Raw genomic sequence first — 57,671 nt, forward strand, 5'->3', positions numbered from 1 at the left:
TACAGTGCTTAATTAGTTGTAAGCAATGGTGTAGGCTGCGTTGGTTTTAACAAAACCTGCTGCTACCGGAGCGACGACTGGAGTCGCTGCAGGGTCAGTCTGAGCTACGTATGAAGCAACAAATGACCACTGCGCCTTCTTGTTGGTGTCAAAGTTCTGTGAATGGAGGTCTTTACCATCAACAGTGACCATGGAATAAACGCCTGAGGTCGGATTTACTTCGTGAATCGCAATATTGACGCCGGTTGCCGCATTAGTAATGCTGGGGTCGTTGTTCAGGGTGCCCTGACCGTTGCTGTGGAACGGAGAGGTCATAGTCAGGTCTGCTTTAGTCTGAGTGATGAAGCCTGCTTTGCTGCAATCAACGCTGATAGTAAACGCTTTTGGTTTAGCGCCAACAGTGGCTGCTTTCACCATACCAGCGGTGTTAACTTCATCCACGGAGGCCGTTTCTAACTGAATTTGTGCATCTTGCGCACCGTTGTTGACGCTCATCACGCAGGTGTTATCACTGACCAGTCCAGCGAAGTCGATCTGGCCGCCATCCAGCGCAAACGCTGAGGAGGAAATCGTTGCCGCAGAAAATGCCAGTGAGATAACAAGTAATTTTTTGTTCACAATTAAACGTCCTTTTAATAAAAAATACTACTAGTCTGGAAAATGAATATTTCCGCTACGTAATATTAATTCATCTTGTTTTATCCAGTAAAATAACCAGCTCAAATGGTTTGCTTCTATTTATTTTCTGTGTTTATGTTCATTGTTCTGGTGAATGAAACATGGCTTACGTTAATTGCGTTTGTTGTAGTAAAGGAAATGGTTTCCCATTTCCTTTTTAATAACTAAAAAACTGACTTAGTTATAGGCGATGGTATAGGCCGCGTTGGTTTTAACAAAACCGGCAGCTACTGGAACCACCACCGGTGTGGCTGCCGGATTGGTTTGAGCTACGTATGAAGCAACAAATGACCACTGCGCTTTCTTATTGGTATCAAAGTTCTGGGAATGAACGTCTTTACCATCGACGGTAACCATAGAATAAGCACCGCTGGTAGGATTCTGTTCGTGAATTGCCACGTTAACGCCGGACGCTGCGTTGGTAATGGTGGTGTCGTTATTCAGAGTCCCCTGACCGTTACTACGAAACTGTGAGGTCATAGTCAGGTCTGCTTTAGTCTGAGTGGTGAAGCCTGCTTTGCTGCAATCAACGCTGATAGTAAACGCTTTTGGTTTAGCGCCAACAGTGGCTGCTTTCACCACACCAGCAGTGTTAACTTCATCCACGGAGGCCGTTTCTAACTGAATTTGTGCATCTTGCGCACCGTTGTTGACGCTCATTACGCAGGTGTTATCACTGACCAGCCCGGCAAAATCGATCTGACCACCATCCAGCGCAAACGCTGAAGATGAAAGCGTAGCGGTAGATAACGCGATAACGAGTAGCGTTTTGTTCATTTTGAAATGTCCTTATTAAACTTAATAATATTAAAAAATAACCGATGAATAAATTATTGCGGGGCAATTAAATCAAATATCAGCACCTGATGTAAAATTCATGAATTTGATTTTTTTTATAGAATTATTTTCCATGTGAATGATATTGAATTTTCATATTCATATGAGGGTATGCTTTTAGATGGTTATTGTTTTTGTGAATTCCTTAAGGGTCGGAATGAGAGCGAATTGGCATTTTTATACTTGTAACATCTGATGTGGTGATGTTTTAGCTTGATGCATTGACCAAATAGCGGTTTTTTTTGTAGGAAAAATCGAATGATTGGTTATGCTTTATCTGATATATCACTGTGGTTGATGTTTTTTTATTTATTAGAAAAAATGCAATCTTCTTTTAAAAAAAATAACAATCTCTGTGTTAATTAATAATCTAAAATATTAACGTATTGTACATTTATGAAGTAATACAATATTAATTATCGTGCAAAATGGTTATGGTTATGTTGCGGGCGGAGGGGCAACGTTGAATAGTAACACGGGCAACAATCGCGCAGTGTCTCTTGCGAGCGGCATGTCTGAAATTAACGGTATTACCAGAGAGCAGGACGTTGAGGGTAATTCTGGGCGAGATAAGTACGGAGCGGAGTATTGCCAGGGAAGAGCAGTTCTGGCGCGATTTCAACTAACGGCCACAGCATAAAGCCCCGGTTTTTCATGTCGTAGTGCGGCACGGTCAGACGTTCGGTGTTAATCACTTCATCGCCAAACAGCATAATGTCGAGGTCCAGCGTTCGCGGCCCCCAGCGTTCAGCTTTGCGCACGCGGCCCTGTTGCAGTTCAATACGCTGGGTATGGTCCAGCAACGCTTCGGGGGCGAGGGTGGTTTCCAGCGCCACGGCGGCGTTCAGGTAATCGGGCTGATCCTGTGGGCCTAATGGCGGTGTGCGGTAAAATGAAGAGACGGCCATAATGCGGCTGTCGGGAATTTCACCGATCGCCTGTATGGCAGCATTCACCTGTTCCAGCGGGGAGGCGAGGTTGCTGCCAATAGCGATATATACCCGTCGTCTTTCAGGCTGCATCTGTGTTGGCTTTCCTCGCTCATCCCAGTCACGTACTGATGTACGCTCCCGGGAGTTCGCTGTGTCGCCGCCTTGATGCAACCCGAAATCCATTGGGTATACGCGATTGGTCACGCGGAACCTTCGCGGCGTGGCGCGCGTTTACGCGGGCGACGATGGCGACGGCGTACGTCTGGCTCTTCATCCAGCTCGTTCAGCATGCCTTTTTGTTCCGGCGGCGCTGAAACCTGGAATTCACCCCACCATTTCGCCAGTCGCTGCAATTCCGCGTTGTGTTCGACTTCAGCACGCAGCGCTAACAGGTCGTAAGCTGCGCGGAACTTTGGATGCTCCATCAGCTTCCAGGCGCGTTTGCCCTGGCGACGGGACATACGTAACTGCAACTGCCAGATATCGCGGGTCAGTGAGGTCAGACGTTTCGGGATCGCCAGCGAGCGGCAGGCTTCGTCCAGCACGTCGTTCATTGCCAGCGCGAAAGCGTCGTAATAGGCCAGACCGCTTTCTTGCGCAATTTTCTGTGCGGCTTCCAGTAACGGATACCAGAACATGGCAGCAAACAAGAACGCCGGGTTAACGCGCATATCATTGTGAATGCGGTTATCGGTATTCTTCAGTACCTGGGCAATGATGCGTTCCATCGGGCTGTCACCGTCTTCGGTGAAGTAGCGCGTAATGGTTGGGAACAGCGGTTGGAACAGGCTGTACTCACGCAGTTTTTTATAGGTTTCGTACCCATAGCCCGCCTGTAACAGCTTGAGCGCTTCTTCAAACAGGCGTGCAGGAGGAATATCGTTAAGCAAGGTAGCCAGACGCGGGATAGGCTCCGCGGTTTCCGGGCTGATACGCATGTCGAGCTTGGCGGCAAAGCGCACGGCGCGCAGCATACGTACAGGATCTTCGCGGTAGCGCGTTTCCGGATTACCGATCAGGCGAATGATGCCCTCTTCGAGATCCTGCATTCCCCCGACGTAATCACGTACGGTGAAATCGGCCACGCTGTAATACAGGCTGTTGATCGTGAAGTCGCGACGCTGGGCATCTTCTTCGATGGAGCCGAAGATGTTGTCACGCAGCAGCATACCGTTTTGCCCACGCTGCGATGTTGTGCGATCGGATTCGCTGCCTTCATGATGACCGCGGAAAGTCGCCACTTCGATAATTTCTGGGCCGAACATGACATGGGCCAGACGGAAACGGCGACCGACCAGGCGACAGTTACGAAACAGTTTGCGCACCTGATCCGGCGTTGCGTTAGTGGTGACATCAAAATCTTTCGGTTTTTTGCCCAGCAAAAGATCGCGTACACCACCGCCAACCAGCCATGCCTCGTATCCGGCCTTATTGAGCCTGTACATTACCTTCAGGGCATTTTCACTGATATCTTTGCGGGAGATAGAGTGCTGCTCACGCGGAATTACCGTCATATGTGGACGGGCGACGGCGAGCTCAGCCTCGCGCTCCTCGCGGCTTAGCACCTTGCGGCAAAAATTAGCGACTCGGGTAAAAATAGTGCACCTCGGTAGTGTCAAACTTCAATCAGAACAAGTGTTGCTGTGTAAAAATAGCGGCTAATCATAGCTCAGCATGATGCATTTGAGAATGCCGGATTTAAGATCGCCGATTCAGGCACCGCTGTCAGACGCCAATTCTCAACGGCAAACTCCAGGATCTGATCAACCTGCATATCCTGCCACGGGATATCGGCACGCTGGCCGAGAAAGCGCAGCGCGGCAATAATCACCGGACGCGGATCGCCTTGCGGCAGCGCAGGTGCATGATTTTGTTTTGAAAGTTTAGCGCCTTGTTCGTTGAGCGCCAGCGGAAGATGAATATAGTCAGGCGCTTGCCAGCCAAACTGCTGATACAAAGAGATTTGCCGCACCGTGGGTTCGATAAGATCGGCGCCGCGTACAATCTCCGTTACGCCCTGAAAGTGGTCATCAACCACCACAGCGAGGTTATAGGCAAACAGCCCGTCGCGTCGGTGGATAATAAAATCTTCCCTCGCAAGCTGCGGGTCAGCCTGAATCTCACCGCGCAGTTGGTCAGTAAACTGCATCACCGGATGGCGTTGCTTTATGCGGACAGCCGCCTGCTCTGGTCCGAGGCGTAACTCACGGCAGTGGCCGTCATAAATACCGCCGACGCTTTGAATACGCGCCCGCGTACAGGTGCAGTAATAGCTCAGATCCTGTTGATGTAACCAGGCGAGCGCCTCGCGGTAGGCATCATGACGTTGGGATTGCCATAAAATATCGCCATCCCAGTGCAGTCCGTAATGTTCCAGCTGACGCAGAATCGTATCTGCAGCACCGGGAACTTCACGAGGGGGGTCAATATCTTCAATGCGCACTCGCCAGATTCCGCGCTGTGAGCGGGCCTGCAGGTAACTCCCGAGGGCGGCAATTAGTGAACCGAAATGCAGTTCGCCAGAAGGGGAAGGGGCGAAGCGGCCTATATAGTGTGAATCGCTCATTTTGCGGACTAACAAATAATAAGGCGGGAGAAGCTCCCGCCTGTAGTAAACGTGGTAAAAATGACCGGAATTAACCTGCCATTTGTTTTTCGCGGATTTCTGCCAGCGTTTTACAGTCGATGCACAGATCGGCTGTAGGACGTGCTTCCAGACGGCGAATACCAATTTCTACGCCGCATGATTCGCAGTAGCCGAAATCTTCGTCTTCTACTTTCTTCAGCGTCTTCTCGATCTTTTTGATCAGTTTGCGCTCACGGTCACGGTTACGCAGCTCAAGGCTGAATTCTTCTTCCTGTGCGGCGCGGTCCACCGGATCAGGGAAGTTAGCCGCTTCGTCTTGCATATGAGTTACGGTGCGATCGACTTCATCCCTAAGTTGATTGCGCCATGCCTCAAGAATACGCCTGAAGTGCGACAGCTGGGCTTCGTTCATATACTCTTCGCCCGGTTTCTCCTGGTACGGCTCCACCCCAGCGATGGCGAGAATACTCAGGGACGATGTTTTACGGTTTTGCCCTTCTTGCATGTTGCTTCTCCTTAACACGCACTATCGATCCCCATGTTCGGGGGAAAAATCAGGTCGCTATAAATAGCAGATGCTTTTCCGGATAGCAATTATCTAAACGTAACACTTGACAACCCTGTGAGGAAAAGCGTATTTGCCCACGCGCCCAGAATACTAATTGACCAGATATTTACACCATTACAAGGTAATGGGCAACGGCTCTTTAAGAGTCATACCGTGGGCAGAAAGTTCCGCTTTATAAACCAGAATTTCAACCCCCTTAAGCTGTGCTTCAACTAATAATTGCGCATATTTTGCATCGATATGGCGCGCGGGTGAAAACCGTGTAATGGCTGAATGTAGCACGGCGAAAAATATCACTGCCCGCTTGCCTTCAGCCGCTACGCTCATCAATTCCCGAAGATGCTTCTGACCTCGTTCAGTGATGGCATCGGGAAAATAACCCTGCTCTTTTTCCGCCAACGTGATTGATTTCACTTCAATATAGCAGTCAGGTCGGGAATCTGCCTGTAACAAAAAGTCGATGCGGCTCCCTTCGGCGCCGTATTTTACTTCACTTTTCAAAGTGCTGTAGCCTGAAACTTCTGAAATTAACGCCTGCTGAATCGCCTCTTTCGTTAATCTGTTGGCCCACAGCGTGTTAACACAAATAAATTCACCGGATTGAGTTTGCGTTAATTCCCAGGTATGTGGATATTTGCGTTTAGTATTTTCTGATGTCGAATACCAAACGGTGTCACCTGGCATTGCGCATCCGGTCATCGCACCGGTATTTGGGCAGTGTAACGTTAACTCTGTGCCATCTGGTGTGATCACATCCGCTAAAAAGCGCTTATAGCGCTGGATGAGCGTTGCTGGTTGTAAAGGTGGAGAAAATTGCATAAACAGTCCCTTTGATTATTCAGTCAGCGTCCAGCGTTGCAACTGCGTGTAACGCGTGCGTCCTCGCGCTAATGAGGAGGAATAAAGCGCAAATTCCGTGACTGGAAACGACCAGCCAAAGCCCGGTGGCGGGATTGGCACCGCGTGGCCGGCATCGCGCAGCAGCGTGATATGTGGATGAAACGGCTGCGGGCTTTGGTAGCAACCGCTGCGTGCGGCCTGTGCCCGCAGCATATTCGCCAGTTGCAGCAACCCGCGCGGCGGCTGACGCATTCCCAGCCACACAACCCGGGATCGCAACCATTGCCCGGCATCATCGAGTTTGAGCGTAAAACCCGGCTGGCGAATACGCCCCGCGAGCTGCGACAGCGCCTGTTGCTTCTCAGCGCTGACGTCGCCTAAAAAGGCCAGCGTCAGATGCAGATTATCAGCCGCGACGGGGCGACCCGCTTCAGGGGGGAACTGCGCGGCCCGCCAGTGGATTAGCTGCTCCCGAACCCCGGCTGGCAATTCAATCGCAAAGAACAGCCTTTTTGGCTCAGACATGATGGATACTCGGTTATGAATTAACGCGATGCTACAATGCAGCGCGAAGAATGTTAACCCTCTGGAGCCATTTGTGACGTCGTTGCCCGTTGCCGCCGTAGTGCCTGAACTGCTTACCGCCCTTGATGCCTCGCCGCAGGTTCTGCTGACGGCGCCGACCGGTGCCGGGAAATCGACCTGGCTGCCGTTGCGACTTCTTGAGCATCGCGGTATCACGGGGCGGATTATTTTGCTGGAGCCGCGCCGCCTGGCAGCGCGTAATGTGGCGCAGCGATTAGCGGAATTGCTGAACGAAAAGCCGGGTGAAACCGTGGGTTATCGCATGCGCGCGCAAAGTTGCGTAGGGCCGCAGACCCGGCTGGAAGTGGTAACAGAGGGCGTCCTGACGCGGATGATCCAACGCGATCCTGAACTGACAGGCGTCGGGCTGGTGATCCTCGACGAATTTCACGAACGGAGTTTACAGGCTGATCTGGCGCTGGCGCTATTGCTGGATGTGCAGCAAGGGCTGCGGGACGATCTGAAACTGTTGATTATGTCCGCCACTCTGGATAACGGGCGTTTGCAGCAGATGTTGCCCGATGCGCCGACGATCGTTTCTGAAGGCCGCGCATTTCCCGTTGAGCGGCGGTATCAGCCGTTGGCGGCGCATTTGCGTTTTGATGAAGCGGTAGCGATAGCGACGGCGGAGCTATTGCGCCATGAAGGTGGGTCACTGCTGCTGTTTTTACCGGGTGTGGGCGAAATCCTGCGTGTACAGGAGCAGCTGGCTACGCGTGTAGGCAGCGATGTTGTGCTGTGTCCACTGTACGGCGCGTTAACGCTTTCCGAGCAGCGTCAGGCGATTGTGCCCGCGCCGCAAGGCAAACGCAAAGTGGTGCTGGCCACCAATATTGCTGAAACCAGCTTAACGATCGAAGGCATCCGACTGGTGGTGGACTGCGCCCAGGAACGCGTGGCGCGCTATGACGTGCGTACCGGTCTGACGCGACTGATTACCCAGCGCATCAGCCAGGCTTCGATGACTCAGCGCGCGGGACGTGCGGGTCGTCTGGAGCCCGGTATTTGCGTGCATCTGCTTGCCAAAGAGCAGGCAGAAAGAGCGACAGCGCAGGGGGAAGCGGAGATATTGCAGAGCGATCTGTCCGGGCTACTGATGGAATTGCTGCAATGGGGATGTACCGAACCTGAACAACTGAACTGGCTGGATACGCCGCCCGCCATCAATCTGCAGGCGGCAAAACGGCTGTTGCAGATGCTGGGCGCGCTTGAGGGCGACAGGCTCAGTGCTCGCGGACAGAAAATGGCGGCATTGGGTAACGATCCTCGTTTAGCGGCGATGCTGGTCGGTGCCAAAAATAATACCGAAGCGGCTACGGCGGCAAAACTGGCTGCGATTCTGGAAGAGCCGCCGCGCGGCGGAAGTACCGATCTGACCGTGGCGTTTTCACGAAATCAGCCCGCCTGGCAGCAGCGCAGTCAACAGTTGCTGAAACGGCTTAACGTTAGCAGCGGACAGCCCGACAGCACGTTGCTCCCCTCATTGCTGGCGCGGGCGTTTACCGATCGGATCGCGCGTCGACGCGGGCAGGAAGGGCGCTATCAACTGGCGAATGGCATGGGCGCAATGCTGGATGCTGATGACGCTTCAGGACGCTATGAATGGCTGATAGCGCCATTTTTGTTGCAGGGTAGCGCTGCGCCAGACGCGCGTATTTTGCTGGCTCTGCCGCTGGATATTGAGGCGCTGATGCAGGCATGTCCTGAGCTGCTGCAACAGTCCGACACCATCGAATGGGATGAGACTCAGGGAACGTTAAAGGCATTGCGTCGGTCGCGCATTGGTCAGCTCACGGTAAAAGTACAGCCATTGGCCAAACCCTCGGAAGAGGAGTTGCATCAGGCGATGTTGAATGGCATTCGCGATAAAGGGCTAAGTGTGCTCAACTGGACGTCGGAAGCCGAGCAGTTTCGACTGCGTCTGCAATGTGCGGCAAACTGGTTGCCAGAGTATGACTGGCCCGCGGTAGATGAGGATTCTCTGCTGGTGTCGCTGGAGACCTGGCTGCTGCCGCACATGAGCGGTGTGCACTCGTTACGCGCATTAAAAGCACTCAATGTGGGACAGGCGTTGCGCGGTTTACTGGACTGGTCAATGTTGCAACGTCTGGATAGTGAGCTGCCTGCGCATTACACTGTGCCGACGGGAAGCCGGATTGCCATTCGCTATCATGAGGATAATCCTCCAGTATTGGCGGTTCGGATGCAGGAAATGTTTGGTGAAGCAAAGACCCCAACCATTGCCCAGGGGCGCGTGCCGCTGGTGCTGGAGTTGCTGTCGCCGGCCCAAAGACCGCTACAGGTGACGAGCGACCTGAGCGCGTTCTGGCAGGGATCGTACCGTGAGGTGCAAAAAGAGATGAAAGGGCGTTATCCCAAACATGTCTGGCCGGACGATCCGGCGAATACCGCGCCAACGCGGCGTACCAAAAAGTATTCGTAATGTAACTGTAGGCCGGATAAGGCGTTATGCCGCATCCGGCGAAAGAGCGGTAATAATTGAGAGATTTCTTCTTCTGTCGCAGGACGGAAGAACAGAGAATCGGGCCCTTGCGCCTGAATGTTGCGGAGAAAAAGCATGGCGGGGAATGACCGCGAGCCAATTGGACGTAAAGGGAAACCCTCGCGTCCGGTGAAACAAAAGGTGAGCCGTCGTCAACTCAGAGATGAAGAGTATGACGACGATTATGATGATGATGACTATGAGGATGAAGAACCGATGCCGCGTAAGGGTAAAGGCAAAGGGCGTAAGCCTCGTGGTAAGCGCGGCTGGTTCTGGCTGCTGGTAAAACTGTCGATTGTCTTTTTGGTGCTGATCGCCATTTACGGCGTTTATCTGGACCAAAAAATTCGTAGCCGTATTGATGGCAAAGTCTGGCAGCTTCCTGCGGCAGTTTATGGCCGTATGGTTAACCTTGAGCCAGAAATGCCTATCGGCAAGAACGAGATGGTGAAGCTGCTGGAGGCCACGCAGTACCGTCAGGTGACGAAGATGACGCGTCCGGGCGAATTTACCGTGCAGGCGAAGAGCATCGAGATGATTCGTCGTCCGTTTGACTTCCCGGACAGCAAAGAAGGGCAGGTGCGTGCGCGTCTGACCTTTGACGGCGATCATCTGGACACCATCGAGAATATGGATAACAACCGCCAGTTCGGTTTTTTCCGTCTTGATCCGCGTCTGATCACCATGCTCTCTTCACCTAACGGTGAGCAGCGCCTGTTTGTTCCGCGTAGCGGCTTCCCGGATCTGCTGGTGGATACGCTGCTGGCGACCGAAGACCGTCACTTCTATGAACATGACGGTATCAGCCTCTATTCCATTGGTCGTGCGGTGCTGGCGAACCTGACGGCGGGTCGTACGGTACAGGGGGCCAGTACGCTGACTCAGCAGCTGGTGAAAAACCTGTTCCTGTCCAGCGAACGTTCCTACTGGCGTAAGGCCAACGAAGCCTATATGGCGCTGATCATGGATGCGCGTTACAGCAAAGACCGCATTCTTGAGCTGTACATGAACGAAGTCTATCTCGGCCAAAGCGGTGATAACGAGATTCGCGGCTTCCCGCTGGCGAGCCTCTATTATTTCGGTCGTCCGGTAGAAGAGCTGAGCCTCGACCAGCAGGCGCTGCTGGTGGGGATGGTTAAAGGGGCGTCGATCTATAACCCGTGGCGTAACCCGAAGCTGGCGCTTGAGCGTCGTAACCTGGTTCTGCGTCTTCTGCAGCAGCAGCAGATTATCGACCAGGATCTGTATGACATGCTGAGCGCGCGTCCGCTAGGCGTACAGCCGCGTGGTGGGGTGATCTCCCCGCAGCCTGCCTTTATGCAGATGGTGCGTCAGGAGCTCCAGGCGAAGCTGGGCGATAAAGTTAAAGATCTCTCCGGCGTGAAGATTTTCACCACCTTTGATTCCGTGGCGCAGGACGCCGCAGAAAAAGCGGCGGTGGAAGGCATTCCGGTATTGAAGAAACAGCGTAAGCTGAGCGATCTGGAAACCGCGATTGTGGTCGTTGACCGCTTTAGTGGTGAAGTTCGCGCCATGGTCGGCGGAGCAGAACCGCAGTTTGCGGGCTATAACCGTGCGATGCAGGCGCGTCGTTCGATTGGTTCTCTGGCCAAGCCTGCAACCTATCTGACCGCGCTCAGCCAGCCGAAGTTGTACCGCCTGAATACCTGGATTGCCGATGCGCCGATTGCGCTGCGTCAGCCGAACGGCCAGGTGTGGTCACCGCAGAACGATGACCGTCGCTATAGCGAAAGCGGCAAAGTAATGCTGGTGGATGCGTTAACGCGTTCAATGAACGTGCCAACGGTAAATCTGGGGATGGCGCTGGGCCTGCCTGCTGTAACCGATACCTGGTTGAAGCTGGGTGCGCCGAAAGATCAGCTTAACCCGGTTCCGGCCATGCTGCTGGGTGCGTTAAACCTGACGCCAATCGAAGTGGCGCAGGCGTTCCAGACTATCGCCAGCGGTGGGAACCGCGCGCCGCTGTCGGCGCTGCGTTCGGTGATTGCCGAAGATGGTACCGTGCTGTACCAGAGCTTCCCACAGGCCGAGCGTGCTGTTCCGGCGCAGGCGGCGTATATGACGCTGTGGACTATGCAGCAGGTGGTTCAGCGTGGTACGGGTCGCCAGCTTGGCGCGAAGTATCCGGGTCTGCATCTGGCAGGGAAAACCGGGACCACCAACAACAACGTGGATACCTGGTTTGCCGGGATCGACGGCAGCCAGGTGACCATCACCTGGGTGGGCCGCGATAACAACCAGCCAACCAAGCTGTACGGTGCCAGCGGCGCGATGTCGATTTATCAGCGTTATCTGGCCAACCAGACGCCAACACCGCTGGTGCTGACGCCACCGGAGGATGTGGTGGATATGGGCGTAGACTACGACGGTAACTTCGTTTGTAGCGGGGGTATGCGCACGCTTCCGGTATGGACCACCGATCCGGATTCACTGTGTCAACAAGGTGAGATGTTGCAGCAGTCGGGTAATCCGTTCGATCAATCTTCTCAGCAGCCGCAGCAACAGCAGCCTCAACAGCAGCAACCGCCGCAGCAGGAGAAGAAGGACGGCGATGGCGTAGCCGGTTGGATTAAAGAGATGTTTGGCGGTAACTAATGCCTGCCTCAAAACCCGCTTCGGCGGGTTTTTCATTTTTTGCGCTATATGGTTTTAGTTTGCCTTGCCTGACGGCGCTGCGCTTATCAAGCCTACGGAATTAAGGTAGCCATCCGGTACGTTATCCGTTAAAACATTTCAGCCTAATTTATTAACCCTTTCTTTTCATCTGGTTATTTCTTAACCCCTCAGTTTTAGTAGGGACGCGTATTGCTTGCTATCTCGCCAGAGTTTCGAATATTATGCTGCCGTTATAATAATAATTCTCGTTTACGTTATCATTCACTTTCATCAGAGAAATACCAATGGCGCGTCTTAAAACTGCTCAGCCAAGTTCATCACTGCGTAAAATCGCAGTAGTGGTAGCCACAGCGGTTAGCGGCATGTCTGTCTATGCACAGGCGGCGGTTGACCCGAAAGAAGAAACCATCACCGTAACTGCTGCACCTGCTCCGCAGGAAAGCGCATGGGGGCCTGCGGCAACCATCGCTGCACGACAGTCTGCTACGGCGACCAAAACCGACACTCCGATTCAAAAAGTTCCTCAGTCTATTTCAGTGGTCACCGCCGAAGAGATGGCGTTGCATCAACCAAAATCGGTCAAAGAGGCGCTCAGCTACACCCCGGGCGTTGCCGTGGGTACACGTGGCGCGTCCAATACCTATGACTACCTGATTATTCGCGGATTTGCCGCCGACGGCCAAAGTCAGAATAACTATCTGAATGGCCTGAAGATGCAGGGCAACTTCTACAATGATGCGGTCATCGACCCTTATATGCTGGAGCGCGCCGAAGTGATGCGCGGTCCGGTTTCCGTTCTGTACGGAAAGAGCAACCCGGGTGGGTTGTTGAATATGGTCAGCAAGCGCCCGACAACGGAGCCGCTGAAAGAAGTTCAGTTCAAAATGGGTACTGACAGCCTGTTCCAGACCGGTTTTGACTTCAGCGATGCGCTGGATGACGATGGTGTGTACTCAATTACCGCCTGACCGGCCTGGCGCGTTCCGCGAATGCGCAGCAGCAGGGCGCAGAAGAACAGCGTTATGCTATCGCGCCATCTTTCACATGGCGTCCGGATGATAAGACGAATTTCACCTTCCTCTCCTACTTCCAGAACGAGCCGGAAACCGGTTATTACGGCTGGTTGCCGAAAGAGGGGACCGTGTCTAAGCTGCCAAATGGTTCACGTCTGCCGACCGATTTCAACGAAGGTGCGGACAACAATACCTACTCTCGTAACGAGAAGATGGTGGGCTACAGCTTCGACCACGAATTTAACGACACCTTTACCGTACGTCAGAACCTGCGTTATGCGCAAAACAAAGTGTCGCAGAAAAGCGTGTACGGCTACGGCATGTGCTCCGATCCGCTGTATACCAAAGATCCGGCTAACAGTCCTTGCGCCAGTATCCCTCAGTCAGATTGGGATCACACGCTGACTCGTCAGTACGTTGACGACAATGAAAAATTGCAGAATTTCTCTGTTGATACCCAGTTGCAGAGCACATTCGCCACCGGTTCCCTGGATCACACATTGCTGACCGGCGTTGACTATATGCGTATGCGTAACGATATCAACTCCTGGTTCGGTTGGGCTGGTTCGGTAGCGCCGTCTGATATCTATAATCTTGACCGTAGCGATTTTGACTTTGGCTCGCACCCTGGACCTGGCGCAGCTTATCGCGTTCTGAATAAACAGGAACAAACGGGCCTGTACGCTCAGGATCAGATGCAGTGGGATAAGGTGCTGGTCACTCTGGGCGGCCGTTACGACTGGGCTAAACAGGACTCTCTGAACCGCGTTTCTGGTGTGCTGGACTCCCGTGATGACCGACAGTTCACCTGGCGTGGCGGTGTTAACTACCTGTTCGACAACGGTGTGACCCCGTATTTCAGCTACAGCGAATCGTTTGAACCAAATTCTCAGGTTGGGGAAAGCGGCAATATCTTTGCGCCATCTAAAGGTAAGCAGTACGAAGCGGGCGTGAAGTACGTGCCGAGCGACCGTCCGATTGTATTAACCGGTGCCGTTTACCAGTTGACTAAAACCAACAACCTGATGGCCGATCCGAATGGATCGATCTGGTCAGTTGAAGGCGGTGAAATTCGTTCACGCGGTGTTGAAATCGAAGCGAAAGCGGCACTGTCTGCCAGCGTTAACGTGGTCGGTTCTTATACCTACACCGATGCGGAATACACCACCGACACCAACTACAAAGGCAATACGCCTGCTCAGGTGCCAAAACATATGGCATCACTGTGGGGGGATTACACCCTCTATGATGGCGCGCTTTCCGGGCTGACGTTGGGTACGGGGGTTCGTTATACTAGTTCCAGCTATGGCGATCCGGCAAACTCCTTCAAAGTGGGAAGCTACACGCTGGTAGATGCGTTAGTACGTTACGATCTGGCGCGTGTTGGTATGGCTGGCTCCAACGTGGCGCTGCATGTGAACAACCTGTTTGACCGTGAATACGTCGCCAGCTGCTTCAATACTTATGGCTGCTTCTGGGGCGCAGAACGTCAGGTCGTTGCAACTGCAACCTTCCGTTTCTAATTTCTCTTTGGGCACGCTTTGCGTGCCCGTTTTACAAGTTGGCTGCTATGCAGGAAAACAGATCCCATCCCGACACCACTTTTGCGTTGCGTAATGTCTCCTTTCGTGTGCCTGGCCGCACGCTTTTGCATCCTCTCTCATTAACTTTTCCTGTAGGGAAAGTGACGGGTCTTATCGGCCACAACGGTTCCGGTAAATCGACATTATTGAAAATGCTGGGACGTCATCAGCCGCCGTCAGAAGGTGAAATCCTGCTCGACGAACAGCCGCTGGAGAGCTGGAGTAGTAAAGCGTTTGCCCGCAAGGTCGCCTATCTGCCGCAACAGCTGCCGCAGGCAGAAGGGATGACCGTACGCGAACTGGTGGCGATTGGTCGTTATCCGTGGCACGGGGCGCTGGGGCGTTTTGGCGTTGCCGACAGAGAGAAAGTAGAAGAAGCCATTTCGCTGGTAGGTTTAAAGCCGCTGGCGCACCGTCTGGTCGATAGCCTGTCCGGTGGGGAACGCCAACGCGCGTGGATTGCCATGCTGGTGGCACAGGACAGCCGTTGTCTGCTGCTTGATGAACCAACTTCCGCGCTGGATATCGCCCATCAGGTTGACGTGCTGGCGCTGGTGCACCGCTTAAGCCAGCAGCGTGGGCTGACGGTGGTAGCGGTGCTGCATGATATCAATATGGCGGCCCGTTACTGCGATTACCTCGTTGCGCTGCGCGGCGGTGAGATGATTTCTCAAGGAACGCCTGCTGAACTGATGCGCAGTGAAACTCTGGAACAAATTTACGGTATCCCGATGGGCATTTTGCCGCATCCGGCCGGTGCCGCACCCGTGAGTTTTGTCTATTAATGATCGGATTACCTCATATTACCCGTCGGCGGCTGCTTACGGCGATGGCGCTGTCGCCTCTGTTGTGGCGGATGAATACGGCGCACGCCGGGGCGGTTGATCCCCAGCGCATTGTAGCGCTGGAATGGCTGCCGGTAGAGCTGCTGCTGGCGCTGGGTATTACGCCGTACGGCATCGCAGATATCCCTAACTACAAGCTGTGGGTCAGTGAGCCTCCTCTGCCGGACTCGGTAATTGACGTCGGGCTACGTACGGAACCCAATCTCGAACTGCTGACCGAAATGAAGCCCTCATTTCTGCTCTGGTCGGCAGGCTATGGTCCTTCCCCTGAAAAGCTGGCGCGGATTGCACCAGGCCGGGGATTTAATTTCAGCGATGGCAAAAAGCCGCTGGCCGTTGCGCGACAGTCGCTGCAGGAAATGGCGCAATTGTTCAATCTGCAAGCCTCTGCTGAACGCCATTTGACTGAGTACGATCGTTTTATCGCCAGCCTGAAACCGCGCTTTATGCAACGCGGCGCGCGTCCCGTGCTCCTGACATCCTTGCTTGATTCGCGACATATGCTGGTGTTTGGCTCAAACAGCCTGTTCCAGGACGTACTGGACGAATATGGGATCCCTAACGCCTGGCAGGGAGAAACAAACTTCTGGGGCAGTACTGCCGTGAGTATTGACCGTCTGGCTGCTTATAAGGATGTCGATGTGCTGTGCTTTGATCACGGCAACGATAAAGAGATGGCTGCGCTGATGTCTACGCCATTATGGCAGGCGATGCCGTTTGTCCGTGGCGGACGTTTTCAACGTGTGCCTGCCGTTTGGTTCTATGGCGCAACGTTATCGGCCATGCATTTTGCCCGTATTCTGGATAATGCGTTGGGAGGCAAAGCGTGAGCAGGAAACTTGAAATGCCGGATGGCGGCGCGAAAAGCGCCTTATCGGACCTACGGTTTGGGCGCTTTGTCGGCCGGATAAGGCGAAGCCGCCATCCGGCGTTGCTGTTGTTGGTGCTGTTTGTTGCTGCCTGCTGGCTGACATGGGTTAACTTCTCCGTTGCGCTACCGCGCAGTCAGTGGCAACAGGCTATCTGGTCACCGGATATCGACATCATTGAGCAGATGGTTTTTCACTATAGCCTGCTGCCGAGGCTGGCTATATCGCTACTGGTCGGCGCCGGGCTGGGTCTGGTCGGCGTGTTGTTTCAGCAGGTGTTGCGTAACCCGCTGGCGGAGCCAACCACGCTGGGCGTTGCGACCGGTGCGCAGTTGGGCATTACGGTCACCACGCTGTGGGCTATTCCTGGTGCGCTGACCACGCAATTTGCGGCGCTGGCGGGAGCATGTGTCGTTGGGGCGCTGGTGTTTGGCGTTGCCTGGGGCAAGCGCCTTTCTCCGGTGACGTTAATCCTTGCCGGGTTGGTGGTCAGCCTGTACTGCGGGGCGATTAACCAGTTGATGGTTATCTTCCATCACGATCAGCTGCAAAGCATGTTTTTATGGAGCAGCGGCACGTTAACGCAAACCGACTGGAGCGGCGTACAGCGTCTGTGGCCGCAGCTGTTGGGCGGTGTGATGCTGACTCTGTTGTTGTTACGCCCAATGACACTGATGGGACTGGATGACGGCGTGGCGCGTAACCTCGGTCTGGCGCTGTCGCTGGCACGTCTGGCGGCGTTATCGCTGGCCATTGTCATCAGCGCCTTACTGGTTAACGCGGTTGGGATTATCGGCTTTATTGGCCTGTTTGCACCGCTGCTGGCGAAAATGCTCGGTGCGCGTCGTTTGCTGGCACGTCTGGTGCTTGCCCCGCTGATTGGTGCGTTGATCCTCTGGCTCTCCGACCAAATCATTCTGTGGCTGACCCGCGTATGGATGGAAGTCTCCACCGGTTCAGTGACCGCGTTGATTGGCGCACCGTTGCTACTGTGGTTGTTGCCGCGCTTGAGGAGTATGAGCGCCCCGGATATGAACGCCAGTAATCGCATCGCCGCTGAGCGTCAGAATGTGCTGATGTTTGCGCTGGCAGGTGGCGTAATCTTGCTGCTAACCCTCGTGGTGGCGCTGTCGTTTGGCCGCGACGCACATGGCTGGACATGGGCCAGCGGCGCGATGCTGGATGAGCTGATGCCCTGGCGCTGGCCTCGCATTCTGGCGGCCCTGATTGCCGGGGTGATGCTGGCGGTAGCGGGCTGTATTATTCAACGTCTGACGGGCAACCCGATGGCCAGCCCGGAAGTGCTGGGCATTAGCTCCGGTGCGGCATTTGGCGTGGTGCTCATGCTGTTTTTGGTCCCCGGAAATGCTTTTGGTTGGCTGCTGCCCGCCGGAAGCCTCGGGGCCGCGGGCACTCTGCTTATCATTATGATTGCCGCCGGGCGCGGTGGTTTTTCACCGCACCGTATGCTGTTGGCCGGTATGGCGCTCAGTACGGCCTTTACTATGCTGCTGATGATGCTGCAGGCCAGCGGCGATCCGCGCATGGCGGGCGTGTTGACCTGGATTTCCGGTTCAACCTATAACGCGAGCGGAGAGCAAGTACTGCGTACCGGGATTGTGATGGTGATTCTGCTGGCGATGACGCCTCTGTGCCGCCGTTGGCTAACAATTTTACCGCTCGGCGGCGATACGGCGCGGGCTGTAGGTATGGCTATCACGCCATCACGCGTGGGGTTACTGCTGCTGGCGGCAGGACTGACGGCGACAGCCACCATGACTATTGGACCGTTGAGCTTTGTCGGGCTGATGGCTCCGCATATTGCCCGTATGATGGGTTTTCGTCGGGCGATGCCGCATATGCTGATTTCGGCGCTGGCGGGTGGCGTGTTGCTGGTCTTTGCTGACTGGTGCGGCAGGATGGTGCTGTTTCCGTATCAGATCCCGGCGGGATTATTGTCGACGTTTATTGGTGCGCCGTACTTTATCTATCTGCTGAGAAAGCAGAGCCGCTGAGGCTGACCCCTTTCATGTAGGCCGGATAAGACGCTTTGCGTCGACATCCGGCAATAAAAAAGCCGGGTGGCGGCTTCGCCTTACCCGGCCTACATTTCTGCACGTTCTCTTTTTTACAACTTCGCAAACACCCGGCGCGCGGCGTCGATGGTGTTATTGATATCGTCTTCACTGTGCGCCACGGACATAAAGCCCGCTTCGAAAGCAGACGGCGCCAGATAAATTCCTTCATCCAGCATCATGTGGAAGAAGCGCTTGAAGCGTTCGACGTCGCATGCCATCACATCCTGATAGCAGGTTACGGTTTCTGCATCGGTGAAGAAAATCCCGAACATCCCGCCCACATGGTTAACCACCAGCGGAATATTCGCTTCTTCGGCAGCTTCCAACAGACCTTCCGCCAGACGCGTTGTCAGTTCGTTCAGCGTTTCATGAATACCCGGTTGGGCCACTTCGGTCAGACAAGCAAAGCCCGCCGCCATTGCGATCGGGTTACCGGACAGCGTACCCGCCTGGTAAACCGGACCGGTCGGCGCCAGCGCGTCCATCACATCACGACGGCCACCGAATGCGCCAACGGGCATCCCGCCACCGATGATTTTACCCAGGCAGGTCAGGTCCGGAACAACGCCGTAATAATCCTGCGCACCGGCCAGTGCCACGCGGAAACCGGTCATCACTTCATCGATAATCAACAGCGCGCCAAACTCATCGCACAATGCACGCAGGCCTGGCAGGAATTCTGGCAGCGGCGGGATGCAGTTCATGTTGCCGGCGACCGGCTCAACGATGATACAGGCGATCTCCTGCGGGTACTGTTCAAACGCTGCACGCACTGAAGAGAGATCGTTATAGGTGCAGGTCAGGGTGTGTTTCGCGAAATCAGCTGGAACGCCAGGGGAGTTCGGCTGGCCCAGCGTTAACGCGCCGGAACCGGCTTTGACCAGCAGGCAGTCAGCATGGCCGTGGTAGCAGCCTTCAAATTTGATGATTTTATCACGACCGGTGAAACCGCGCGCCAGACGGATTGCGCTCATTGTCGCTTCCGTACCGGAGTTCACCATGCGCACCATGTCCATGGTCGGCACTAATTCGGTGACCAGCTCCGCCATTTTCACTTCCATCTCGGTCGGTGCACCGAAGCTTAAACCGCGTTCCGCAGCTTCAATCACCGCATTACGGATTGCCGGGTGGTTGTGACCCAGTACCATCGGTCCCCAGGAACCGACGTAATCGACATAGGCTTTACCATCGACATCGTACAGATACGCGCCGTCCGCTTTTTCGATAAACAGCGGAGTACCACCCACGCCAGTAAAGGCGCGAACGGGGGAGTTAACGCCGCCTGGGATAAGTTCGCGTGCTGCGCTGTAGAGATTTTCAGACTTACTCATGGATGGGGTCCTGGTTCGTAGAAAAAGTAAATGCCCGCTATTCTAGTTATTCAGAGAAGGTTATGAAAGTTTTACGCATTTGAAACAATGCGATTTGCAGGGGATTTTCGCGAAATGTGCGAGTAGAATGCCGATTCCGTATTTGTATTACCAATTAATGATCATCTGATGAAGACAGACACTCCCTCTTTTGAAGCACAGCAAATTGTGCGTTTACGCCGCAGGGATCAAATTCGTCGTCTCCTGGAACGAGACAAAACGCCGTTGGCGATCCTGTTGATGGCTGCAGTAGTGGGTACTGTGACAGGGCTTGTTGGCGTGGCATTTGAGAAAGCGGTGACCTGGGTGCAGAATCAGCGCATTGGCGCGCTGGCTCAGGTTGCGGACCATGACATTCTGCTGTGGCCGCTGGCGTTTATTCTCTCGGCGTTGCTGGCGATGGTCGGCTATTTCCTGGTGCGTAAATTTGCGCCGGAAGCCGGTGGTTCGGGGATCCCAGAGATTGAAGGTGCGCTGGAAGAGCTGCGACCTGTGCGCTGGTGGCGTGTCCTGCCGGTGAAATTTATCGGCGGCATGGGTACGCTGGGAGCCGGCATGGTGCTCGGGCGAGAAGGGCCGACCGTGCAGATTGGCGGCAACATTGGACGCATGGTGCTGGATATTTTCCGTATGCGCAGCGCCGAAGCGCGGCATACCCTGCTGGCTACCGGTGCCGCAGCGGGCTTGTCGGCGGCGTTTAACGCTCCGCTGGCGGGGATCCTGTTCATTATTGAAGAGATGCGTCCACAGTTTCGCTATAACCTCGTGTCGATCAAAGCCGTGTTTACCGGCGTTATTATGTCGAGCATCGTGTTTCGTATTTTCAACGGTGAAGCCCCGATAATTGAAGTCGGGAAACTCTCTAATGCGCCGGTGAATACGCTGTGGCTGTATCTGGTGCTCGGACTTATTTTTGGCTGTGTCGGACCGTTGTTCAACACTATGGTGTTGCGTACCCAGGATATGTTCCAGCGCTTTCACGGCGGTGAAATTAAAAAATGGGTGCTGATGGGCGGCGCGATCGGTGGTCTGTGCGGGATCCTCGGATTAATTCAACCGGAAGCGGCAGGCGGTGGTTTTAACCTGATCCCGATTGCCGCAGCAGGCAATTTTAGCGTCGGTCTGTTGCTGTTTATATTTATCACCCGGGTGATCACCACGCTGCTGTGCTTCTCATCCGGTGCGCCCGGTGGGATCTTTGCCCCGATGCTGGCGTTGGGCACGTTGCTTGGCACCGCGTTCGGTATGGCCGCAGCGGCCTCTTTTCCGCAGTATCACCTGGAGGCCGGAACCTTTGCCATTGCCGGAATGGGGGCTTTGTTGGCGGCTTCGGTACGTGCGCCGCTCACGGGTATTGTACTGGTGCTGGAGATGACCGATAACTATCAGCTCATTTTGCCAATGATTATTACCTGTCTTGGCGCAACACTATTAGCCCAATTTATGGGCGGAAAGCCGCTATACTCGACTATCCTTGCCCGTACGCTGGCAAAACAGGAAGCGGAGCAGGCGGCGAAAAGCCAGGGGACTGCCGCTGGCGAGAATACTTGAACGAAATACCAGGGTATTAGATAATGGCCCAAAGTATTGGGTTGAAATTTACCCAATTGCCGATGTCGTTTGGAGCAAAATATGAGTGATGACGTAGCGCTGCCACTGCAATTTACTGAAGCAGCAGCCAATAAAGTTAAAAGCCTGATCGCTGACGAAGATAACCCGAATCTGAAATTACGCGTGTATATCACTGGCGGTGGTTGCAGCGGTTTCCAGTACGGTTTCACCTTTGATGATCAGGTCAATGAAGGTGATATGACCATCGAGAAACAAGGTGTTGGTCTGGTCGTTGATCCGATGAGTCTGCAATATCTGGTGGGCGGCGCGGTTGACTATACCGAAGGTCTGGAAGGTTCCCGCTTCGTTGTGACTAACCCGAATGCGAAAAGCACCTGCGGGTGTGGTTCTTCTTTCAGCATCTGATTGCTGTCTGTAATACTGATGGTCTGATGTTGTAGGCCCGGTAAGCGTAGCGCCACCGGGCAATGTGCCGGATGGCGGCGTAAACGCCTTATCCGGCCTACATGTTCTGTATCGTCATATCAACGCCCGTTATCATCCAGCGCAAACGTCGGCAATTTCAGATGCCAGCGAATGGCGGCAAGCCGAATCAGCAGCGTGACAATCATCCCCATCATACTGGCGTTTTCCAGTGAAACATCAAAGGTATAAAACGCTGTCGCATGCACGATCCCGCCGATAATACAGGCTGTGGCGTAGATCTCGGTGCGCAAAATCATCGGGACTTCACGAGCTAACACATCGCGAATGATCCCACCACCTACGCCGGTAATCACCCCCATACAAATCGCCACCAGCGGCCCTGTTCCTGCGAGAAATGCCTTGTTGACCCCAATACCCACGAACACCGCCAGACCAACGGCATCCAGCACCGGAAGGATCCATTTCGGTATGCGTCTTGGTTGACGTACCAACAGGATCGTCAGCATGCTGGTGATCATCGCCACCACCAGATCGGTCGGATCCTTAACCCAAAAAACCGGTCCATTATCCAGCGCCATATCGCGGATCGTGCCACCACCAACGGCGGTAACCACGCCGAGTACCAGGACGCCAAACGGATCCATACGTAATTTTCCGGCCAGTAATACGCCAGAGATTGCAAATACTGCGGTGCCGACAATATCAAGCCAATAGACGAGCATTTTTAAATCCTCACAACAGACCTGGTGGGGGCAGGCGCTAATTTATCTGTGAAAGCGCATTACAGAGTTGTTTTGCGGCGAGGATAATACGCGGGCTCGCGCGTTCGAACCAGTCACTATTAAGTGTAATAATGGGTATTTTAAGCTGGTTTCCCCAGTATTGCTCAATTTTCAGAGTTTCGCCCGGACCGCCTGTGGCAACAATAGCCTGGGGGGCTCGTGCCAGGACCTGCTCACGGCTAACCTGCGGCCAGGGAACCCGACTACCGGCAAAGATGTTTTCTCCGCCGCATACCTCAAGAACTTCGTGCTGAATAGAACCTTTTCCACTGGTAAACAGAGGATTGGCACCAAACTGGAGAAACACGCGTTTTTTCGGTTTGTTGGCATACTGAGATTTAAGTAAAGCATAGTCATCAAGCATGGTTTGCGCCGCCTGTTTAGCTTGTTCAGGCTTGGGGCTCCATGCCGCTAATTGGCGTAGCGCATCGGCAACCTGCTCAATGGTAACGGCGTCCACCCAGATGACCTTAATACCCAGAGAGGTTAGTTGATTCACCTGCCGCTCAGCATTTCCCCCGCGCCAGGCGACAACCAAATCAGGTTTCAGCGCCACAATACGTTCAAGATTCATCCCTTGCCAGGTTGAGACTTCCTCAATATTTTTGGCTTCTGGCGGGTAGTTTGAATAGCTGCTGACGCCAACAGGGGTAATGCCAGCGGCAAAAGCGAGTTCAGTATTGGCAGGAGAAAGCGTCACAACACGCGGTGCGGCGTAAAGGAACGCCGGGAGAGTGAAAAGCAGGGCGACCAGCGCCCTGGAGAGTAATTTAGCCATGCGCCAGTTTCTGTACCAGCGTTTCGACCATCAGGCTTGACTGCTTCGCGGCAACCACCAGGAATTCGTCAAAGCTGAGATGGGACTGCTGATCGGCAACGTCAGAGATAGCGCGAACCACGACAAATGGCACGTTAAAGTTGTGGCAAACGTGCGCAATTGCGGTCGCTTCCATCTCAACGGCAATCGCCTGCGGGAAGTTATGCTTAATTTTAGCCAGCCCCACGGAACCATTAATGAAGGCGTCGCCGCTGACGATAAGTCCGCGAACGGCGTTCAGATTGAGTTCGGCGATGCAAGACTCTGCGGCAGCAATCAACGTAGGATCGGCTTTAAAACCAGCCGGGCAGCCCGGTAGCTGACCAAATTCATAACCAAAGGCAGTGACGTCGGCGTCGTGATAGCGCGCTTCGTCAGAAACTACGATATCCCCGACTTTCAGCGTAGAGGCCAGGCCACCCGCAGAACCGGTATTAATGATGGCGTCCGGCTTGCAGCGTTCAAGCAGCAGCGTAGCGCCCAGTGCCGCAGCCACTTTACCGATACCCGATTTCAGCAGCGCAACCTCTGTACCGTTCAGTTGGCCGGTGTAAATTTCACAACCGCCGAGCGCGATGGTCTGACGGTTTTCGATTTTGTCACGCAGCAGCGTAACTTCTTCTTCCATTGCACCAATGATGCCGATTTTCATAGATTTACTCGCGATAAGCCAGATTTGAGGGCATAGTCTATCATGCGCTTAAGGGGTAGCGCATTTCTCAGGCGGGAGAGGACATGGCACAGATCGATTTCCGAAAAAAAATAAACTGGCATCGTCGTTACCGTTCGCCGCAGGGCGTGAAGACTGAGCATGAGATCCTGCGTATTTTCGAAAGCGATCGCGGACGTATTATCAATTCACCGGCAATTCGCCGACTGCAACAAAAGACCCAGGTCTTTCCGCTGGAACGTAATGCGGCGGTGCGCACGCGTTTAACGCACTCAATGGAAGTTCAGCAGGTTGGCCGCTATATCGCGAAAGAGATCCTCAGCCGACTAAAAGAGCAAAAGTTGCTGGAGCAGTATGGCCTGGATGAACTGACGGGACCGTTTGAAAGTATTGTCGAAATGTCCTGCCTGATGCATGACATTGGCAATCCGCCGTTTGGCCATTTTGGGGAAGCGGCGATTAATGACTGGTTCCGCCAGCGGCTGTATCCCGCAGACGCAGAAAGTCAGCCCCTAAGTGATGACCGCTGCCAGGTGGCGGCATTACGGTTGCGTGAAGGCGAGGAGTCGCTGAATGATATTCGCCGTAAGGTACGCCAGGACCTGTGCCATTTTGAAGGCAATGCGCAGGGTATTCGCCTTGTGCATACGTTGATGCGTATGAACCTTACCTGGGCGCAGGTTGGCGGTATTTTAAAATATACCCGTCCAGCGTGGTGGCGCGGCAGTGCACCCGAAACACACAATTATTTAATGAAGAAGCCAGGTTATTACCTTTCTGAAGAACCGTATATTGAGCGGTTGCGTAAAGAATTATCATTAGCGCCTTACAGTCGCTTTCCATTAACCTGGATTATGGAAGCTGCCGATGATATCTCTTATTGCGTAGCGGATCTGGAAGATGCCGTTGAGAAAAGAATCTTTAGCGTCGAGCAGCTTTATCACCATCTGCATGAGGCGTGGGGGCAACATGAAAAAGGTTCCCTGTTTATCCAGGTTGTTGAGAACGCCTGGGAAAAATCACGTTCAAATACATTAAGCCGGAGTACCGAAGATCAGTTCTTTATGTATTTACGCGTCAATACGCTGAATAAACTGGTGCCGTATGCGGCCCAGCGGTTTATTGATAATTTGCCGCAGATTTATGAAGGCAGCTTTAATCATGCGCTGCTAGAAGATGCCAGTAGCTTCAGCCAGCTACTGGGCGTTTATAAAAATGTGGCAGTAAAACATGTGTTTAGCCATCCGGATGTTGAACAACTGGAATTACAGGGCTATCGGGTGATCAGCGGGTTGCTGGAGATCTATCAGCCGTTATTAAAAATGTCTCAGTCAGATTTTTCTGAACTGGTCGACAATGAAAGAGTAAAACGTTTTCCTATCGAGTCCCGTTTATTTCAGAAGTTGTCTACCCGCCATCGTCTTGCGTATGTTGAGGCGGTTAGTAAAATATCGACGGGGTGCACCGAGTATTCGGTTCTGGAATATTATTATCGCTGCCGGTTGATCCAGGATTATATCAGCGGGATGACGGATTTGTATGCCTGGGATGAATATCGTCGCTTGATGGCCGTAGAACAATAAATACTCATTTGTAAAGACGGCCAATAAAATTTTACTTTTTCCTTAAACTTAATTCTGGAACTTAGCGCTATAAAACGACTCTGACGTATACAGCAATTTTGCGTTACCTGTTAATCGAGAACGAAACACATGAAAAAAACCACATTAGCAATGAGTGCACTGGCTCTGAGTTTAGGTTTGGCGTTGTCCCCCCTGTCTGCTACAGCGGCTGAGACGTCGTCTTCAGCAATGACCGCCCAACAGATGCCAAGCCTGGCCCCGATGCTCGAAAAAGTGATGCCATCGGTGGTAAGTATTAACGTTGAGGGGAGCACGACGGTAAATACGCCGCGCATGCCGCGTAATTTCCAGCAGTTCTTCGGTGATAATTCACCGTTCTGCCAGGACGGTTCTCCGTTCCAGAGTTCGCCGTTCTGCCAGGGCGGCGCACCGGGCGCTGACAATGGCGGCGGCCAGCAGCAGAAATTTATGGCACTCGGTTCCGGCGTAATTATTGATGCCGCGAAAGGGTATGTCGTGACCAATAACCACGTGGTAGATAACGCCACGGTGATTAAAGTTCAGTTGAGCGATGGTCGTAAATTTGACGCGAAGATCGTGGGTAAAGATCCGCGCTCCGATATCGCGCTGATCCAAATTCAGGATCCGAAAAACCTGACGGCGATTAAGCTGGCAGATTCCGATGCGCTGCGCGTGGGTGATTACACCGTGGCAATTGGTAACCCGTTTGGCCTCGGTGAAACGGTGACTTCCGGTATCGTTTCTGCACTGGGCCGTAGCGGCCTGAATGCGGAAAACTACGAGAACTTTATCCAGACGGATGCTGCGATCAACCGGGGTAACTCCGGTGGTGCGCTGGTCAACCTGAACGGTGAGCTGATCGGTATTAACACCGCGATCCTCGCGCCGGACGGCGGTAACATCGGTATCGGTTTCGCGATCCCAAGCAACATGGTGAAAAACCTGACTTCACAGATGGTTGAGTTCGGCCAGGTTAAACGCGGCGAACTGGGCATTATGGGTACCGAACTGAGCTCTGAGCTGGCGAAAGCGATGAAAGTTGACGCCCAGCGTGGCGCATTCGTCAGCCAGGTGATGCCGAACTCTTCTGCAGCGAAAGCGGGGATTAAAGCTGGGGATGTGATTACCTCCCTGAACGGCAAACCTATTAGCAGCTTCGCCGCCCTGCGTGCGCAGGTCGGTACGATGCCGGTTGGCAGCAAAATCACCCTGGGTCTGCTGCGTGACGGTAAGCCGGTCACAGTGAACCTGGAATTGCAGCAGAGCAGCCAGACTCAGGTTGACTCCAGCTCTATCTTTAAAGGCATTGAAGGTGCCGATATGAGCAATAAAGGACAGGACAAAGGTGTCGTGGTAAGCGACGTGAAACCGAATTCTCCGGCTGCACAGATTGGCCTGAAGAAAGGGGATGTGATTATCGGTGCGAACCAGCAGCCGGTGAAAAACATCGCTGAACTGCGCAAAATCCTCGACAGCAAACCAGCCGTACTGGCGCTGAACATTCAGCGTGGTGACAGCTCCATCTATCTGTTGATGCAGTAATCTCCCTCAACCCCTTCCTGCACAGGAAGGGGTTTCTTTTTGTGATACTTCCCACAACTCCATACTTCTCCCTTCCGCTTTGTGCATTTGCACAATGTCGCCGCTTATTATCTTCCCTATGCTTGAGCTCTGCTCACAGGAGGGGTTTATGGCTGGCTGGCATCTTGATACCAAAATGGCGCAGGATATCGTGGCGCGCACCATGCGCATCATTGATACCAATATCAACGTAATGGATGCCCGTGGGCGGATAATCGGCAGCGGCGATCGCGAACGTATTGGTGAATTGCACGAAGGGGCGCTGCTGGTACTTTCGCAAGGTCGGGTGGTCGATATCGACGATGCGGTGGCCCGGCATTTACACGGTGTGCGTCAGGGGATAAACCTGCCGCTGCGTCTGGAAGGCGAAATCGTTGGCGTTATCGGTCTTACCGGCGAACCGGAGCATCTGCGCAAATACGGCGAGTTAGTGTGCATGACCGCCGAAATGATGCTGGAACAGTCGCGCTTGATGCATCTGTTAGCGCAGGATAGCCGTCTGCGTGAAGAGCTGGTGATGAACCTGATTCAGGCGGAAGAGAATACGCCAGCGCTGATGGAATGGGCCCAGCGCCTGGGCATTGATCTGAACCAGCCGCGCGTGGTGGCGGTAGTGGAGGTCGACAGCGGTCAGCTTGGTGTTGACAGCGCGATGGCTGAACTACAGCAATTACAGAATGCGTTGACCACGCCAGAGCGTAATAATCTGATTGCGATTGTTTCCCTGACTGAGATGGTGGTACTGAAACCCGCGCTCAATCAGTTTGGCCGCTGGGACGCTGAAGATCATCGCAAGCGCGTTGAGCAGCTTATTGCCCGCATGAAAGAGAACGGACAGCTGCGTTTTCGCGTGTCGCTGGGCAACTATTTTACCGGGCCTGGTAGCATTGCCCGTTCGTATCGTACGGCGCGCACCACCATGATGGTCGGTAAACAGCGGATGCCGGAAAGCCGTAGCTATTTCTATCAGGATTTGATGCTGCCAGTACTGCTGGACAGCCTGCGCGGCGGCTGGCAGGCCAATGAGCTGGCGCGTCCGTTGGTGAGGCTGAAAGCGATGGATAACAATGGGTTGCTGCGTCGGACATTGGCGGCATGGTTTCGTCATAACGTCCAGCCGCTGGCGACCTCAAAGGCACTGTTTATTCATCGTAATACGCTGGAATATCGCCTGAATCGTATTTCAGAACTGACCGGGCTGGATCTGGGGAATTTTGACGACAGACTGCTACTGTATGTGGCGTTACAGTTAGATGAGCAGCATTGATTAACTGCCTGATGGCGCTACGCTTATCAGGCAAAATGCCGGGTGGCGGCTTCGCCTTACCCGGCCTACGAATACATTCACGTGCGGTTATTTACGCGTTAGTTTTTCCAGATCGGCTTCAATTTCGCTGATCTTGTTGGTCACGACGCTTTCGAGATGACGTAAATCATCAAGGATCTTGCGTTTAAGATCGACTTCGCTGCGATCGCGCTGGCAGATCTGATCCAGTTCATCGATCACATAGCGCAGGTTGGGACTGATCTCCTGCACTTCTTTGTAACCCTGGCCGATGCCATCAGCAACCACCGTTTTGCGCTGACGGGGATATTTGAACTTCACGCTCTTGGCAAAAAACTCGCCTTTATCCTTTTGGAAATAGATTTTCAGGATATCGTTGTTGGCTTCTTGCCGCAGGCTGTAACGATCGATCTCTTCAGGATTAGTAATGCCCAGACTTTTCAGATTGTCATACATAGCGGTACCCTTAAGCTCACTATAACCATTGAATAATTAACGAAAAGCCTTGTTTATGCCACTCGCAGATGTAAAAAAAGCGGGCTAAGCCCGCTTTTTCAAATCGCTGTTAGTCGATAGTGCGCAACAGTTCGTTGATTCCCACTTTGCCACGCGTTTTGGCATCGACTTTCTTCACAATCACCGCGCAGTACAGGCTGTATTTGCCATCTTTCGACGGCAGATTGCCGGAGACGACCACGGAGCCAGCCGGAACGCGACCATAATGCACTTCGCCAGTTTCGCGATCGTAAATACGGGTGCTCTGACCGATGTACACGCCCATGGAGATAACAGAACCTTCTTCGACGATCACGCCTTCAACCACTTCAGAGCGTGCGCCGATGAAGCAGTTGTCTTCGATGATGGTCGGGTTAGCCTGCAACGGCTCCAGTACGCCGCCGATGCCAACGCCGCCGGACAGGTGTACGTTTTTACCGATTTGCGCACAGGAACCGACTGTTGCCCAGGTATCAACCATCGTACCTTCATCAACATAAGCGCCGATGTTTACGTAAGATGGCATCAGCACGGTGTTACGGGCGATAAACGCACCCTGACGCACGGCCGCAGGCGGAACCACGCGGAAACCTTCCTTCTGGAAGCGCGCTTCGTCGTAGTTGGCGAATTTCATCGGTACTTTATCGAAGTAACGGCTTTCCGCACCTTCGATGACCTGATTATCGTTAATACGGAAAGAGAGCAGGACCGCCTTTTTCAGCCACTGATGCGTGACCCACTGACCCTCAATCTTCTCTGCGACGCGCAGTGCACCGGAATCCAGTAAAGAAATAACCTGATTCACCGCTTCGCGGGTTACGGTATCTACATTTGCCGGAGTAATGTCGGCACGGCGCTCGAAAGCGGACTCAATAACGTTCTGTAACTGCTGCATTGTTAAACTCTTTCCATAATAAATAAAAACATCACCCTTTATCGTTTGGATTGAGGGCCTCTGTCAACCGTTGATGCACTTCCTGCTGCAGCTCATTATTAAGGGCGCGCCGGTCGGCGGTGGCGATTATGAATAAATCTTCTACTCGCTCGCCAATGGTTGTAATTCGGGCGCCATGCAGCGAAATTCCCAGATCGGCAAAAATCTGCCCGACCCGCGCCAGCAGGCCGGGCTGGTCGAGAGCGATAAGCTCCAGGAATGATTTTCGGTCGGTATGGGTCGGCAAAAAGGTGACCTCAGTATCGACGGTAAAGTGGCGTAATTTTGCCGGCTGGCGACGCGGTTGCGGTGGCTGCCAACTGCGCTGCGTGATGGCCTGTTCCAGTCCAAAACGGATCGCTTCATGTCGGTCTGAAGACAGCGGGCTGCCGTCCGGTTCCAGCACGATGAACGTATCCATCGCCATCCCATCGCGGGTAGTGAAAATCTGCGCATCGTGGACGCTAAGATTACGCCTGTCCAGTTCGGCGCAAACGGCGGCAAACAGATACGGGCGATCCGGACTCCAGATAAAGATTTCCGTTCCTCCACGCGTTGCCTGCGGGCTAAGCAGAATGAGCGGTTCTTTGAGGTCATGTTGTAAGAGATGACGCGCATGCCAGGCCAGTTGATTTGGGCTGTGACGCACGAAGTAGTTGGCGCGACAGCGTGACCAGATGTGGTGCAACGCTTCTTCATCAATGCTGTCCATTCGCAGTAGCGCCAGCGCCTGAAGCTGATGGTGGCGTACGCGCTCGCGCATATCCGGCGTATTTTGCATGCCACGACGGAGTTGTTTTTCCGTCGCGAAGTACAGCTCGCGTAGCAGGCTTTGCTTCCAGCTATTCCACAGCGTTTCGTTGGTGGCACAAATATCCGCGACGGTCAGACACACCAAAAAGCGCAGACGGTGTTCCGTTTGTACCTCTTCGGCGAATTGCTTAATTACTTCGGGATCCTGAATATCGCGGCGCTGAGCGGTCACCGACATCAGCAAATGCTGGCGCACCAGCCACACGATCAACTGCGTTTCGCGGGAATTCAGGCCGTGCAGTTCGGCGAACTTGAGCACGTCCTGAGCGCCGAGCACCGAGTGATCGCCGCCGCGACCTTTGGCGATATCGTGGAACAGCGCGGCAATCAGAATCAACTCCGGCTGTCGCAGACGCGGCCATAGATCCACGCATAGCGGATGGCGCTGACGGGTCTCTTCGTTGGCAAAACTTTCCAGCTTGAGCATTACGCGGATGGTGTGTTCATCCACCGTATAGGCATGAAACAGGTCAAACTGCATTTGGCCGACTATATGCGACCATTGCGGCATATAAGCCCACAACACGCTGTGGCGATGCATTGGCAGCAGACCGCGGCTCACCGCACCCGGATGACGCAACATACTGAGAAACAGCGATCGCGCTTCCGGGATGTAGCACAGCGGTTGGGTTAAATGACGGCGGGCATGACGCAGATGGCGCAGCGTGGTGGAGTAAATTCCGCTGATCGCGCTGTTACGCACCATGATGTAAAACATCCGCAGTATCGCTTCGGGTTTACGGATAAACAGATCGTCGTTGCGCAGATCGATCAACGTGCCGCGCAGTTGAAAGTCGTCATCAATCGGGCGCGGTTTTTCATCGGCGGGCATGGCGAGGATCGCCTCGTCGAACAGTTGCAACAGCATGTGATTCAGTTCGCTGACCCGTCGGGTGACGCGGAAATAGTCTTTCATCATCCGCTCGATAGGCTCGTTGCCTTCGCCGCCGTAGTTTAGCCTTTGCGCCACGCTGAGCTGGCGGTCAAACAGCAGGCGGTTGTCGTAACGACTAACGACCAGATGCAGGGCGAAGCGAATCCGCCACAGGATATGCAAACATTCATTCAGCTCGGCGCGTTCAGCCAGTGTCAAAAAGCCGAAGCCGACCATTTCGTCCAGTGAGGTGGCGCCAAAATGGCGGCGGGCCACCCATTGCAGGGTATGGATATCGCGCAGGCCGCCGGGACTGCTTTTGATATCCGGCTCCAGGTTGTAGCTAGTGCCGTGATAGCGCTGGTGGCGCTGATTCTGCTCTTCCACTTTGGCGGCGTAAAACTTGTCGGAAGGCCAGAAACCTTCGCTAAAAATATGCTTTTGCAGCTCCAGAAACAGCGCCACATCGCCGATCAGCAGGCGAGTTTCAATCAGGTTGGTGGCGACGGTTAAATCTGACAATCCTTCCAGCAGACACTCTTCCAGCGTACGCACGCTATGCCCAACCTCCAGCCTCACGTCCCATAGCAGCGTTAACAGCTCACCGACTTTTTCGGCCTGCGCGTCAGGTAGCTTTTTACGGCTGAGAATCAACAGGTCGATATCGGAAAGCGGGTGCAGTTCGCCGCGCCCGTAACCCCCAACGGCAACCAGCGCCAGGTCGGCAATTTGGCCAAAACCGGCTTCAATCCACAGGCGTTGTAGCAACTGGTCAATAAATTCGGTGCGGGCCTCAATGAGCTGTTCTGCGGAAATTCCACTGTCAAACGCTTCGCCTAACCAGTTCTGGAAGGTGTCGATATGCGCTTTAATGCCGGAGCAGTTGAGATCTTGCTGTGGCCATGTCCCTGGGTTTTGCGGTTGGCCAGGCAGGGTGGGGAGGGCAGTATTTGCGTGCTGTTCAGGAAGAGTATTCATTATGCGCCACCCATTAAAAAGCCGGATGATGGCGTGAACGCCTTATCCGGCCTACTAAGTAGTACAATTTGTAGGCCTGATAAGATGCGAATGCATCGCCATCAGGCAAAACATTATTCGCCGTGTGTGATGATCGCCGGGATGGTGTCATCCTTGCGTAACGTCAGAATTTCACAGCCGTTTTCCGTTACTACAATAGTATGCTCGTACTGTGCAGACAAGCTCCGGTCTTTGGTTTTCACCGTCCAGCCGTCTTTCATGGTGCGGATGCGGTAATCACCGGCATTCAGCATCGGTTCTATGGTGAACGTCATGCCAGGCTGCAGTACCACACCACCGTCGTCTGCATCGTAGTGCAGAACCTGTGGCTCTTCATGGAAGCCGCGACCGATACCGTGACCGCAGTATTCACGAACAACAGAGAAACCTTCGCCTTCCGCGTATTTCTGAATCGCAGCGCCCAGCGTGCGCAGGCGAATGCCCGGTTTTACCATCCGCAGCGCCAGATACAGGCTTTCCTGCGTTACACGGCACAGACGTTCGCCAAGAATGGTGGGCTTGCCGACGATAAACATTTTAGAGGTATCGCCGTGGAATTCGTCTTTAATCACGGTCACGTCGATGTTAACGATATCACCATCTTTCAGGTGCTTCGCGTCGTCCGGGATCCCGTGACACACCACTTCATTAATAGAGATACATACGGATTTCGGATAGCCGTGATAGCCCAGGCAGGCGGAAATGGCCTGCTGCTCATTCACGATGTAGTCATTACAGAGGCGATCCAGCTCGCCGGTGCTGACGCCCGGTTTAACAAACGGTTCGATCATTTCCAGTACATCAGCGGCCAGGCGGCCAGCGACGCGCATTTTTTCGATTTCTTCAGGGGTCTTGATTGAGATAGCCATGAATTCTGTCCATCAGTGTCGATTATTTCGACAATAATTGTGTAAGTGCTGTCAATGGTATCAGTCCCGCATACATGCTGCCAAATTGAGAATCATTCTGAACTTCGCCTTTCGTGCCACAGATGCGTTGGCTACATTTTTTCACCCCAGTCACTTACTGGTTGTAAGCTCCCGGGGATTCAAAAATTTGCCGCCTTCCTGTAACACGAAATTCATCGTTCATTCAGCACAGACCGCCAACAATTATTGGTGTCGGTGGCGTATTTGTGGTATAAAGCGCGCCGGACTTCCGATCCATTCGAAGACTACACACGATGGACGGGAGCGACAAATCTCACTTTGTGTAACAACACACACGTATCGGCACATATTCCGGGGTGCCCTTTGGGGTCGGTAATATGGGATGCGTGGAGGCTTAACCCCAACTTTTATATATAGAGGTTTTAATCATGGCAACTGTTTCCATGCGCGACATGCTCAAGGCTGGTGTTCACTTCGGTCACCAGACCCGTTACTGGAACCCGAAAATGAAGCCGTTCATCTTCGGTGCGCGTAACAAAGTTCACATCATCAACCTTGAGAAAACTGTACCGATGTTCAACGAAGCTCTGGCTGAACTGAACAAGATCTCTGCTCGTAAAGGTAAAATCCTTTTCGTTGGTACTAAACGCGCTGCAAGCGAAGCGGTGAAAGAAGCTGCTAACAGCTGCGACCAGTTCTTCGTGAACCATCGCTGGCTGGGCGGTATGCTGACTAACTGGAAAACCGTTCGTCAGTCCATCAAACGTCTGAAAGATCTGGAAACTCAGTCTCAGGACGGTACTTTCGAAAAGCTGACCAAGAAAGAAGCGCTGATGCGTACTCGTGAGCTTGAGAAACTGGAAAACAGCCTGGGCGGTATCAAAGACATGGGCGGTCTGCCGGACGCTCTGTTCGTAATCGATGCTGACCACGAGCACATTGCTATCAAAGAAGCAAACAACCTGGGTATCCCAGTATTTGCTATCGTTGATACCAACTCTGATCCGGACGGTGTTGACTTCGTTATCCCGGGTAACGACGACGCAATCCGTGCTGTGACCCTGTACCTGGGCGCTGTAGCTACTACCGTTCGTGAAGGCCGTTCTCAGGATCTGGCTTCCCAGGCGGAAGAAAGCTTCGTAGAAGCTGAATAATAAGGCACGCTCGTTAGAGCCCTTATAGACCAGGTAGTATCACGTTTGGTTAGGGGGCCTGTATATGGCCCCCTTTTTCACTTTTAAATCTGTGCGGTTTCATGCCGGGCAGATCAAATCTTCCGAGGATTTTAGAATGGCTGAAATTACCGCATCCCTGGTAAAAGAGCTGCGTGAGCGTACTGGCGCAGGCATGATGGATTGCAAAAAAGCACTGACTGAAGCTAATGGCGACATCGAGCTGGCAATCGAAAACATGCGTAAGTCCGGTGCAATCAAAGCGGCGAAAAAAGCAGGCAACGTTGCTGCTGACGGCGTAATCAAAACCAAAATCGACGGCAACATCGCTTTCATTCTGGAAGTTAACTGCCAGACTGACTTCGTTGCTAAAGATGCTGGTTTCCAGGCATTTGCTGACAAAGTACTGGACGCTGCCGTTGCTGGCAAAATCACTGATGTTGAAGTTCTGAAAGCACAGTTCGAAGAAGAACGTGTTGCTCTGGTTGCTAAAATCGGTGAGAACATCAACATCCGTCGCGTTGCTTCCCTGGAAGGCGAAGTTCTGGGTAACTACCAGCACGGTGCTCGTATCGGTGTTCTGGTTGCTGCAACTGGCGCTGACGAAGAACTGGTTAAACAGCTGGCAATGCACGTTGCTGCAAGCAAACCAGAATTCGTTAAGCCGGAAGACGTTTCCGCTGAAGTGGTAGAAAAAGAATACCAGGTTCAGCTGGACATCGCTATGCAGTCTGGTAAGCCGAAAGAAATCGCAGAGAAAATGGTTGAAGGCCGCATGAAGAAATTCACCGGCGAAGTTTCTCTGACCGGTCAGCCTTTCGTCATGGAACCGAGCAAATCTGTTGGTCAGCTGCTGAAAGAGCATAACGCTGACGTAACTGGTTTCATCCGCTTTGAAGTGGGTGAAGGCATCGAGAAAGTTGAGACTGACTTTGCAGCAGAAGTTGCTGCGATGTCCAAGCAGTCTTAATTTTTAAAGGAGCCGCCTGAGGGCGGCTTCTTTTTGTGTCTGGCTTGTAAATTCAGCGAACCGCTATAGTGGTCATGCTGAAAAGCGACATACAATGTCGCCGGAATTAACTCATCTCATTCGTTGACAGTCTCAGGAAAGAAACATGGCTACCAATGCAAAACCCGTCTACAAACGTATTCTGCTTAAGTTAAGTGGCGAAGCTCTGCAAGGTTCAGAAGGCTTCGGTATTGATGCAAGCATCCTCGACCGCATGGCTCAGGAAATCAAAGAGCTGGTTGAGCTGGGTATTCAGGTTGGCGTAGTGATTGGTGGTGGTAACCTGTTCCGTGGCGCTGGTCTGGCGAAAGCGGGGATGAACCGCGTTGTGGGCGACCACATGGGCATGTTAGCCACCGTAATGAACGGTCTGGCGATGCGCGATGCGCTTCACCGCGCCTATGTGAACGCTCGCTTGATGTCCGCAATTCCTCTGAACGGCGTGTGTGATAACTACAGCTGGGCCGAAGCTATCAGCCTGCTGCGTAACAACCGCGTTGTTATTTTGTCTGCGGGTACCGGCAATCCGTTCTTCACCACCGATTCTGCAGCCTGCCTGCGCGGTATTGAAATTGAAGCGGATGTGGTTCTGAAAGCCACCAAAGTCGATGGCGTATTTACTGCCGACCCGGCTAAAGATCCAACGGCGACTATGTACGAACAGTTGACCTACACTGAAGTGCTGGATAAAGAGCTGAAAGTAATGGATCTTGCCGCGTTCACGCTGGCTCGTGACCACAAATTACCGATTCGTGTCTTTAACATGAACAAACCAGGTGCACTGCGCCGTGTTGTTATGGGTGAAAAAGAAGGCACGTTAATCACGGAATAATTCCCGTTGCGGCTAAATGCAGGTAATATTCCGCTTTAATGTCGCGGGATACGTCCCTCAAAATTAATCAAGACTATACTTGTCACATCTTGCGTGGCGGGTATGGTCTGACTGAAACAAGCTTTCAAGGATTCGTAACGTGATCAACGATATCAGAAAAGATGCTGAAGTACGCATGGACAAATGCGTCGAAGCGTTCAAAAACCAAATCAGCAAAATTCGCACGGGTCGTGCTTCTCCTAGCCTGCTGGATGGTATTGTCGTGGAATATTACGGCACGCCGACTCCGCTGCGCCAGCTGGCAAGCGTAACGGTTGAAGATTCCCGTACCCTGAAAATCAACGTATTTGACCGTTCTATGGGTCCAGCCGTTGAGAAAGCAATCATGGCTTCCGACCTCGGTCTGAATCCAAGCTCTGCGGGCTCTGACATCCGCGTTCCGCTGCCGCCGCTGACCGAAGAACGTCGTAAAGATCTGACCAAGATCGTACGTGGTGAAGCTGAAGGCGCGCGTGTTGCGGTACGTAACGTACGCCGCGATGCAAACGACAAAGTGAAAGCGTTGTTGAAAGAAAAAGAGATCAGCGAAGATGACGATCGCCGTTCTCAGGATGACGTACAGAAACTGACTGACGCAGCAATCAAAAAAGTTGATGCGGCGCTGGCAGAGAAAGAAGCAGAACTGATGCAGTTCTGATTCGCCTGTACGCTAAAAACGCCGCTTAGAAGGCCTGAGAAGGCTGGATGGCGGCGTTTTGCTTTTTTCTGTCTACATACTCTAAATAATTCAAGTTGCAGGAAGGCGGTGACGCCAAAGGCCGAGTAAAGCCAACGTACATGCAACTTGAAGTATGACGAGTAAAATTCTTCTGGATGTCCGATGAAGCAATTAACCATCCTGGGATCAACCGGTTCCATTGGTTGCAGTACGCTGGATGTAGTACGCCATAACCCGGAAAAATTTCGTGTTGCTGCGTTGGTGGCGGGTAAAAATGTTGCCCGTATGGTAGAGCAATGCCTGGAGTTTGCGCCTCGCTATGCGGTAATGGATGATGAAAAAAGCGCGGCACAGGTAAAAGCTGCTCTTTTGGCACAGGGTAGCCGTACCGAGGTGATGAGCGGGCAGCAGGCTGCCTGTGATATGGCTGCGCTGGATGATGTTGATCAGGTCATGGCGGCGATTGTCGGCGCAGCGGGTTTGCTGCCGACGCTGGCGGCAATTCGTGCGAGCAAAAGCATTTTGCTGGCGAATAAAGAATCGCTGGTGACCTGCGGTCGTCTGTTTATGGACGACGTGAAACGCCACAAAGCGCAGCTTTTGCCGGTAGATAGCGAGCATAACGCGATTTTTCAGAGTTTACCGCAACCTATCCAACACAATCTGGGATACGCTGACCTTGAGCAAAACGGCGTCATGTCAGTTCTGCTTACCGGGTCTGGTGGCCCATTCCGTGAAACGCCATTGCGCGATCTGGTCTCTATGACCCCCGATCAGGCATGCCGTCATCCGAATTGGTCGATGGGACGAAAAATCTCTGTCGATTCCGCCACCATGATGAACAAAGGTCTGGAATACATTGAAGCGCGTTGGTTATTTAATGCCAGTGCAAGCCAGATGGAAGTGCTGATTCACCCGCAGTCGGTTATTCATTCGATGGTCCGTTATCAGGATGGTAGTGTTCTGGCGCAGTTGGGTGAACCTGATATGCGTACACCTATTGCCCATACGATGGCATGGCCAGAACGTGTGACGTCCGGTGTTAAGCCTGTCGACTTTTGCAAACTCAGTGCGTTGACGTTTTCCGCACCTGATTACCAGCGTTATCCGTGCCTGAAACTGGCGATGGACGCGTTTGAGCAAGGTCAGGCGGCGACGACCGCACTCAATGCCGCGAATGAAATTACCGTTGCCGCATTCCTGGCGCAGCAGATCCGATTTACCGATATTGCCGATCTCAATTTATCTGTACTGGATAAGATGGATTTGCAGGAACCACAGAGTGTTGACGACGTGTTGAAGGTCGATGCCATCGCGCGGGAAGTCGCCAGAAAAGAAGTGATGCGACTCTCAAGCTGATGATAATCCCTCTACGGAGAATCGTGCTATTTGTTAGCGTTGGGCTTCAGTGATATAGTCTGCGCCACCCGATCGCGGGTATTTGCTTTTTTTCGGTCGGGTAAGCCGTGGTTTGACACGGCTTTTTTGTGGATAGGCTTCAGTATTCCTGAGTACCGTAAATCCTTTCAGGGACTAATAACGCGTTATGTTGTCTGCAACTAAACCATTAAGCGAAAATTTGCCAGCACATGGTTGTCGCCATGTCGCAATTATCATGGATGGCAATGGCCGCTGGGCGAAAAAGCAAGGGAAGATTCGCGCCTTTGGGCATAAGGCTGGAGCAAAATCCGTCCGCCGGGCTGTCTCTTTTGCTGCAAATAACGGTATTGATGCGTTAACGCTGTATGCCTTTAGCAGTGAGAACTGGAACCGACCTGCGCAGGAAGTGAGCGCGTTAATGGAACTGTTTGTGTGGGCACTTGATAGCGAAGTGAAAAACCTCCATCGCCATAACGTACGCCTGCGTATTATCGGGGATATCAGTCGATTTAACTCACGTTTGCAAGAACGGATTCGCAAATCAGAAGCGATTACCGCCCAGAATACCGGGTTGACGCTGAATATTGCAGCGAATTACGGTGGACGGTGGGATATTGTCCAGGGAGTCAGGCAACTGGCACAACAGGTGCAGGACGGTGTGCTGCATCCTGAGCAAATCGATGAAGAGATGCTTGGGCAGCAAATTTGTATGCATGAGCTGGCTCCTGTGGATTTAGTGATAAGGACTGGGGGAGAGCACCGAATTAGTAATTTTCTGTTGTGGCAAATTGCCTACGCCGAACTTTACTTTACCGATGTTCTCTGGCCCGATTTCGATGAACAAGACTTTGAAGGTGCGCTGCATGCCTTTGCTAATCGTGAGCGTCGTTTCGGCGGCACCGAACCCGGTGATGAAAAAGCCTGATGGGGGTCGCTTTTGCTGAAGTATCGCCTGATTTCTGCTTTTGTTTTAATACCCGTTGTCATCGCGGCGCTGTTTTTGCTGCCGCCGGTGGGGTTCGCCATTGTTACGTTGGTCGTCTGTATGTTGGCCGCCTGGGAGTGGGGACAGTTAAGCGGTTTTACCACGCGTACGCAGCGAGTCTGGCTGGCGGTTTTGTGCGGGCTATTGCTGGCACTGATGCTATTTTTGCTGCCAGAATACCATCGCGATATCCATCAACCGCTGGTTGAAGTATCGCTGTGGGCGTCGCTGGGCTGGTGGGTCGTAGCGCTGTTACTGGTATTGTTTTACCCAGGTTCTGCGTCGGTCTGGCGTAATTCCAAAACATTACGCATAATTTTCGGCGTGTTAACCATTGTCCCGTTCTTTTGGGGAATGCTGGCGCTACGTGCATGGCACTATGATGAGAATCATTATAGTGGCGCGCTATGGCTGCTGTATGTCATGATCCTCGTTTGGGGAGCGGACTCTGGTGCGTATATGTTTGGTAAGCTGTTTGGCAAACATAAGCTGGCACCGAAGGTTTCTCCTGGTAAAACCTGGCAGGGTTTTATTGGCGGACTCGCCACTGCGGCCGTGATCTCATGGGGTTATGGCATGTGGGCGAATCTTGAAGTTGCGCCTGTCACCTTGCTCATTTGCTCCATCGTTGCAGCCCTGGCCTCCGTGCTGGGTGACCTGACCGAGAGTATGTTTAAGCGTGAAGCAGGTATTAAGGACAGTGGTCACTTAATTCCAGGACACGGCGGTATTCTGGATCGTATTGATAGCCTGACGGCTGCGGTACCGGTCTTTGCCTGCCTGTTGTTACTGGTGTTCAGGACGCTCTAACGGATGGTCTTATGCTGAGTATTCTCTGGAATTTGGCTGCATTCATCATCGCACTTGGTGTGCTTATCACCGTGCATGAATTTGGTCATTTCTGGGTTGCGCGGCGCTGCGGAGTCCGCGTCGAACGCTTTTCCATTGGCTTTGGAAAAGCGCTTTGGCGGCGTACCGATAAATCAGGTACGGAATACGTCATCGCCATGATTCCCCTCGGCGGTTACGTCAAAATGCTGGATGAGCGCGCTGAACCGGTCGCACCGGAATTGCGCCATTACGCCTTCAACAATAAAACGGTTGGACAACGTGCTGCTATTATCGCCGCAGGTCCGATTGCAAACTTCCTTTTTGCTATTTTTGCTTATTGGCTGGTGTTTATCATTGGTGTCCCTGGCGTTCGTCCGGTTATTGGTGAAATAACACCCAACTCGATTGCTGCACAGGCGCAAATTCAGCCGGGTACGGAACTAAAAGCGGTTGATGGCATCGAAACCCCTGATTGGGATGCCGTGCGATTGCAACTGGTATCCAAAATTGGCGATGAGCATACGACCCTCAGCGTGGCGCAATTTGGCAGTAACCAGCGACAGGACAAAACGCTGGATTTACGCCATTGGACATTTGAGCCAGACAAAGAGGATCCTGTCTCTAGTTTGGGCATGCGTCCGCGTGGTCCGCAGATTGAACCGGTACTGTCAGAAGTGCAGGTTAATTCCGCTGCAAGTAAGGCAGGTTTGCAAGCTGGCGACAGGATCGTTAAAGTCAATGGTCAGTCGCTGACGCAATGGATGACGTTCGTGACGCTGGTGCGCGATAATCCGGATACGCCGTTAGCGCTAGATATTGAAAGACAAGGAAGTTCCTTGTCTTTAACGTTAACCCCAGATTCAAAACAGGTTAACGGTAAGGCAGAAGGGTTTGCGGGCGTGGTGCCTAAAGTTATTCCTCTGCCTGATGAGTATAAGACTGTACGCCAGTATGGACCATTCAGCGCCATCCTCGAAGCCTCGGATAAAACGTGGCAGTTGATGAAGCTGACGGTCAGTATGCTGGGAAAATTGATTACCGGTGATGTAAAACTGAACAACCTCAGTGGGCCGATTTCTATCGCCCAGGGGGCTGGGATGTCAGCGGAGTTCGGGATTATTTATTACCTGATGTTCCTTGCGCTTATCAGCGTGAACTTAGGGATAATCAACCTGTTTCCGTTGCCCGTTCTTGACGGGGGGCATCTGCTGTTCCTGGCGATTGAAAAGCTGAAGGGCGGTCCGGTATCCGAGCGGGTTCAAGACTTTAGTTATCGCATTGGCTCTATCTTGCTGGTGTTGTTAATGGGGCTTGCACTTTTCAATGATTTCTCTCGGTTGTAAGAGAGTGTTAGGAAGAACGCATAATAACGATGGCGATGAAAAAGTTGCTCATAGCGTCGCTGCTGTTTAGCAGCGCCACCGTATACGGTGCTGAAGGGTTCGTAGTGAAGGACATTCATTTCGAAGGCCTACAGCGAGTCGCCGTTGGTGCGGCTCTCCTCAGTATGCCGGTGCGCACAGGCGACACGGTTAATGATGAAGACATCAGTAATACCATTCGTGCTCTGTTCGCCACCGGAAACTTTGAGGATGTCCGCGTCCTGCGCGATGGTGATACCCTTCTGGTTCAGGTAAAAGAACGCCCGACGATTGCCAGCATCACTTTCTCCGGTAACAAATCGGTGAAAGATGACATGCTGAAGCAAAACCTCGAGGCGTCTGGCGTGCGTGTTGGCGAGTCTCTGGATCGCACAACGCTTGCCGATATCGAAAAGGGCCTGGAAGATTTCTACTATAGCGTCGGTAAGTACAGCGCCAGTGTGAAAGCGGTGGTGACGCCGTTGCCGCGTAACCGCGTTGACCTCAAGCTGGTCTTCCAGGAAGGTGTTTCGGCGAAGATCCAACAGATCAATATCGTCGGCAACCATGCCTTCTCGACTGACGAACTTATCTCTCACTTCCAGTTGCGTGACGAAGTGCCGTGGTGGAACGTGGTGGGCGATCGTAAATACCAGAAACAGAAGCTGGCGGGCGACCTTGAAACCCTGCGTAGCTACTATCTGGATCGCGGTTATGCTCGCTTCAATATTGATTCCACTCAGGTCAGCCTGACGCCGGATAAAAAAGGCATCTACATCACCGTTAACATCACTGAAGGCGAGCAGTACAAGCTTTCTGGGGTTCAGGTGAGCGGTAACCTGGCCGGGCACTCCGCCGAAATTGAGACCCTGACGAAGATCGAGCCAGGTGAACTCTATAACGGCACCAAAGTGACCAAAATGGAAGATGACATCAAGAAGCTTCTGGGTCGCTATGGCTATGCCTATCCGCGCGTACAGTCGCAGCCTGAAATCAACGACGCTGACAAAACCGTTAAATTGCGTGTAAACGTGGATGCGGGTAACCGTTTCTATGTGCGTAAGATCCGTTTTGAAGGTAATGACACTTCTAAAGACTCCGTTCTGCGTCGTGAAATGCGTCAGATGGAAGGCGCATGGTTGGGCAGCGATTTGGTCGACCAGGGTAAAGAGCGTCTGAACCGTCTGGGTTACTTTGAAACCGTTGATACTGATACTCAGCGTGTTCCAGGCCGTCCAGATCAGGTTGATGTTGTCTACAAGGTCAAAGAGCGTAATACCGGTAGCTTTAACTTCGGCGTCGGTTACGGTACCGAGAGCGGCGTGAGCTTCCAGGCTGGCGTTCAGCAAGATAACTGGTTAGGTACCGGTTATTCTGTCGGGATTAACGGCACCAAAAACGACTACCAGACCTATACTGAGTTGTCTGTCACTAACCCGTACTTCACCGTTGATGGTGTGAGCCTTGGTGGCCGCGTCTTCTATAACGACTTTGAAGCGGATGATGCAGACCTGTCCGACTATACCAACAAAAGTTATGGTACAGACGTGACGCTGGGCTTCCCGGTCAACGAATACAACACGTTGCGTGCGGGCCTGGGTTATGTACACAACAAACTGTCCAATATGCAGCCGCAGGTTGCGATGGATCGTTATCTTGAGTCAATGGGTGAGACCAATACCAACAGCTTTGCTGCGGATGACTTCACCTTTAACTATGGTTGGACATATAACAAGCTTGACCGTGGCTACTTCCCAACGGAAGGTACGCGCGTCAACCTGAACGGCAAAGTCACCATTCCGGGTTCTGACAACGAATACTATAAAGCAACGTTGGATACCGCGACCTATGTACCGATCGATGATGACCATAAATGGGTCGTCCTGGGTCGTACCAAGGTAGGTTATGGAGACGGTATAGGCAGCAAAGAGTTGCCGTTCTACGAGAACTTCTATGCGGGTGGCTCCAGCACCGTGCGTGGCTTCCAGTCTAATACCATCGGTCCGAAAGCGGTCTATAAACCTGGGGCTTACGCAGGGGATCCTGACAGCTATGAAGAGTGTACCAATAAAGACGGTTCGTACTGTAAATCAGACGATGCGGTCGGTGGTAACGCCATGGCCGTAGCCAGCCTGGAATTTATTACCCCGACGCCGTTTATCAGCGATAAGTATGCTAACTCGGTCCGTACCTCCTTCTTCTGGGATATGGGTACCGTTTGGGATACTAACTGGCAGGATAGCGATCAAACTCGCGCTATTGGGGTTCCAGATTACGGTGATCCGAGCAATATCCGTATGTCTGCAGGTATCGCGTTACAATGGATGTCCCCATTGGGGCCGTTGGTTTTCTCCTACGCCCAGCCGTTCAAGAAGTACGATGGAGACAAAGCGGAACAGTTCCAGTTTAACATTGGTAAAACCTGGTAACTGTTCTTCGCAAAGGAATGTAGTGGTAGTGTAGCGATGACTTTAGGCGATCTTGCATGGGATCGCCTGGCCACGCAAAGAACTGCACCTTCGGGTGCAAATGGGATGGTAAGGAGTTAATTGTGAAAAAGTGGTTATTAGCTGCAGGTCTCGGTTTAGCGATGGCAACGTCCGCACAGGCTGCTGACAAAATTGCAATCGTCAACATGGGTAGCCTGTTCCAACAGGTTGCACAGAAGACGGGTGTTTCTGCTACGCTGGAAAACGAGTTCAAAGGCCGTGCCAGCGAACTGCAGCGTATGGAATCCGATCTGCAATCTAAAATGCAGCGTCTGCAATCAATGAAAGCAGGTAGCGATCGTACCAAGCTGGAAAAAGACGTCATGGCTCAGCGCCAGACTTTCTCTCAGAAAGCTCAGGCTTTCGAGCAGGATCGTGCACGTCGTTCCAACGAAGAACGTGGCAAACTGGTTACTCGTATCCAGACAGCTGTGAAATCTGTTGCTAACAGCCAGAGCATCGATCTGGTCGTTGACGCAAACACCGTTGCATACAACAGCAGCGATGTAAAAGACATCACCGCTGACGTACTGAAACAGGTTAAATAAGTAATGCCTTCAATTCGACTGGCTGATTTAGCAGAGCAGTTGGATGCAGAATTACACGGTGATGGCGATATCGTCATCACCGGCGTAGCGTCCATGCAATCTGCGCAAACTGGCAATATCACGTTCATGGTGAATCCTAAATACCGTGAACATTTAGGCGTATGCCAGGCGTCTGCCGTTGTGATGACGCAGGACGATCTTCCTTTTGCTAAGAGTGCGGCGCTGGTAGTGAAGAATCCCTACCTGACCTATGCACGTATGGCGCAAATTTTAGATACCACGCCTCAGCCTGCACAGAACATTGCACCCAGTGCAGTGATCGATGCAACGGCGAAGCTGGGTAATAATGTCTCTGTGGGCGCAAATGCGGTCATTGAGTCTGGCGTAGAACTGGGCGATAACGTGGTTATCGGTGCAGGTTGCTTCGTCGGAAAAAATACCAAAATCGGTGCAGGTTCACGCTTGTGGGCGAATGTGACGATTTACCACGACATCCAGATCGGTGAAAATTGCCTGATCCAGTCCAGCACCGTCGTTGGATCTGATGGATTTGGTTACGCGAACGATCGTGGTAACTGGGTGAAGATCCCCCAGCTTGGTCGCGTGATTATCGGCGATCGCGTCGAGATCGGCGCTTGTACCACCATTGACCGTGGTGCTCTGGACGATACTGTGATCGGTAATGGTGTTATCATTGATAACCAGTGCCAGATTGCGCATAACGTTGTGATTGGCGACAATACGGCGGTAGCCGGTGGCGTCATTATGGCGGGTAGCCTGAAGATTGGCCGTTATTGCATGATTGGCGGTGCCAGCGTGATCAATGGGCATATGGAAATATGCGACAAAGTTACGGTAACTGGCATGGGTATGGTGATGCGTCCTATCACTGAACCTGGCGTCTACTCCTCAGGCATTCCGCTACAACCCAACAAGGTATGGCGTAAAACAGCTGCACTGGTGATGAATATTGATGATATGAGCAAGCGCCTCAAAGCGATTGAGCGCAAGGTTAATCAACAAGACTAAAGCACCGTTTTTGCATGTCTGACTTTTCGGCCTGTCCCATTCATACGATTGCGACAGGCCGTGTTATTATTGCCTTTTAGTATATTTTGACAGGAAGAGTATTTTGACTACTAACACTCATACTCTGCATATTGAAGAGATTTTAGAGCTTCTGCCGCACCGTTTTCCGTTTTTGCTGGTTGACCGCGTGCTGGATTTTGAAGAAGGTCGTTTTCTGCGCGCAGTGAAAAATGTATCCGTTAACGAGCCTTTCTTTCAGGGCCACTTCCCGGGTAAACCTATTTTCCCTGGCGTATTGATTCTGGAAGCGATGGCACAGGCTACCGGTATCCTCGCGTTTAAAAGCGTAGGAAAACTGGAACCAGGCGAACTGTATTATTTCGCGGGTATTGATGAAGCACGCTTTAAGCGTCCTGTCGTGCCTGGCGATCAGATGATCATGGAAGTGACTTTCGAGAAAACGCGCCGTGGCCTGACCCGTTTTAAAGGGGTTGCGCTGGTCGACGGTAAAGTTGTGTGCGAAGCAACGATGATGTGTGCCCGTAGCCGGGAGGCCTGATACGTGATTGATAAATCCGCCTTTATTCACCCGACCGCCATTGTAGAAGAGGGCGCCAGCATTGGTGCCAATGCTCACATTGGCCCATTTTGTATTGTTGGACCCCATGTTGAAATTGGTGAGGGTACCGTACTGAAGTCTCACGTTGTCGTGAATGGCCATACAAAAATTGGTCGCGATAACGAGATCTATCAGTTTGCCTCCATCGGTGAAGTTAACCAGGATCTTAAATATGCTGGTGAACCAACCCGTGTGGAAATTGGCGATCGCAACCGCATCCGCGAAAGCGTCACCATTCATCGTGGCACAGTGCAGGGCGGTGGAGTGACGAAGGTGGGCAGCGATAACTTACTGATGATTAATGCGCACGTCGCGCATGATTGTACGGTAGGCAACCGCTGTATTCTGGCGAATAACGCCACGCTTGCCGGACATGTTTCGCTTGATGATTTTGTTATCATCGGCGGCATGACCGCGGTGCATCAGTTCTGCATCATCGGTGCGCATGTGATGGTTGGTGGCTGTTCTGGTGTGGCCCAGGATGTGCCTCCGTACGTTATCGCCCAGGGCAACCACGCGACGCCGTTTGGCGTCAATATCGAAGGTTTGAAGCGTCGTGGATTCACCCGCGAAGCGATTACCGCGATTCGTAACGCCTACAAAGCGTTGTACCGTAGCGGTAAAACGCTGGAAGAAGTGAAACCCGAAATCGCGGAACTGGCGAAACAGTATCCCGAAGTTCAGGCCTTCAGCGACTTCTTTGAGCGCTCAACGCGTGGCCTGATTCGTTAATGACTGAACAGCGTCCTTTAACGATTGCCCTCGTCGCCGGAGAAACCTCCGGCGATATTCTTGGTGCAGGGTTAATCCGTGCACTCAAGGCTCGCGTTCCCAATGCGCGCTTTGTTGGCGTGGCGGGTCCGCTGATGCAGGCCGAAGGCTGTGAAGCCTGGTACGAAATGGAAGAGCTGGCGGTCATGGGCATTGTTGAAGTGCTCGGACGCCTGCGCCGTTTACTGCATATTCGTGCCGACCTCACTCGCCGATTCACCGACTTAAAGCCGGATGTTTTCGTCGGCATTGATGCGCCTGATTTCAATATTACCCTCGAAGGGAACTTGAAAAAACAGGGCATTAAAACCATTCATTATGTCAGTCCGTCCGTCTGGGCGTGGCGACAGAAACGCGTTTTCAAAATAGGCAGATCCACCAACATGGTGCTGGCCTTTCTGCCTTTCGAAAAAGCGTTTTATGACAAATTTAACGTCCCGTGCCGCTTTATCGGTCATACCATGGCAGATGCCATGCCGTTGGACCCGGATAAAAATGCGGCGCGTGATGTTCTGGGCATTCCCCATGACGCTCACTGCCTGGCACTACTGCCAGGAAGCCGTGGTGCAGAAGTGGAGATGCTCAGCGCCGATTTTCTGAAAACGGCGCAGCTATTACGCCAGCATTATCCGGATCTCGAAGTGGTGGTGCCGTTGGTGAATGCCAAACGTCGCGAGCAGTTTGAGCGAATCAAAGCTGAAGTTGCACCGGAGCTTTCTGTACATCTGCTCAATGGGATGGGACGTGAAGCAATGGTGGCCAGCGATGCCGCACTGCTGGCTTCAGGTACCGCCGCGCTGGAATGTATGCTGGCAAAATGCCCGATGGTGGTTGGCTACCGTATGAAACCCTTCACCTTCTGGCTGGCGAAGCGTCTGGTGAAGACTGATTACGTTTCGCTACCTAACCTGCTGGCGGGAAGAGAACTGGTTAAAGAGCTGTTGCAGGAAGAGTGTGAACCGCAGGCGCTGTCGCAAGCGTTATTGCCGTTGCTGGCGAATGGTAAAACCAGCCATGCGATGCACGACACATTCCGTGAACTGCACCAGCAGATCCGTTGCAATGCTGATGAGCAGGCAGCGGATGCGGTCCTGGAGTTAGCGCAATGATTGAATTTGTGTATCCGCATACGCATTTAGTAGCGGGTGTGGATGAAGTCGGGCGCGGCCCTTTGGTTGGCGCAGTCGTCACAGCTGCCGTCATTCTGGATCCGGCTCGCCCTATTATCGGTCTTAACGATTCAAAAAAACTGTCAGAAAAACGTCGCCTGGCGCTGTTTGATGAAATTAAAGAAAAAGCGTTAAGCTGGAGCCTTGGTCGGGCGGAACCGCATGAAATCGACGAGCTGAACATTTTGCATGCCACCATGCTGGCCATGCAGCGTGCTGTTGCGAGTCTACATATTGCGCCCGAATACGTGCTGATTGACGGCAATCGTTGCCCGGCATTACCGGTACCGTCGATGGCGGTGGTCAAAGGTGATAGCCGCGTGGCGGAGATTAGCGCCGCATCGATTCTGGCAAAAGTGACCCGTGACGCTGAAATGGCGGCGCTGGATACGGTTTTTCCACAGTATGGTTTTGCACAGCACAAAGGCTATCCAACCGCATTTCATCTGGAAAAATTGGCACTGCATGGTGCGACTGAGCACCATCGCCGCAGCTTTGGCCCCGTCAAACGCGCACTGGGACTCTCGTCCTGATTCTTGTGTCGAAGGAATCTGAAGATGTCTGAACCACGTTTCGTCCACCTACGGGTGCACAGCGACTACTCTATGATCGATGGGCTGGCGAAAACCGGACCGCTGGTGAAAAAGGCGGCCGCGTTAGGCATGCCTGCGCTGGCGATCACCGATTTTACCAACCTGTGTGGTCTGGTGAAGTTTTACGGAGCGGGTCACGGTGCGGGTATTAAGCCGATAGTTGGCGCAGATTTTCATGTCCGCAGTGAGCTGTTGGGCGATGAACTCACGCAGCTCACCGTGCTGGCCGCAAATAATACCGGCTATCAGAACCTGACGTTGTTGATTTCGAAAGCCTATCAGCGCGGCTATGGCGCAGAAGGACCGGTTATCGACCGGGACTGGTTGGTTGAGCTAAAAGAAGGTTTGATTTTGCTCTCCGGCGGTCGCATGGGCGATGTCGGACGCAGCCTGCTGCGCGGCAATAGCGCACTGGTTGACGAGTGCGTGGCGTTTTACGAAGAACATTTTCCCAATTGCTATTTCCTCGAACTGATTCGCACCGGCAGGCAAGATGAAGAAAATTATCTGCACGCAGCCGTAGAACTGGCCGAAACGCGTGGTCTACCGGTGGTAGCGACTAACGATGTCCGCTTCCTTGAAACCGGAGATTTCGATGCGCATGAAATCCGCGTGGCAATCCACGACGGGTTTACCCTTGATGACCCGAAACGCCCGCGCAACTATTCGCCGCAGCAGTACATGCGCAGCGAAGATGAGATGTGCGATCTGTTCTCGGATATTCCGGAAGCGCTGCAAAACACCGTCGAGATAGCCAAACGCTGCAACGTGACGGTGCGTCTGGGCGAATACTTCCTGCCGCAGTTCCCGACCGGCGATATGACCACCGAGGATTTCCTCGTGGCGAAATCACGCGAAGGGCTGGAAGAACGTCTCGAATTTTTGTTCCCTGACCCTGAAGTTCGTGCGCAGAAGCGCCCGCCTTACGATGAACGTCTGGAAGTTGAACTTAAAGTTATCAACCAGATGGGATTCCCAGGCTACTTCCTGATCGTTATGGAATTTATCCAGTGGTCGAAAGATAACGGCGTACCGGTAGGCCCTGGACGTGGTTCCGGCGCTGGCTCACTTGTCGCCTATGCGCTGAAAATTACCGATCTCGATCCGCTGGAGTTTGACCTGCTGTTCGAACGTTTCCTTAACCCGGAACGTGTCTCAATGCCCGACTTCGACGTTGACTTCTGCATGGAGAAACGCGACCAGGTTATCGAGCACGTGGCGGAAATGTACGGTCGTGATGCGGTTTCGCAGATTATTACCTTTGGTACGATGGCTGCAAAAGCGGTTATCCGCGACGTGGGCCGCGTGCTGGGACATCCGTACGGTTTCGTTGACCGTATTTCGAAACTGGTGCCGCCCGATCCGGGCATGACGCTGGCAAAAGCCTTTGAAGCCGAACCCCAACTGCCGGAAATCTATGAGGCAGATGAAGAGGTTAAAGCGCTGATCGATATGGCGCGTAAGCTGGAAGGCGTCACGCGTAACGCCGGTAAGCACGCCGGTGGTGTGGTTATCGCACCGACAAAAATTACTGATTTTGCGCCTCTGTACTGCGATGAGCAGGGGCTGCACCCGGTTACTCAGTTTGATAAGAACGACGTGGAATATGCCGGTCTTGTGAAGTTCGACTTCCTCGGCCTGCGTACGCTCACCATCATCAACTGGGCGCTGGAAATGATCAACGCGCGCCGTGAAAAGAACGGTGAGCCACCGCTGGATATTGCGGCTATCCCGCTGGATGATAAGAAAAGCTTCGATATGCTGCAACGCTCGGAGACCACGGCGGTCTTCCAGCTTGAATCCCGCGGTATGAAAGACCTGATCAAACGTCTGCAGCCTGACTGCTTCGAAGACATGATCGCACTGGTGGCTCTGTTCCGCCCAGGTCCGCTACAGTCGGGGATGGTAGATAACTTTATCGACCGTAAGCATGGTCGCGAAGAGATTTCCTACCCGGACGTACAATGGCAGCATGAGTGTCTGAAACCGGTACTGGAGCCGACCTACGGCATTATCCTGTATCAGGAACAGGTTATGCAGATTGCCCAGGAGTTGTCCGGGTACACCCTTGGCGGCGCGGATATGCTGCGTCGTGCGATGGGTAAGAAAAAGCCGGAAGAGATGGCTAAGCAGCGCGGCACCTTTGAAGAAGGGGCGAAAAAGCGCGGCGTAGACGGCGAACTGGCGATGAAAATCTTTGACCTGGTGGAGAAATTCGCCGGTTACGGATTTAACAAATCGCACTCCGCAGCCTATGCGCTGGTCTCTTACCAGACGCTGTGGCTGAAGGCGCATTATCCTGCTGAGTTTATGGCGGCGGTAATGACCGCCGATATGGATAACACCGAGAAAGTGGTCGGGCTGGTAGATGAATGCTGGCGTATGGGGCTCAAAATCCTGCCGCCGGACATCAACTCCGGTCTTTACCATTTTCACGTGAATGATGATGGCGAGATTGTTTATGGCATCGGCGCGATAAAAGGCGTGGGTGAAGGACCAATTGAAGCTATTATTGAGGCGCGTAACGAAGGTGGTTACTTCCGTGAGTTGTTTGATCTCTGTGCGCGCACGGATATCAAAAAACTTAACCGCCGGGTGCTGGAAAAGCTAATCATGTCCGGGGCGTTTGATCGCCTTGGCCCGCATCGCGCGGCGTTGATGAATTCGCTCAACGATGCGCTAAAAGCCGCCGATCAGCATGCAAAAGCCGAAGCCATCGGTCAGGCCGATATGTTTGGCGTGCTGGCGGAAGAACCGGAGCAAATTGAACAATCCTATGCCAGTTGCCAACCGTGGCCGGAGCAGGTGGTATTAGATGGTGAGCGTGAAACGTTGGGGCTTTACCTGACGGGACACCCCATCAACCAGTATTTAAAAGAAATTGAGCGCTATGTCGGAGGCTACAGGCTGAAAGACATGCATCCGACAGAACGTGGTAAAGTCACCACGGCTGCGGGGCTCGTCATTGCTGCGCGGGTAATGGTCACCAAGCGCGGCAATCGTATCGGCATCTGTACACTGGATGACCGTTCCGGACGTCTGGAAGTTATGTTGTTTACCGATGCTCTGGATAAATACCAGCAATTGCTGGAAAAAGACCGCATACTTATCGTCAGCGGACAGGTCAGCTTTGATGACTTCAGCGGCGGGCTTAAAATGATGGCCCGTGAAGTCATGGATATTGACGAAGCCCGGGAAAAATATGCTCGCGGGCTTGCTATCTCGCTGACGGACAGGCAAATTGATGACCAGCTTTTAAACCGACTCCGTCAGTCTCTGGAACCCCACCGCTCGGGGACAATTCCAGTACATCTCTACTATCAGAGGGCGGATGCACGTGCGCGGTTGCGTTTTGGCGCGACGTGGCGTGTCTCTCCGAGCGATCGTTTGCTAAACGATCTCCGTGGCCTTATTGGTTCGGAGCAGGTGGAACTGGAGTTTGACTAATACAGGAATACTATGAGTCTGAATTTCCTTGATTTTGAACAGCCGATTGCAGAGCTGGAAGCAAAAATCGATTCTTTGACTGCGGTTAGCCGTCAGGATGAGAAACTGGATATTAACATCGATGAAGAAGTGCATCGTCTGCGTGAAAAAAGCGTAGAACTGACGCGTAAAATCTTCGCCGATCTTGGCGCATGGCAGGTAGCCCAACTGGCGCGCCATCCACAGCGTCCGTACACCCTGGATTATGTCCGCCTGGCGTTTGATGAATTTGATGAGCTGGCGGGCGATCGTGCCTATGCGGATGATAAAGCTATTGTTGGCGGTATCGCGCGTCTGGATGGCCGTCCGGTGATGATCATTGGTCATCAGAAAGGCCGTGAGACCAAAGAAAAGATTCGCCGTAATTTCGGCATGCCAGCGCCGGAAGGCTATCGCAAAGCGCTGCGTCTGATGGAAATGGCCGAGCGTTTCAACATGCCGATCATTACCTTCATCGACACCCCTGGGGCTTACCCGGGCGTGGGCGCGGAAGAGCGTGGTCAGTCAGAAGCGATCGCGCGCAACCTGCGTGAAATGTCGCGTCTGAGCGTACCGGTAATCTGCACCGTTATCGGTGAAGGTGGTTCCGGTGGCGCGCTGGCGATCGGTGTAGGCGATAAAGTGAATATGCTGCAATACAGCACCTATTCCGTTATCTCCCCGGAAGGTTGTGCTTCCATTCTGTGGAAAAGCGCCGACAAAGCACCGCTGGCCGCAGAAGCGATGGGAATTGTTGCCCCGCGTCTGAAAGAGCTGAAGCTTATCGACTCTATCATTCCGGAACCGTTAGGCGGTGCACACCGCAATCCGGAAGTGATGGCTGCGTCCCTGAAAGCACAGCTGCTGGCCGATCTCGCCGATCTCGACGTGTTAAGCAAAGACGATCTGAAAAACCGTCGTTACCAGCGTCTGATGAGCTACGGTTACGCGTAAACTGCATTTATTCTGAAAAGGGCCACTACGTTGTGGCCCTTTTTTTTACCTGCGGTTTGACCAGGCTATGATTAACTAAGGTTTTTCCAGGAGGAACGCATGAATATCATTGCCATCATGGGACCGCATGGCGTCTTTTATAAAGATGAGCCCATCAAGGAACTTGAGCGTGCGCTGCAACAGCAGGGATTTCAGATTATCTGGCCGCAGAATAGTGTCGACCTGCTGAAGTTTATCGAACACAACCCGCGAATTTGCGGCGTCATTTTTGACTGGGATGAATATAGCCTTGAGCTGTGCAGTGACATCAACCAGCTCAACGAGTATCTCCCGCTCTATGCCTTTATTAATACCCATTCGACGATGGATGTCAGTGCGCACGACCTGCGCATGGCGCTGTGGTTTTTTGAGTATGCGCTGGGTCAGTCTGAAGACATTGCCACCCGCATTCGCCAGTACACCAGCGAATACCTCGATAACATTACGCCTCCGTTCACCAAGGCGCTGTTTACCTATGTGAAGGAAGGGAAGTATACCTTTTGTACGCCTGGACATATGGCGGGTACGGCGTACCAGAAAAGCCCGGTCGGCTGCCTGTTCTATGATTTCTTTGGCGGCAATACGCTGAAAGCCGACGTGTCCATTTCCGTAACCGAACTGGGCTCATTGCTTGATCATACCGGTCCGCACCTTGAAGCGGAGGAGTACATCGCTCGCACCTTTGGTGCCGAACAGAGCTATATGGTGACTAACGGCACCTCGACATCGAACAAGATTGTCGGTATGTATGCTGCGCCTGCAGGAAGTACGCTACTGATTGACCGCAACTGCCATAAGTCGCTGGCGCATTTGCTGATGATGAGCGATGTGGTGCCAATCTGGTTGAAGCCTACGCGTAACGCGTTGGGGATCCTCGGCGGTATACCCCGTCGGGAATTTACCCATGCAAGTATTGAACGCAAGGTAGAAGAGACGACTCAGGCGCAATGGCCGGTACACGCGGTGATCACCAACTCCACCTATGACGGGCTGCTTTATAACACCAACTGGATCAAGCAAACCCTGGATGTGCCCTCCATCCATTTTGATTCAGCCTGGGTGCCGTATACCCATTTTCATCCGATCTATCAGGGGAAAAGCGGGATGAGCGGCGAACGGGTACCGGGAAAGGTGATATTTGAAACCCAGTCCACCCACAAGATGCTGGCGGCGTTGTCACAGGCTTCGCTGATCCACATTAAGGGTGACTATGATGAAGACACGTTCAACGAAGCCTTTATGATGCACACCTCCACGTCTCCAAGCTACCCGATTGTGGCGTCGATAGAAACGGCGGCGGCAATGCTGCGTGGTAATTCCGGCAAGCGGTTAATCAATCGTTCGGTGGAACGGGCGTTGCATTTCCGTAAAGAAGTGCAGCGTCTGCGCGAAGAGTCGGATGGCTGGTTCTTTGATATCTGGCAGCCGGAAAAGGTCGATGAAGCAGAATGTTGGCCGGTAGCGCCAGGTGAAGACTGGCACGGATTTGTTGATGCTGATGCCGACCACATGTTCCTCGACCCGGTGAAGGTCACGATTCTGACGCCGGGAATGGATGAACAGGGAAATATGAGCGAAGAGGGGATCCCCGCGGCGTTGGTGGCGAAATTCCTTGATGAACGCGGCGTCGTCGTCGAAAAAACGGGACCGTATAACCTGTTGTTCCTGTTCAGTATTGGCATAGATAAAACCCGGGCGATGGGGCTGCTACGTGGCCTGACGGAATTTAAGCGCTCGTACGATCTGAATTTACGCGTGAAAAATATGCTGCCGGATCTGTATGCTGAAGATCCCGATTTCTATCGCAATATGCGTATTCAGGATCTGGCACAGGGGATCCATAAGCTGATCCGCCAGCACGATCTCTCCGGACTGATGCTGCGTGCATTTGATACTTTGCCGGAAATGAAAATGACACCGCACCAGGCCTGGCAGCGGCAGATCAAAGGTGAGGTGGAAACCGTGGCGCTTGATCAACTGGTAGGACGCGTGTCCGCCAATATGATCCTGCCTTATCCTCCCGGCGTGCCGCTCTTGATGCCCGGGGAAATGATCACTGCCAAAAGCCGGGCTGTCCTCGATTTTCTTCTGATGCTGTGTTCAGTGGGGCAGCGCTACCCGGGATTTGAAACCGATATCCATGGCGCTAAACTGGGCGAGGATGGTGTGTATCGCGTGAGAGTCTTAAAAATGGCATAACGACTTGCCTGACCCTAAGACGTACGAGTAACGTGCTGACAGAAAAATGAAAGAGGCGATGACGCTATGCTGGGATTAAAACAGGTTCACCATATTGCCATTATTGCGACGGACTACGCGGCAAGTAAGGCATTTTACTGCGATGTGCTTGGCTTTACACTGATGAGCGAAGCCTATCGGGAAGAGAGAGATTCGTGGAAAGGCGATCTGGCATTGAACGGCCAGTATGTGATTGAGCTTTTTTCTTTCCCGTTTCCACCTTGCCGTCCGAGCCGACCGGAAGCCTGCGGTTTGCGTCATCTGGCGTTCAGCGTGGAGGATGTGGAAAAGTCGATCGCGCATCTGGAAGCACACCACGTGAAGTGTGAATCCATACGTATCGATCCATTTACCGGTAAACGCTTTACGTTTTTCAACGATCCGGACGGATTGCCCCTCGAACTGTACGAGATGTAAGGCTTGTCATTGTGGCGTTAGCCCGGTAACGTGCCGGGCAATGCCATTGTAAGTAACCATCATGACGACACTCACGCTGAACACTTCACTGCTGAATTCTCAATCGATTTTGGTCGCCTTTAGCGGCGGGCTGGACTCAACCGTACTCCTGCATCAGCTGGTGCAGTGGCGAGCGCAGCATCCTGAGGTCGCTTTACGCGCAATCCATATTCATCACGGATTAAGCCCACATGCAGACAGTTGGGTGCAGCACTGTGAGTCAGTATGTATGCAGTGGCAGGTGCCGCTAGTGGTTGAGCGGGTACACCTTGAGGACGATGGCCTGGGCATCGAAGCTCAGGCGCGACGCGCGCGCTATCAGGCATTTGCGCAGACCTTACTACCGGGCGAGGTGCTGATGACCGCCCAGCATCTCGATGACCAGTGTGAAACCTTTTTGCTGGCGCTTAAGCGCGGCAGCGGCCCTGCCGGACTTTCCGCCATGGGCGAAAACTCACCGTTCGCCGGAACCCAGCTGATTCGACCGCTGCTGGCGCAAACGCGAGAGGCGCTTGAAGCATGGGCGCGGCAGCATGAATTATGCTGGATTGAAGATGAAAGCAATCAGGATGATACCTACGATCGCAATTTCCTCAGATTGCGCGTTACCCCATTGCTCCAACAGCGCTGGCCGCACTTCGCGCAAGCCGTAGCCCGCAGCGCCGCGCTGTGTGCTGAGCAGGAGAGTTTACTGGATGAACTGCTGGCCAGCGATTTAGCCGATTGCATCACAGCCCACGGCACACTGCTACTGGTACCGTTAATGATGATGAGCGACGTGCGTCGTGCCGCGCTGCTTCGTCGCTGGCTGGCGGGGTTAAATGCGCCGATGCCTTCTCGTGATGGACTGGAACGTATCTGGCAGGAAGTGGCGCTGGCGCGGGAAGATGCCTCACCCTGTTTTCGCCTCGGGGAGTACGAGGTCCGCCGTTATAAGTCACAGCTGTGGTGGGTGAAGTCAGTCGATGGGCAAAGCGAAACCGTTATCCCATGGCTAGAGTGGAAAACACCGTTGGCGCTGCCTGCCGGATTGGGTTCGGTTCAGTTAATCTCTGCGGGTGAATTGCGCATGCCGCAAGCGGATGAAGCTGTCAGCATTCGTTTCAAAGCACCAGGGGTATTGCATATTGTCGGGCGTAACGGTGGACGGAAATTAAAGAAAATCTGGCAGGAGCAGGGGATCCCGCCCTGGCGACGAGATACCACACCGCTGCTGTTTTACGGCGAAACGTTGATTGCGGCTGCGGGTGTTTTCGTGACGCGTGAGGGGATAGCGGAAGATGGGGCTGGTGTGAGTCTGGTATGGCGTGCCTGATGGCGCTGCGCTT

The 57,671-nt window shown here is 53.0% G+C and carries 47 protein-coding genes and 1 pseudogene; 32 read left to right on the top strand and 16 right to left on the bottom strand.

The window, feature by feature from the left end; all coding sequences use genetic code 11:
- Positions 1-12: 12 nt before the first annotated feature.
- From OGX86_RS04360 to thpR, 8 genes are all read right to left on the bottom strand, one after another.
- A complete protein-coding gene (locus tag OGX86_RS04360) occupies positions 13-618 on the bottom strand; it encodes a fimbrial protein (RefSeq protein WP_048227074.1) in 606 nt (201 codons plus the stop codon).
- A 237-nt stretch (positions 619-855) separates the two neighbouring features.
- Complete coding sequence (locus OGX86_RS04365; protein ID WP_048227073.1) at positions 856-1,455, bottom strand: fimbrial protein; 600 nt, start codon at positions 1,453-1,455, stop codon at positions 856-858.
- Between the two features lie 590 nt (positions 1,456-2,045).
- Positions 2,046-2,537, bottom strand: a complete 492-nt coding sequence (folK, locus tag OGX86_RS04370) for a 2-amino-4-hydroxy-6-hydroxymethyldihydropteridine diphosphokinase (RefSeq protein ID WP_048214906.1) — start codon at positions 2,535-2,537, stop codon at positions 2,046-2,048.
- A 110-nt stretch (positions 2,538-2,647) separates the two neighbouring features.
- A complete protein-coding gene (gene pcnB, locus OGX86_RS04375) occupies positions 2,648-4,045 on the bottom strand; it encodes a polynucleotide adenylyltransferase PcnB (RefSeq protein ID WP_204528218.1) in 1,398 nt (465 codons plus the stop codon).
- A 71-nt stretch (positions 4,046-4,116) separates the two neighbouring features.
- Complete coding sequence (gene gluQRS / locus OGX86_RS04380; protein WP_048227072.1) at positions 4,117-5,013, bottom strand: tRNA glutamyl-Q(34) synthetase GluQRS; 897 nt, start codon at positions 5,011-5,013, stop codon at positions 4,117-4,119.
- A 70-nt stretch (positions 5,014-5,083) separates the two neighbouring features.
- Positions 5,084-5,539 (bottom strand): RNA polymerase-binding protein DksA, encoded by a 456-nt coding sequence (gene dksA / locus OGX86_RS04385; protein WP_003829221.1) that lies wholly within the window; start codon positions 5,537-5,539, stop codon positions 5,084-5,086.
- Between the two features lie 177 nt (positions 5,540-5,716).
- Positions 5,717-6,421: a DNA/RNA nuclease SfsA gene (gene sfsA, locus OGX86_RS04390; protein ID WP_286639405.1), complete on the bottom strand. Its 705-nt coding sequence runs from the start codon at positions 6,419-6,421 to the stop codon at positions 5,717-5,719.
- 15 nt (positions 6,422-6,436) lie between these two features.
- Positions 6,437-6,967 carry an RNA 2',3'-cyclic phosphodiesterase gene (thpR, locus tag OGX86_RS04395; RefSeq protein ID WP_286639407.1) on the bottom strand — a complete coding sequence of 177 codons (531 nt, stop codon included), beginning with the start codon at positions 6,965-6,967 and terminating at the stop codon, positions 6,437-6,439.
- A 73-nt stretch (positions 6,968-7,040) separates the two neighbouring features.
- On the opposite strand from thpR, the gene hrpB reads away from it, so the two are divergent.
- From hrpB to fhuB, 6 genes and pseudogenes are all read left to right on the top strand, one after another.
- Positions 7,041-9,470, top strand: coding sequence for an ATP-dependent helicase HrpB (hrpB, locus tag OGX86_RS04400; RefSeq protein WP_286639409.1), 2,430 nt, complete (start codon positions 7,041-7,043; stop codon positions 9,468-9,470).
- Positions 9,471-9,605: 135 nt separating this feature from the next.
- The gene (gene mrcB / locus OGX86_RS04405; protein WP_048214900.1) at positions 9,606-12,146 is read left to right on the top strand and encodes a bifunctional glycosyl transferase/transpeptidase; all 2,541 of its coding nucleotides are present in this window, start codon (positions 9,606-9,608) and stop codon (positions 12,144-12,146) included.
- Positions 12,147-12,451: 305 nt separating this feature from the next.
- A pseudogene (fhuA, locus tag OGX86_RS04410) lies at positions 12,452-14,703 on the top strand (ferrichrome porin FhuA).
- 47 nt (positions 14,704-14,750) lie between these two features.
- Positions 14,751-15,548 carry a Fe3+-hydroxamate ABC transporter ATP-binding protein FhuC gene (gene fhuC, locus OGX86_RS04415; RefSeq protein WP_003829206.1) on the top strand — a complete coding sequence of 266 codons (798 nt, stop codon included), beginning with the start codon at positions 14,751-14,753 and terminating at the stop codon, positions 15,546-15,548.
- Positions 15,548-16,438 carry a Fe(3+)-hydroxamate ABC transporter substrate-binding protein FhuD gene (gene fhuD / locus OGX86_RS04420; RefSeq protein WP_136391530.1) on the top strand — a complete coding sequence of 297 codons (891 nt, stop codon included), beginning with the start codon at positions 15,548-15,550 and terminating at the stop codon, positions 16,436-16,438. The genes fhuC and fhuD overlap by 1 nt, the downstream gene beginning before the upstream one ends.
- Before the next feature lie 14 nt (positions 16,439-16,452).
- Positions 16,453-18,492, top strand: coding sequence for a Fe(3+)-hydroxamate ABC transporter permease FhuB (gene fhuB / locus OGX86_RS04425; protein WP_212025793.1), 2,040 nt, complete (start codon positions 16,453-16,455; stop codon positions 18,490-18,492).
- A gap of 113 nt (positions 18,493-18,605) precedes the next feature.
- On the opposite strand, the gene hemL is transcribed toward fhuB, so the two are convergent.
- Positions 18,606-19,886: a glutamate-1-semialdehyde 2,1-aminomutase gene (gene hemL, locus OGX86_RS04430; protein WP_048227067.1), complete on the bottom strand. Its 1,281-nt coding sequence runs from the start codon at positions 19,884-19,886 to the stop codon at positions 18,606-18,608.
- Between the two features lie 168 nt (positions 19,887-20,054).
- Here hemL and clcA point away from each other — a divergent pair, with 168 nt between their 5' ends.
- The 3 genes from clcA to erpA are packed head-to-tail and all read left to right on the top strand — an operon-like array spanning position 20,055 to position 21,902.
- Positions 20,055-21,476, top strand: a complete 1,422-nt coding sequence (gene clcA / locus OGX86_RS04435; protein ID WP_048227066.1) for a H(+)/Cl(-) exchange transporter ClcA — start codon at positions 20,055-20,057, stop codon at positions 21,474-21,476.
- A gap of 23 nt (positions 21,477-21,499) precedes the next feature.
- Positions 21,500-21,565: a small protein YadW gene (gene yadW, locus OGX86_RS04440; RefSeq protein WP_122984004.1), complete on the top strand. Its 66-nt coding sequence runs from the start codon at positions 21,500-21,502 to the stop codon at positions 21,563-21,565.
- Complete coding sequence (gene erpA, locus OGX86_RS04445; protein ID WP_008786260.1) at positions 21,558-21,902, top strand: iron-sulfur cluster insertion protein ErpA; 345 nt, start codon at positions 21,558-21,560, stop codon at positions 21,900-21,902. The genes yadW and erpA overlap by 8 nt, the downstream gene beginning before the upstream one ends.
- 119 nt (positions 21,903-22,021) lie before the next feature.
- Here the strand turns inward: erpA and OGX86_RS04450 are convergent, their stop codons facing one another.
- Genes OGX86_RS04450 through mtnN form a run of 3 tightly spaced genes read right to left on the bottom strand, consistent with a single transcriptional unit; the run spans position 22,022 to position 24,174 of the window.
- Entirely contained in the window at positions 22,022-22,645 is a 624-nt protein-coding gene (locus OGX86_RS04450) for a TRIC cation channel family protein (protein WP_003829199.1), read from the bottom strand.
- Positions 22,646-22,682: 37 nt separating this feature from the next.
- Positions 22,683-23,483, bottom strand: a complete 801-nt coding sequence (gene btuF / locus OGX86_RS04455) for a vitamin B12 ABC transporter substrate-binding protein BtuF (RefSeq protein WP_003829197.1) — start codon at positions 23,481-23,483, stop codon at positions 22,683-22,685.
- Positions 23,476-24,174, bottom strand: a complete 699-nt coding sequence (gene mtnN, locus OGX86_RS04460) for a 5'-methylthioadenosine/S-adenosylhomocysteine nucleosidase (RefSeq protein WP_048214894.1) — start codon at positions 24,172-24,174, stop codon at positions 23,476-23,478. Before mtnN ends, btuF begins: the two co-directional genes overlap by 8 nt.
- Positions 24,175-24,257: 83 nt before the next feature.
- Between mtnN and dgt the strand changes: the two genes are divergently transcribed.
- The 3 genes from dgt to cdaR all read left to right on the top strand — a co-directional run bounded on the left by dgt (position 24,258) and on the right by cdaR (position 28,644).
- Complete coding sequence (dgt, locus tag OGX86_RS04465; protein ID WP_128317459.1) at positions 24,258-25,775, top strand: dGTPase; 1,518 nt, start codon at positions 24,258-24,260, stop codon at positions 25,773-25,775.
- 129 nt (positions 25,776-25,904) lie between these two features.
- Positions 25,905-27,338 (top strand): serine endoprotease DegP, encoded by a 1,434-nt coding sequence (gene degP / locus OGX86_RS04470; RefSeq protein WP_003829191.1) that lies wholly within the window; start codon positions 25,905-25,907, stop codon positions 27,336-27,338.
- 148 nt (positions 27,339-27,486) lie between these two features.
- On the top strand, positions 27,487-28,644 hold the full coding sequence (cdaR, locus tag OGX86_RS04475) for a DNA-binding transcriptional regulator CdaR (RefSeq protein ID WP_003018564.1): 1,158 nt from the start codon (positions 27,487-27,489) through the stop codon (positions 28,642-28,644).
- An 87-nt stretch (positions 28,645-28,731) separates the two neighbouring features.
- Here the strand turns inward: cdaR and OGX86_RS04480 are convergent, their stop codons facing one another.
- The 4 genes from OGX86_RS04480 to map form a co-directional block, all read right to left on the bottom strand.
- Positions 28,732-29,118 (bottom strand): DUF3461 family protein, encoded by a 387-nt coding sequence (locus OGX86_RS04480; protein ID WP_005132126.1) that lies wholly within the window; start codon positions 29,116-29,118, stop codon positions 28,732-28,734.
- A 109-nt stretch (positions 29,119-29,227) separates the two neighbouring features.
- On the bottom strand, positions 29,228-30,052 hold the full coding sequence (gene dapD / locus OGX86_RS04485) for a 2,3,4,5-tetrahydropyridine-2,6-dicarboxylate N-succinyltransferase (protein WP_003829186.1): 825 nt from the start codon (positions 30,050-30,052) through the stop codon (positions 29,228-29,230).
- Between the two features lie 31 nt (positions 30,053-30,083).
- Positions 30,084-32,756 (bottom strand): bifunctional uridylyltransferase/uridylyl-removing protein GlnD, encoded by a 2,673-nt coding sequence (gene glnD / locus OGX86_RS04490; RefSeq protein WP_128317458.1) that lies wholly within the window; start codon positions 32,754-32,756, stop codon positions 30,084-30,086.
- Positions 32,757-32,869: 113 nt separating this feature from the next.
- Complete coding sequence (gene map, locus OGX86_RS04495) at positions 32,870-33,664, bottom strand: type I methionyl aminopeptidase (RefSeq protein WP_048214891.1); 795 nt, start codon at positions 33,662-33,664, stop codon at positions 32,870-32,872.
- A gap of 449 nt (positions 33,665-34,113) precedes the next feature.
- Between map and rpsB the strand changes: the two genes are divergently transcribed.
- The 20 genes from rpsB (at position 34,114) to tilS (ending at position 57,658) form a co-directional block, all read left to right on the top strand.
- A complete protein-coding gene (rpsB, locus tag OGX86_RS04500; RefSeq protein ID WP_003018553.1) occupies positions 34,114-34,839 on the top strand; it encodes a 30S ribosomal protein S2 in 726 nt (241 codons plus the stop codon).
- Between the two features lie 136 nt (positions 34,840-34,975).
- Positions 34,976-35,827 (top strand): translation elongation factor Ts, encoded by an 852-nt coding sequence (gene tsf / locus OGX86_RS04505; RefSeq protein ID WP_003018551.1) that lies wholly within the window; start codon positions 34,976-34,978, stop codon positions 35,825-35,827.
- Between the two features lie 145 nt (positions 35,828-35,972).
- On the top strand, positions 35,973-36,698 hold the full coding sequence (gene pyrH, locus OGX86_RS04510) for a UMP kinase (protein ID WP_003018549.1): 726 nt from the start codon (positions 35,973-35,975) through the stop codon (positions 36,696-36,698).
- A gap of 139 nt (positions 36,699-36,837) precedes the next feature.
- Positions 36,838-37,395: a ribosome recycling factor gene (gene frr / locus OGX86_RS04515; RefSeq protein ID WP_003018547.1), complete on the top strand. Its 558-nt coding sequence runs from the start codon at positions 36,838-36,840 to the stop codon at positions 37,393-37,395.
- A gap of 183 nt (positions 37,396-37,578) precedes the next feature.
- Complete coding sequence (ispC, locus tag OGX86_RS04520; protein ID WP_003829176.1) at positions 37,579-38,775, top strand: 1-deoxy-D-xylulose-5-phosphate reductoisomerase; 1,197 nt, start codon at positions 37,579-37,581, stop codon at positions 38,773-38,775.
- 187 nt (positions 38,776-38,962) lie between these two features.
- On the top strand, positions 38,963-39,721 hold the full coding sequence (gene ispU, locus OGX86_RS04525) for a (2E,6E)-farnesyl-diphosphate-specific ditrans,polycis-undecaprenyl-diphosphate synthase (protein ID WP_008786266.1): 759 nt from the start codon (positions 38,963-38,965) through the stop codon (positions 39,719-39,721).
- A 12-nt stretch (positions 39,722-39,733) separates the two neighbouring features.
- On the top strand, positions 39,734-40,591 hold the full coding sequence (gene cdsA / locus OGX86_RS04530; RefSeq protein WP_003829174.1) for a phosphatidate cytidylyltransferase: 858 nt from the start codon (positions 39,734-39,736) through the stop codon (positions 40,589-40,591).
- 11 nt (positions 40,592-40,602) lie between these two features.
- Positions 40,603-41,955, top strand: a complete 1,353-nt coding sequence (gene rseP, locus OGX86_RS04535) for a sigma E protease regulator RseP (protein WP_048227062.1) — start codon at positions 40,603-40,605, stop codon at positions 41,953-41,955.
- Between the two features lie 29 nt (positions 41,956-41,984).
- Positions 41,985-44,402 (top strand): outer membrane protein assembly factor BamA, encoded by a 2,418-nt coding sequence (gene bamA, locus OGX86_RS04540; protein WP_048227061.1) that lies wholly within the window; start codon positions 41,985-41,987, stop codon positions 44,400-44,402.
- Positions 44,403-44,524: 122 nt separating this feature from the next.
- Positions 44,525-45,010, top strand: coding sequence for a molecular chaperone Skp (gene skp / locus OGX86_RS04545; protein ID WP_016151765.1), 486 nt, complete (start codon positions 44,525-44,527; stop codon positions 45,008-45,010).
- Between the two features lie 3 nt (positions 45,011-45,013).
- A complete protein-coding gene (lpxD, locus tag OGX86_RS04550) occupies positions 45,014-46,039 on the top strand; it encodes a UDP-3-O-(3-hydroxymyristoyl)glucosamine N-acyltransferase (RefSeq protein ID WP_003018531.1) in 1,026 nt (341 codons plus the stop codon).
- Between the two features lie 103 nt (positions 46,040-46,142).
- The gene (gene fabZ / locus OGX86_RS04555; RefSeq protein ID WP_003018528.1) at positions 46,143-46,598 is read left to right on the top strand and encodes a 3-hydroxyacyl-ACP dehydratase FabZ; all 456 of its coding nucleotides are present in this window, start codon (positions 46,143-46,145) and stop codon (positions 46,596-46,598) included.
- A 3-nt stretch (positions 46,599-46,601) separates the two neighbouring features.
- Positions 46,602-47,390, top strand: coding sequence for an acyl-ACP--UDP-N-acetylglucosamine O-acyltransferase (lpxA, locus tag OGX86_RS04560; protein WP_003018525.1), 789 nt, complete (start codon positions 46,602-46,604; stop codon positions 47,388-47,390).
- Positions 47,390-48,538 (top strand): lipid-A-disaccharide synthase, encoded by a 1,149-nt coding sequence (lpxB, locus tag OGX86_RS04565; protein WP_003829168.1) that lies wholly within the window; start codon positions 47,390-47,392, stop codon positions 48,536-48,538. The genes lpxA and lpxB overlap by 1 nt, the downstream gene beginning before the upstream one ends.
- Positions 48,535-49,131 carry a ribonuclease HII gene (rnhB, locus tag OGX86_RS04570; protein ID WP_048214887.1) on the top strand — a complete coding sequence of 199 codons (597 nt, stop codon included), beginning with the start codon at positions 48,535-48,537 and terminating at the stop codon, positions 49,129-49,131. Before lpxB ends, rnhB begins: the two co-directional genes overlap by 4 nt.
- 24 nt (positions 49,132-49,155) lie before the next feature.
- A complete protein-coding gene (gene dnaE, locus OGX86_RS04575; RefSeq protein ID WP_071692322.1) occupies positions 49,156-52,638 on the top strand; it encodes a DNA polymerase III subunit alpha in 3,483 nt (1,160 codons plus the stop codon).
- A gap of 12 nt (positions 52,639-52,650) precedes the next feature.
- The gene (gene accA / locus OGX86_RS04580; protein ID WP_003829164.1) at positions 52,651-53,610 is read left to right on the top strand and encodes an acetyl-CoA carboxylase carboxyl transferase subunit alpha; all 960 of its coding nucleotides are present in this window, start codon (positions 52,651-52,653) and stop codon (positions 53,608-53,610) included.
- Between the two features lie 99 nt (positions 53,611-53,709).
- The gene (ldcC, locus tag OGX86_RS04585; RefSeq protein WP_100271477.1) at positions 53,710-55,848 is read left to right on the top strand and encodes a lysine decarboxylase LdcC; all 2,139 of its coding nucleotides are present in this window, start codon (positions 53,710-53,712) and stop codon (positions 55,846-55,848) included.
- Between the two features lie 66 nt (positions 55,849-55,914).
- Positions 55,915-56,304, top strand: coding sequence for a VOC family protein (locus OGX86_RS04590; protein WP_008786273.1), 390 nt, complete (start codon positions 55,915-55,917; stop codon positions 56,302-56,304).
- Positions 56,305-56,365: 61 nt separating this feature from the next.
- Positions 56,366-57,658 carry a tRNA lysidine(34) synthetase TilS gene (tilS, locus tag OGX86_RS04595; RefSeq protein ID WP_136391537.1) on the top strand — a complete coding sequence of 431 codons (1,293 nt, stop codon included), beginning with the start codon at positions 56,366-56,368 and terminating at the stop codon, positions 57,656-57,658.
- The last annotated feature ends 13 nt before the right edge of the window (positions 57,659-57,671 follow it).

Source organism: Citrobacter sp. Cpo040 (assembly GCF_030332915.1).
Classification (GTDB): Bacteria; Pseudomonadota; Gammaproteobacteria; order Enterobacterales; family Enterobacteriaceae; genus Citrobacter; species Citrobacter portucalensis.

What these genes read in the sequence shown, in the direction of transcription:
- mtnN (WP_048214894.1), bottom strand. Translation starts at nt 24,174, where the DNA reads ATGAAAATCGGCATCATTGGTGCAATGGAAGAAGAAGTTACGCTGCTG.
- gluQRS (WP_048227072.1), bottom strand. Translation starts at nt 5,013, where the DNA reads ATGAGCGATTCACACTATATAGGCCGCTTCGCCCCTTCCCCTTCTGGC.
- fhuC (WP_003829206.1), top strand. Translation starts at nt 14,751, where the DNA reads ATGCAGGAAAACAGATCCCATCCCGACACCACTTTTGCGTTGCGTAAT.
- sfsA (WP_286639405.1), bottom strand. Translation starts at nt 6,421, where the DNA reads ATGCAATTTTCTCCACCTTTACAACCAGCAACGCTCATCCAGCGCTAT.
- erpA (WP_008786260.1), top strand. Translation starts at nt 21,558, where the DNA reads ATGAGTGATGACGTAGCGCTGCCACTGCAATTTACTGAAGCAGCAGCC.
- cdaR (WP_003018564.1), top strand. Translation starts at nt 27,487, where the DNA reads ATGGCTGGCTGGCATCTTGATACCAAAATGGCGCAGGATATCGTGGCG.
- clcA (WP_048227066.1), top strand. Translation starts at nt 20,055, where the DNA reads ATGAAGACAGACACTCCCTCTTTTGAAGCACAGCAAATTGTGCGTTTA.
- lpxD (WP_003018531.1), top strand. Translation starts at nt 45,014, where the DNA reads ATGCCTTCAATTCGACTGGCTGATTTAGCAGAGCAGTTGGATGCAGAA.
- dnaE (WP_071692322.1), top strand. Translation starts at nt 49,156, where the DNA reads ATGTCTGAACCACGTTTCGTCCACCTACGGGTGCACAGCGACTACTCT.
- fhuB (WP_212025793.1), top strand. Translation starts at nt 16,453, where the DNA reads ATGCCGGATGGCGGCGCGAAAAGCGCCTTATCGGACCTACGGTTTGGG.
- tsf (WP_003018551.1), top strand. Translation starts at nt 34,976, where the DNA reads ATGGCTGAAATTACCGCATCCCTGGTAAAAGAGCTGCGTGAGCGTACT.
- hemL (WP_048227067.1), bottom strand. Translation starts at nt 19,886, where the DNA reads ATGAGTAAGTCTGAAAATCTCTACAGCGCAGCACGCGAACTTATCCCA.
- folK (WP_048214906.1), bottom strand. Translation starts at nt 2,537, where the DNA reads ATGCAGCCTGAAAGACGACGGGTATATATCGCTATTGGCAGCAACCTC.
- OGX86_RS04480 (WP_005132126.1), bottom strand. Translation starts at nt 29,118, where the DNA reads ATGTATGACAATCTGAAAAGTCTGGGCATTACTAATCCTGAAGAGATC.
- dapD (WP_003829186.1), bottom strand. Translation starts at nt 30,052, where the DNA reads ATGCAGCAGTTACAGAACGTTATTGAGTCCGCTTTCGAGCGCCGTGCC.
- ispU (WP_008786266.1), top strand. Translation starts at nt 38,963, where the DNA reads ATGTTGTCTGCAACTAAACCATTAAGCGAAAATTTGCCAGCACATGGT.
- OGX86_RS04590 (WP_008786273.1), top strand. Translation starts at nt 55,915, where the DNA reads ATGCTGGGATTAAAACAGGTTCACCATATTGCCATTATTGCGACGGAC.
- map (WP_048214891.1), bottom strand. Translation starts at nt 33,664, where the DNA reads ATGGCTATCTCAATCAAGACCCCTGAAGAAATCGAAAAAATGCGCGTC.
- degP (WP_003829191.1), top strand. Translation starts at nt 25,905, where the DNA reads ATGAAAAAAACCACATTAGCAATGAGTGCACTGGCTCTGAGTTTAGGT.
- dksA (WP_003829221.1), bottom strand. Translation starts at nt 5,539, where the DNA reads ATGCAAGAAGGGCAAAACCGTAAAACATCGTCCCTGAGTATTCTCGCC.
- dgt (WP_128317459.1), top strand. Translation starts at nt 24,258, where the DNA reads ATGGCACAGATCGATTTCCGAAAAAAAATAAACTGGCATCGTCGTTAC.
- fhuD (WP_136391530.1), top strand. Translation starts at nt 15,548, where the DNA reads ATGATCGGATTACCTCATATTACCCGTCGGCGGCTGCTTACGGCGATG.
- pyrH (WP_003018549.1), top strand. Translation starts at nt 35,973, where the DNA reads ATGGCTACCAATGCAAAACCCGTCTACAAACGTATTCTGCTTAAGTTA.
- lpxB (WP_003829168.1), top strand. Translation starts at nt 47,390, where the DNA reads ATGACTGAACAGCGTCCTTTAACGATTGCCCTCGTCGCCGGAGAAACC.
- rseP (WP_048227062.1), top strand. Translation starts at nt 40,603, where the DNA reads ATGCTGAGTATTCTCTGGAATTTGGCTGCATTCATCATCGCACTTGGT.
- mrcB (WP_048214900.1), top strand. Translation starts at nt 9,606, where the DNA reads ATGGCGGGGAATGACCGCGAGCCAATTGGACGTAAAGGGAAACCCTCG.
- accA (WP_003829164.1), top strand. Translation starts at nt 52,651, where the DNA reads ATGAGTCTGAATTTCCTTGATTTTGAACAGCCGATTGCAGAGCTGGAA.
- tilS (WP_136391537.1), top strand. Translation starts at nt 56,366, where the DNA reads ATGACGACACTCACGCTGAACACTTCACTGCTGAATTCTCAATCGATT.
- OGX86_RS04450 (WP_003829199.1), bottom strand. Translation starts at nt 22,645, where the DNA reads ATGCTCGTCTATTGGCTTGATATTGTCGGCACCGCAGTATTTGCAATC.
- OGX86_RS04365 (WP_048227073.1), bottom strand. Translation starts at nt 1,455, where the DNA reads ATGAACAAAACGCTACTCGTTATCGCGTTATCTACCGCTACGCTTTCA.
- thpR (WP_286639407.1), bottom strand. Translation starts at nt 6,967, where the DNA reads ATGTCTGAGCCAAAAAGGCTGTTCTTTGCGATTGAATTGCCAGCCGGG.
- ldcC (WP_100271477.1), top strand. Translation starts at nt 53,710, where the DNA reads ATGAATATCATTGCCATCATGGGACCGCATGGCGTCTTTTATAAAGAT.
- rnhB (WP_048214887.1), top strand. Translation starts at nt 48,535, where the DNA reads ATGATTGAATTTGTGTATCCGCATACGCATTTAGTAGCGGGTGTGGAT.
- btuF (WP_003829197.1), bottom strand. Translation starts at nt 23,483, where the DNA reads ATGGCTAAATTACTCTCCAGGGCGCTGGTCGCCCTGCTTTTCACTCTC.
- bamA (WP_048227061.1), top strand. Translation starts at nt 41,985, where the DNA reads ATGGCGATGAAAAAGTTGCTCATAGCGTCGCTGCTGTTTAGCAGCGCC.
- glnD (WP_128317458.1), bottom strand. Translation starts at nt 32,756, where the DNA reads ATGAATACTCTTCCTGAACAGCACGCAAATACTGCCCTCCCCACCCTG.
- ispC (WP_003829176.1), top strand. Translation starts at nt 37,579, where the DNA reads ATGAAGCAATTAACCATCCTGGGATCAACCGGTTCCATTGGTTGCAGT.
- rpsB (WP_003018553.1), top strand. Translation starts at nt 34,114, where the DNA reads ATGGCAACTGTTTCCATGCGCGACATGCTCAAGGCTGGTGTTCACTTC.